The sequence below is a fragment of the Methanosphaera sp. ISO3-F5 genome, from assembly GCF_034480035.2.
Lineage (GTDB): Archaea > Methanobacteriota > Methanobacteria > Methanobacteriales > Methanobacteriaceae > Methanosphaera.
Genome location: NZ_CP118753.2, coordinates 346,029 through 390,000 on the forward strand (window position 1 = coordinate 346,029; position 43,972 = coordinate 390,000).

The following is a 43,972-nucleotide window of genomic DNA, read 5'->3' on the forward strand; positions in this document are numbered from 1 at the left end:
TAAAGTCTATCATTGTTACTACGAATGTTAAATCTAATCAAAGTTATCAAATTAATAAAGTCGTTAATTTAACTAGAAGTATAAGACCTCCATTGGATGATGAGGAAATTTTTGGTCATACTATTTGGGATAAACCTTTATCTAAGGAAGCTATTACTGAAGCAATAACTAAATGTATACTTGATTGTGTAAAACAAGTAAATCTCACGGTTAAAGATTTGGATTTTGTTGTAAGATCTACGGGTGTTGTTGCAATATCTAATCTTTCAGATGAGGTTGGTTTGATTATTAAAGCTTTGTCTGATGCTTGTTTAGATGCAGGTATTTTACCTTCTCAGATGACTGCACCTTTTTCTATAAATAATATTCCGGAGCATATTCGTAAATTTTCTTTTTTTAACACGGTTAAATTTGATGGGTCTGTAGTAAGTGTATCTCCGCCAAAAGTGACGGGTGTGCTTGCAAATGAGATGGAGGGGGATTTAGTTACTGCTGGTATAAAATTGGCTTCAAAATCTTCTTCAGTTGATTTTCGTAATCCTGTAATTTCTATTGATATGGGCACTACACTGGCTGGTCAGGTTATTGATGATTCAAAACCTTATGCTAATTTATTATGTAATTTTGTTGGTTTGGCTGGTGGGATTTCTGATGTTATTTTAAGGGGATGTGGTGTTATTGAACAAAAACATTCCACTATAGATCTAGATAATTATCAAAATAACATTCAATTAAATGATGAAGAATTACATAACAATACATTAAAATTACATGAACATGTTGATATTATGCAAGTTCCAACAAACATAAATGAATTCGGTTTAGTAAGTGTACATTCATCAAACAATAAGGACAACAATACCAAGATTATAGGAACAAAAATCAATAATCAGGACAAATTAATAGAAAAATTCAAACAATTAACTGATATTAATAACATAAATCAAGTAATGATACAAATAGACTACTTTTATGCATATTATATTAAAAGATTAATCGATGAAACAAAAAAATTAAACCTAGTAACAAAGAATATGACTATAGGTATAACCGGAAGAGCCGGAACCACAGGACAAAAACCAGAATTAATAAATAAATATTTAAAAAACGAATTTAATATAATCTTTGTTCAAGATGGATTAGCATTAGGTGCATTAATGATGGCAAGATGCATGAATTCACTGGGAACACCAGTAAATCCAATAGGTGGTTCCAAGAATGGATTCTGTATAATGCAACAAAGAAAACAAAAGAAATAAAAAAAATAGAAATAAAGAATTATTGTCTAGCTAATTCTTCTAATCTTCTAATTCTCTCACTAGTTTCAGGATGAGTTGAAAATAAATTTTTTAATTTAGTGGAAGCATTACCGAATGGATTAACAATAAACATGTGTGCATCAGTACTCTTAGCATTGTTCATTGGATGCTGGGTAGTTCCAAACTCTAATTTTCTCAAAGCACTGGCAAGAGCAAGAGGATTACCACAAATTTCAGCACCAGTTGCATCAGCTTTAAATTCTCTGGATCTGCTTATTGCTAACTGTATAATGGAAGCAGCTATTGGTCCAAGAATGGCTAATAAGATAGCACCGACAACATCACCAAGACCATTCTCATTATTTGAGAATAGGAATGCATACTGTGCCCAATTAGCAATTGCTACAATCATACCTGCAACGGTAGCAGCTACTGAACTAATAAGAATATCTTTATTTCTAATATGTCCCATTTCATGTGAAAGAACACCTCTTAATTCGTCTTCATCAAGTAACTGTAAAATTCCTGTAGTAACTGCAATTGCTGCATGGCTTTGATTACGTCCTGTTGCAAAAGCATTAGGATCTCTTGAGTCTATAACAGCAACTCGTGGCTTTTTAATACCTGCATTATTAGCTAACTCTCCAACAATTCTATGTAAATTTGGAGCTTCTTGTTCAGTTACTATCCTAGCATTATATGAATTTAGGGCAATTTTATCACTATAAAAATATGATGAAAAATTCATAATAATTGCAAAGACTAATCCTATTAGTATACCTAATCCTCTGAAATTAAACAGATGTCCTATAAATCCACATATTATTACTAAAATAGCGGACATAAAACCTAATAATATGACTGTCTTTAAATTTTCTAACATTTTTTTCTCCTGATTAAATTTTCTACTTATTCTATTAATTTCTTAATATATAAACTTTTATAAATTTAAATATAAACTAGATAATATACTAGAATATAGGATGTGAAGTTTATGACAACTGCATTAATTATGGCTGGCGGGAAAGGAACAAGGATGGATATAGATTGTGAAAAGCCATTAATTAAAGTAAATAATAAAACAATGATTAATCATGTTATTGATGCATTACAAAATTCTAATTATGTTGATAATATATTGGTTGCAGTAAGTCCTAACACGCCCCTAACTAGACAGTATCTTGAAGATTTTCCAGTTAACATAATTCAAACTTCTGGGATAGGATACATTGAGGATTTATCAGAAGTTTTATCTAATAGGGATTATGTGGAAGAAGATGAAGTGATTATGACAATTGTTGCTGATTTACCATTTGTTACAGGTGAACAATTGGATGATGTATTTGAACATTATTTTGAAAGAAAAAAACCGGCGATGTGTGTTTCAGTTCCGGAATTTTTATTTGAAAAACATGGTATAACGCCGACATTGGTATTTGATGGTTTAGTTCCAACAGGTGTGAATTTATTATTAGCAAATAATGATGAGCAAGATCAAACAATTTATGAATCAAAAAATGTGGAGTTAGCATTTAACATAAATACTATCCATGATCTTGATTTATCTGAAAAATATCTTCATTAATAAACTAAGTTATATATAGTTTAGATTACATAAATCATATCATAATTGTTATCAACATAGTAACTATAAAAACTTTAGGTGGACAATAATGACTAATGAAAGGGAATTAATTAAAGGAGAAGAAAAGTTATGGGCAGATATCAAAGGGTATCAAGTAGCTACTAGTAATGCTCGTATCTTAGGTGTTCTCGATGAATTAACTATAGATGAAAAAACTGGAAAAATCACTGACATCGTAATTAGAACGGAATCTGAAAGAAATGTTAAAGTAAAAGGTGCAAAACATAAGGGCGATTTACTTATTGTACCATTTGGTAAGGTTGAAAAAGTCGGTGAATTTATAATTATATCAGGATAATATCGGATATATTAATAAGATAATCTCTAGGATTATTTTATAAACAACTTTTTTTATTAAATTTTATTATTTATATTAGAAAATTAGTCTATTTTTTGGAGTTTATTTAAAAAATAAATTTGGAAAGAATTTACATTCCATCCATACTCATTTCCATGATGTTTTTAGTTTCTTTTGCTAATTCTTCAGGTAATCCTTTAATATCAATATCTAGGAAACCTCTTACAATCATTGATGCAGCTTCATCTTCAGTTAATCCACGTGCCATTAAATATTGTATTTCGTTTTCAGCTATTTTTCCTACTGCTGCTTCGTGAGATAATTCCATATCTGTACAGTCTCCTCTTAATTCAGGAATGGAGTATATTTTTGAATCATCAGATAATATTAATCCCATACATTCTAGGTGACCTTTTGCTTCATGAGCTTTTCCATGTAAGTCTCCTCGTGTAATAATTGTGGATTCATCTTCGGATATTGCTCTTGTAATCATTTCTGATTGTGAGTTGATTCCGTTTAGTTCTGTTCTTGAACCTTGATCTATTACGGAGTCTTCTTTTCCTGCTAGTATGGATTGGAAAAATACTTTTGTGTTTTCTCCATTTGCATATGCTGTAGGGTATGCTTGTAGGTTACGTACTGGATGTGCTAGTATATAATTGGAGATGTATGTACTGTTATCGTCCATGATTACACCGGTTCTTGGTCTTACATCCACTTCTTTTGCCCAGTTATGTACCATTGTAAATGTAATTTTTGAATCTTTTTTTAGGTAAAATTCGGATACACCTATATGTGCTGCATTGTCTACGTGTGCTGCTGTGGAACATCCTGTTATGATGTTTATTTCGGAACCTTCTTCTGCTATGATGATGTTGTGTGCTGTTTGTCTTACTGCATCATCACCAATGTACATACATGCTTGTATAGGTAATTCTAGTTTTGTTCCTGGTAGGCTTCTTATGAAGTATCCGCTTGTTGCTCCTAATTCTGTTGTTGCAGTATATTTATCTGCGTCTACTTGTACTGCATTCCACATGTAATCTGCTAACCAATCATATTTTTCCAGTGCTTGTGCGGTTCCCATTACTTCTACGCCGGGGAACATGTTGTTTACAAATACTTCTGATTGGTCCATTTGTAGAAATGATGCTGATCTATCTTCTTCATCGGTCATCATTCCTACACTTGTTAATGTTTCTTTGTCTGATTTTGCTAAGTCATCTAATGAATCTAGATGTTCGTGTGCTTCTACATCTGCAGCTTCATATTCGTTTAAATCTATGTCTGCTCCTATAGCTGCTTCTTTATTTATTGCTTTTTCTGCTTTATCTTTTATTGAAACCATATTACATATCTCCAAATCCTGATTTTCTTATATCAGTCATTATTTCTTCTGGATTGCCAGTTCTTGCTATTTTTCCATCTATTAGTACATGTGCGTGTGTAGCTTTTACAAACCTTAATATGTATCCTAAGTGTGTGATTAATAATCCGCCTTTTGTTGTGTTTTCATCATCTTGGCCTAGTAATGTGCTTATTTCTTTGGATATTAATTCCACATTTTCTATGTCTACTCCAGAATCTGGTTCATCAAACATTATGAAGTCTGGTTGTTGAGCTAGTAATTGTAGTAGTTCTGATCTTTTGACTTCTCCTCCGGAGAATCCTAAGTTTACATCTCTTTCTAGGAAGTCGTTATTTAATTTTAATCTTTCACCTAATTTTACTACTTCTTCGTCTAGTTCATCGTTTGTTTTGTATTCATGTTTGTCAACAATTTTCAGTAAGTCTTTTAGTTTTACTCCTCTTATTGCTGGTGGGTTTTGGAATGTTACTCCTAATCCTAAGGCTATTCTTTCATGTGTTTCTAGTTTTGTTATGTCTTTGCCTTTGTAGATTATTTTTCCTTTTGTTACTTCGTATTTTGGAAATCCGAGTATTGTCATGAATAATGTACTTTTTCCTGCACCGTTTGGTCCTAGTAGTACGTGTGTTTCTCCTTCGTTTATGTTGAGGTTTACTCCTTTTAGTATTTTTTTTCCTTCTACTTCTACTTCTAAGTCAGATATCTCAAGTAGCATTTCATCACCAAAATTAAAATTTAAAATAATTATTTTTTTTTATTAAAATATAAAAAAGCTTTATCTTTGTTGTTATTATTTTTAGTATTGATATCTTTTAAATGTTGTATTAACACTGTTATATAACATTGTTAATTATTTCTATATTTATACAGTATATTTTCATGTTAAATCATGATATTTTCTTTAGGTTAACCTAAAGTTTTCAACATTTTTCAACAAAAAAATAAAAAATCAAAAAAATAGGAAAAAGCTTCAATAGCCAAAATAAGCATTATCAAATTTTATTTAGATTAACATTAATCCCAATATTTTCACAAAAAAACAAAAAAATTACATTTATCATATTTAAACTTAACGGTTTTTTCTATAAAATAACCTTTATTATAATAATAAAGTTATATAATAACTGTACATTATTTTAGTTAATTGTACAATTGTACTCAAAGACGTTATGTTTAATAGTACAATAACACGTGTTTAAATTATTAAATTTAAATGTCAAATCATTTAGAATTTTAAATGGTTATTAAGTTAAATAATCATGTTTTTATAATAGGAGGAAAAATAATGGCTAACGACGATATTAAAATAATCGTTTTCAGTTGTAACTGGTGCTGTTACGGTGGAGCAGATACTGCAGGAACATCAAGAATGCAATACCCACCTAACATAAGAATGATCAGAGTAATGTGCTCTGGAAGAATTGAACCTCAATTCATACTCAAAGCTCTAAGAGAAGGAGCAGACGGAGTATTTATCGGTGGATGTCACATGGGAGACTGCCACTACGATGCAGGTAACTACAAATTCGATAGAAGAATGAGATTAATCTACAGATTATTAGATGAACTCGGAATCGAAAAACAAAGAGTACAACACGACTGGATTTCAGCTTCAGAAGGAGAAAAATTCGCAAGTACCATTAGAAGAGTAACTGCAGAAATTGAAGAATTAGGTCCTTCACCACTAAAAGCACAATTAGCAGAGGGGGAATAAGTACATGGCAGATAAAAAAAGAATAGGAACTATGTGGCTCGGTGGATGTTCTGGATGTCACATTGCATTTACAGATTTACACGAATTATTATTAGATGTATTAGAAGTTGCAGAATTCGAATTCAGTCCTGTACTTATGGATACAAAATACGATGAAATTCCAGAAATGGACATAGTATTAATCGAAGGTGGAATCCGTAACGACGAAAACAAAGAATTAGCTGAAGTATTAAGAGAAAAAGCTGACTTTGTAGTAGCATACGGATCATGTGCAGAATTCGGAGGAGTTCCAGGACTTGGAAACTTACACACCAACGACGAATTAACAACAGAAGCATACATAAACTCATGCTCAACAGTTAACCCAGATGGAATCATACCAAACGAATCAGTACCTCACTTAGAAAGCAGAGTAAGACCATTAAGTGATGTAATTAAAGTAGACGCAGCATTACCTGGATGTCCACCAAAATCCGACGTAATCGCACAAGTACTCATTGCATTAGTTAAAGGAGAAACTCCAGAAATCCCTGATAACAACTTATGTGACGTATGTGAAAGAGAAAAACCACCTACGGGAATGGCAATGGACACAATCAAAAGACCTTGGGAAGTTGGACCAACCGACAAAGACTTATGTTTAGTACCTCAAGGAATAATTTGTTTAGGTCCTGCAACAAGACCATTATGTGGAGCACAATGTCCATCAGTAGACACTCCATGTAGAGGATGTTATGGTCCTACCGACAAAGTATTAGATGCTGGAGCAAAAATGATAAGTGCTATAGGATCTGACTTCGGTGTAGAAAACGATAAAGAAATCGACCCTGAAGAAGTTGCTAACCAAGTAGAAGATATTGTAGGAACATTCTACACATACACATTACCAGCAGCTTTAATCCCATTAAAACTTAGAGATTAGATTGTAGGAGGCTAAAATAAATGGTAGAATTAACATTAGAACCTGTAACCAGGATTGAAGGTCACGCAAAAATTACAGTAGACCTCGATGAAGAAGGAAACGTAAAAGATACTAAATTACACGTAATGGAATTCAGAGGATTTGAAAAATTCTTACAAGGAAGACCAATCGAAGAAGTACCAAGAATCGTACCTAGAATCTGTGGTATCTGTGATGTACAACACCACTTAGCTGCAGCTAAAGCATGTGACCAAGTATTTGGTTACAACGATGATGAAATACTTCCAGCAGCATACAAAATGAGAGAAATCATGAACTGGGCATCAGTTATACACTCTCACACATTAAGTTTCTACTTCTTATCTGCACCTGATTTCATCGGTGGAAAAGACAGAAAAACTAGAAACGTATTCCAAATAATTAAAGACTATCCTGAATTAGCTAAAAAAGCATTAGCATTAAGAAGAAATGCACAAGATATTGTAACAGCTATCGGTGGAAGACCAATTCACCAAGTATCAAACACACCTGGTGGAATTACCACAGAATTAACCGATGAAGAACAAAAAGACAACTTAGCAAAAGCAAAAGAATGTCTCGAACTTTCATGGGATACCTGGAATGCAGCACAACCAATCTTTGAAGAAAACATGGACTTAATCAAAACATTAGGTTATGTTGAAACTTACCACACTGGTTTAGTAAGTAAAAAAGATGGTAGTTGGGACATGTACAACGGTAATGTAAGAATGGTTGACAAACAAGGAGCAGAATATGCTGAATTTGCACCACAAGATTACACAGACTACATAGCAGAAGGCGTAAAACCATACTCCTGGTTAAAATTCCCTTACATCAAAGATATAGGATACCCTGAAGGTGTATACAGAGTAGCTCCTTTATCCAGATTAAACGCATGTAAAAAAATGCCAGATGAAGCACCTGAAGCTCAAAAATTATTAGACGACTTCAGAGCAACATTCGGTCAATGTCCACAAGAAACATTATTATTCCACCCAGCAAGACTCATCGAATTAATCGCATCTGCAGAATTAGCAGTTGACGGTCTTGAAGGAGATTTAAGTGGAGAAAAACGTCCTGGAGCTATCGACAGAAGCCAAATCACCGGTGAAGGTGTAGGTATAGTTGAAGCATCAAGAGGAACATTAACTCACCACTACAAAACAGATGAAAACGGTTTAGTAACTGAAGCAAACATCGTAGTAGCTACAGTACAAAACAACCCAGCTATGGAAATGGGTATTCAACAAGTTGCAAACACTTACATAAAACCTGGTGTAGAAGTAGATGATAAAATATTCAACTTAATGGAAATGGTTATCCGTGCATACGACCCATGTTTATCATGTGCAACTCACCAATTAGATACTCAAATGAGATTATCCACTGTTGAAGTATATGATCATATGGGTAACTTAGTTAAAAAAATATAAATAAACTAAAATAAGTACAAATCTTCTATCGAAGATCAATGATGATTTGAAGTTCTTCTTCAATCATTCTTTTTTGATGATGTATTCATCTTTATGTTATTTTTTGACTAAAATAATACTTTAGGGACATAGTAGCATAGTATGAGTTTTATACTTGACTAATGTTTACTATGCTTTTTTTTTATTTTATAGATTCTATTTTTATTATGAAACATTTTTTTTCAGAGTTGTTTTTTGATTATCTTATTTTTATTAGGTTTTTAATAAGTATTAATGGATTTTGATTTTTTTTATACTTTAATTTTTGTTTTTAAAATTAGTATGGTTCAAAAAAAAAATAATTAAATAAGAATTATATAAAAATAATTCTTTCCTTTTTCATTACAAATAGTTGATTTTACTTGAACACTTTCTCTTTTAAAGAAATTTTTGACTTTGGATTATATTATTTAAGTCAATTTTTTTTTCTTCATTAAGGTTTATACAATTGTGTTTCCACATTTTTCTACATTTATGATTTTTTACTTTTCTTAATGTAGTAATGTATTTTTTGAGATTTTTTAAATTATTTATTTTTGGAGTTTTTCTAATAGGGGGAAATGAATTAATTTTTTAGTTTATACATTTTAAGATTAGATTGTAGAACATAATATCATACTTTTTTTAATTTTTTTATTACCTTCTACAATTATTATTATGTATGTGGTAGGATAAATACTTTTTTATTAAAAAGTATTACTTTTTTTCTAATTCCTGTATTTTATCAATATTTTCTAATTTTTTGCCCATATTCTTTGTATAAATTCCAGTAATCGTATTTATACCAAGTTTGATATAATCTTCTAAATAGTTGTTCTCATTTGTTGCATATTGTATTTTTAATTCAACATCTGGTAAATATAATCTCAATAAAATAATTATTTTTAATATAAATTCTTTTGAATACTGGGGGTTATATTCTTCAGGTGAATCAATAAATGGATCAAAACCTCTTATTTCTATATAATCAATATTTAATTTTCTTATTCTTTCAATTATGTTGAAGATATCATGATGACTCTCATTATATTTTAAAGTTAATACATATGTAACCTTAATACTCATATTTTCTTTAATGTATCTGATTACTTGTTCTTCATACTTGCTATTAAAATTATCATTATTATCATTATTATCTTTATATGAAAAATCGAGTGGATTGTAAATTATTGAATTCAACTCATATTTTTTCAAATATTTTAAATTATCATAATTTGATAAAGCAACATTAATATTTAAACTTAAATGTTCCAAATAATTTAAAATTATAAATAACTCCCTTAATCCAGTAATATCTTTATTATAACAATTAATTCCACTGAAATCATAATCAGATAACCCATTTAATTTATATTCAATATTTTTAACAATAAATTCTTCCGTATACTTCTGTCTTGAAATTGGTGTCCTATAACCACACGTTGGACAATTATCCTCAATCTTATAAATACTAGGATAATAAATATTGCATTCATATCTTATTCTGGAATCATTTAGATTTTCTTGTATGTGATTAATAATTAATTTCATATTATCTTCATTTTTTTCTTCTAATATGAATCTAATATCTTCAAGATTAGTTTTGTTATTATCAATATTTTTCAGAATATTTTTTATCATTTTTTTCTCCACAATTTTATTAATCTACTATTAATTCTTAATTATTTTTTTTCAAACTAAGAATACCATAATTTTTAGGATAAACTAAATATTTTTAATAATTATTATAAAATTTAATACTCTATTTTTTCTATAATTACTTTATTTTTTTTAATTAAAATTTGAAAACATTTATATGTTTATTTCATTATATATTTCAAATGTAAGAATATTTATTACAAATAGAAAACTAGTATACAAAATATTCAAAGTAATGTTTATATTTGTATTACTCTAATAAACGTACTATAAACGGTTAAATTACTCCTTTGGAGTGTTTTTTTGTATAAATATTTGAACACAATTATGGAAATGTATTTTTAGATAGTTGGAGGGACATATTTTTTCTTATTGAAGTTTATTACTAATCTTTTTCACTATGCGTATGCATAAAAAACACGTATTACTCAGTACTGGTTCATCAATATTTTTACCAACTAAATATTTGTTGAATAATTTACAATATTAAGTAATGTGAAAAGGAAAATAAGAAAAATTATAACCCGGAATGAATATGATAATTTCATTTCTTAATGAATATACTTTTTAAGAGGTGTACATATAAATGCCAACATATGAAGACAAAATAGATTTATATGGGGTAGATGGAAAACTTTTAGAAGAACAAGTACCTCTAGAAGCAATTAGTCCAGTAGTAAACCCTACAATTAAAAATATTATACAAGAAATTAAGCGTTCTGTTGCTGTAAACCTTGCAGGAATAGAAAAATCATTAGCAAACGGTGCTTACGGTGGAAAAGCAAACTTTATTCCTGGTAGGGAATTAGAATTAGATATCGTAGGAAATGCAGATGCAATTGCAGACAAAATGTCAAAAATGTTAAAAGTTGACGCTGATGATGACTTCAACCTTGAATTATTAAATGGTGGAAAACAAGTATTAGTACAAGTACCATCAGAAAGATTAGCTGTTTCTGGTGACTATTCAGTAGCACCATTAGCAACAGGTTCAGCTTTAATCCAAGCTATTCTCGATACATTTGATATTAACAAATATCAAGCATCAGAAATTAAAACAGCTGCTATGGGTGGATACCCACATAACGTAAAATTAGGCGGAGCAATCACAACACTTTTAGGTCAAACAACTCACCTTGAAGGTTTAGGATACAGCCTAAGAAACATTGGTGCTAACCACGTAGTAGCAATCACTAAGAAAAACACTCTTAACGCAGTAGCTTTATCATCCATCCTTGAACAAACCGCAACATTCGAAATGGGTGACGCAATAGGTGCATTCGAAAGAAGCCACTTATTAGGTTTAGCATTCCAAGGATTAAACGCAAACAACTTAGTTTACGATTTAGTTAAAGAAAATGGTAAAGGAACTCTTGGAGATGTAGTAGTAGCATTATTATCAAGAGCATTAGACGATGGAGTAATCAAAGTAAAAGAAACATTACCTTCCGGATACAAATTATATGAACCAGTTGACTGGGCATTATGGAACGCATATGCAGCAGCAGGTCTCGTAGCTTCCGTTATTGTAAACGTAGGTGCAGCAAGAGCAGCACAAGGTATCGCATCATCCATCCTATACTTCAACGATATTCTCGAATACGAAGCAGGTTTACCTGGTGTAGACTTTGGTAGAGTAATGGGTGTAGGTGTAGGTATGAGTTTCTTCTCACACGGTATATACGGTGGAGGAGGACCAGGTATCTTCAACGGTAACCACGTAGTAACAAGACACAGTAAAGGATACGCAATTCCATGTGATACAGCAGCAATGTCCTTAGATTCAGGTACACAAATGTTCTCTGTAGAAGCAACATCTGCTTTAGTTGGAGAAGTATATGGTAGTGTAGACAATTTAAGAGAACCAGTAAAATATGTTGCTGAAGGAGCAAGTCAAATAAAAGATAAAATCTAAGTAGGATGTTAAATAATGTCAGCAGAAGTAGAAGAACAAAATATCATTAAAGCAACTGATGTGAAAATTTTCCCATATAGGATATTAAAACCAACAACAACTGAAAAAATATTAAACCAAATATTACAGTTAGAAGGAGTTTTAAGAGTATTACTTAATGGTGAATCATTACCTACAATAGTTAACTTTGGCCCAGCAAAGGGATTGCCAGTTAACCATACAGATAGAAAAACTATCAACGTAAAAGGTAACGACGTTCCACTACGTGTTTCTGTTGGTGAAATAATTTTAACAGTCCAATTAGACAATCTTGAAGATTTTGTAGAAAAGGCTGATGAAATTTTGGATAATACTCTAAACTTTGGTTATGATATTAAAGTTGGAATATTTAATAAAACTCAAACTTCCGTTTCAGATTACATGAAATACGGTGAAGGATTTGAAGACAAAATAGATTCAAGACTAATAGGATTAGTAGATCCAAACGCAAAATCATCAGAAACTGTTAGATATATCAGGTGATTGTAAATGGCATATGACGTACAATTTTATCCTGGGGAAAGTAAAATTGCGGAAAACCGTAGAAAACACTTAAACCCAGATTATGAACTCGAAATACTAAGAAGTATTGCAGATGACGATATAGTAAAACTTTTAAGTCACAGAAACCCAGGGGAAGGTTACAAAACAGTACACCCACCTCTCGATGAAATGGACTTTGAAGCAGATGATATGAAAGACTTCGTAGAACCAATCGACGGAGCAAAAAAAGGAATTCGTATAAGATACGTACAATTCGCAGACTCAATGTATAACGCACCAGCTCAACCATACGACAGAGCAAGATCATACATGAGAAGATTCAGAGGAGTAGACACAGGTACACTCTCAGGAAGACAAGTAGTAGAAATGAGAGAATCCGACTTAGAAGAAACTTCCAAATTATTAATGGAATCCGAATTCTTCGACCCAGCAAAAACTGGATTAAGAGGAGCAACAGTACACGGTCACTCATTAAGACTCGATGAAAACGGTTTAATGTTCGACGCATTACAAAGATACGTATATGATGAAGATGAAGGAGTAGTTAAATACGTAAAAAACCAAGTAGGTGTAGAACTCGACGAACCTATATCAGTAGGAGAACCATTACCAGAAGACAAACTTAAAGAAATCACAACTATTTACAGATATGATAACGTAAGTTTAAGAGACGACCCAGAAGTTATTAAAGTAGTAGAAGAAGTACACTTTGCAAGAACTGCTGGTGGATATGGTTTAGAAGTATTCAACGACGATTTACAAAGTAAATTAGGTGGTAACTAATGGTAGATGAGAAAAAATTATTCTTAAAGGCTTTACAAGAAAAATTTGATGAAGACCCTGAAGAACAAAACACTAAATATTACTGCTATGGTGGATGGGAACAATCCGCAAGAAAAAGAGAATTTAATGAACAAGCAGAAAAAGCTATGGAAGCTCGTGGAGGATTACCATTCTACAACCCAGACATAGGTGTACCTCTCGGACAAAGAAAATTAATGGCATACCAAGTATCTGGAACAGACACATACGTAGAAGGGGACGACCTTCACTTCTGTAACAACTCAGCTATCCAACAATTAGTAGACGATATAAAAAGAACAATTATCGTAGGTATGGATACAGCTCACGGTGTACTTGAACAAAGGTTAGGTGTAGAAGTAACTCCTGAAACAATCAACGAGTACTTAGAAACAATCAACCACGCACTCCCTGGAGGAGCAGTAGTACAAGAACACATGGTAGAAGTAGACCCAGGATTAGTAGTAGATTCCTACGCAAAAGTATTCTCAGGTGACGACGAATTAGTAGATCAATTAGATTCAAGATTCGTAATCGACATCAACAAAGAATTCCCTGAAGAACAAGCAGAACAACTCAAAAAATACATAGGTAAAAAAACATACCAAGTATCAAGAGTACCTACATTAGTAGTACGTGCTTGTGACGGTGGTACCACCTCAAGATGGTCTGCTATGCAAATCGGTATGAGTTTCATCTCAGCATACAAATTATGTGCAGGAGAAGCAGCAATTGCAGATTTCTCATACGCAGCAAAACACGCAGACGTAATCTCTATGGCTAGTGCAATGCCAGCAAGAAGAGCAAGAGGTCCTAACGAACCTGGAGGAGTAACCTTCGGTGCAATCTCTGATATGGTACAAACCAGCAGAGTATCAGATGACCCTGCAAAAATATCATTAGAAGTAATCGGTGCAGCATCCCCATTATACGACCAAGTATGGTTAGGTTCATACATGTCTGGTGGTGTAGGATTCACACAATATGCTACAGCAGCATACACTGACGAAATCTTAGACGACTTCGTATACTACGGTAAAGACTATGTAGAGAAAAACTATGGTGGATTATGTCAAGCTGAAGCTTCAACAGAAGTAGTAAGAGACATTGCAAGTGAAGTAACCCTTTACGCATTAGAACAATACGAAACCCCAGCAGCACTCGAAGACCACTTCGGTGGATCACAAAGAGCATGTGTAGCTGCAGCAGGTGCAGGTTGTTCAGTAGCATTCGCAACTGCTAACTCCAACGCAGGTGTAAACGGATGGTACTTAAGTCAATTATTACACAAAGAAGGACACAGCAGATTAGGATTCTACGGTTACGACTTACAAGATCAATGTGGATCATCCAACTCCTTATCCATAAGAAGTGACGAAGGTCTCATCCACGAATTAAGAGGTCCTAACTACCCTAACTATGCAATGAACGTAGGTCACCAACCTGAATATGCAGGTATTGCTCAAGCACCTCACGCAGCAAGAGGAGACGCATTTGCACTTAACCCATTAATCAAAGTTGCATTTGCAGACAACAACTTAACATTCGATTGGGCTAACCCAAGAGCATGTATCGCAAAAGGTGCAATTAGAGAATTCATGCCTAGCGGAGAACGTGACTTAATTAACCCTGCATTATAAGCGGGTAATAATTTACGAATATAAAGGTATCATTTATATATAACAAGGAATATATATAATAGTGAAGTTTCCGAGTAAACTTTAAGTATTGAAATATATTCAATAATAGTTAGTATATTGGAATCGCAAGGTACGACCCGTATTACATTCGTAGACGAGGTACGGTCTGCATTTTCCGATAATTCAAACTATTATTATACTTTTACTGGGAATTAAGGGATTATAGTTCATACATCGGAAACTATTACCTTTATGTTATTCTCTTTAGAACAACTATTTTTTTTAACATCAATTATTTTAATTAAATTTCCACTAATTATAACTCTACAATATTGTGGAATAATTATTCTATAAAAATTAAATGTAACTTTTTAATTAATAAAAAAAGAGTGGAGTTTAGAAATTTTTAATACACATACTTATTTTCACATTTTATAACTTCATCATTTTCGCAAATAATATTTCCCCTATTTATAGTCATTATGTTCTTACCAGTATACTCTCTTTCTTCGAATGGTGTGTATTTACCTTTCGTATAAAATGTTTCAGTATCTATTTTTCCTTCAAGTTTCATATCTATTACTGTTATATCAGCGTCATATCCTACTTTTATCTCGCCTTTATTTGGGATTTTAAATATTTTTGCCGGATTAGTGCTCATTAATCGTACTACTTCCTGTAATGTAATATTGTTATTGTTTACTTCTGTTAATAATAATGGTAGTGTGTTTTCTAGTCCTGGTATTCCGGCTGCACTATTCCATGTGTTCTTCAGTTTTTCTTCTAGTGTGTGTGGTGCATGATCTGTTCCTATTGAATCAAATTCTTTCATGTGTTCTATGTTAATGTTATAATTTTCATCTCTTAGTGGCGGATTTGTTTTTGCTTTTATTCCATATGTTTCATATGTGCTGTTGTCTAGGAATATGTGGTGTGGTGTAGCTTCTATGCTTATATTTATTTTTGTTCTTGCTTCTCTTATCAGTTCTAGTGTTTGTCTAGTACTGATATGACATAAATGTAGTTGTAAGTTTAATTGTTTGGCATATTCTATTGCTCTGTTTACTGCTATTAGTTCTGCTAGTGCACTTCTTGCATAACTGTATGTTATGGTTTTTTTATCATTTTCTGGATTGCTGCTTAATGTTTTAATGTTGTAATCGACTAATGTTTTGTCTTCACAGTGTAAGCTTAAGGGTTTACCTGTTTTTGATACGTATTTGAACATTTCGAATAATTCATTGTTATTGTGTAGGTCCATGAATATTTTGTATGATGCGGGTTTTTCTTCTAGAATTTCATTAACATCTTTTTGTGTTTTTACTCCTGCATGTAATGCGTAGTCTACATATGATTTATTTTTGGCTATTTCTTTTTTTTCTTTAAAGTTTTTTAGTGTGTTGGTTAATGGACTGGTATTTGGCATGTCTATTATTGTTGTGTATCCTCCATGTGCTGCTGCTTGGCTTCCTGTTGTCCAGTTTTCTTTATGTGTTAGTCCTGGATCTCTTAGGTGTACGTGTGTGTCAATTAGTCCTGGGATGATGATGTTTTCTTTTATGTTTATTATTTTGTCTGTTGTTTTATCTGAGCTTAGTAGTTGTTTTGTTATTTTTTTTATTTTTCCATCTTCTATTATGAGGTTTATAATTTTGTTGTCTATTGTTTTACAGTTTTTTAATATTATATTTGACATTTTTATGTCCTCATTTATTTTTTTTGGGTTTCCTTATTTGTTCTTTACTTATTAATAATATATGTTACAAATTGTTATATATCTTTAAAATTTTTGTTAGGTTGATTTTTTATGCAAATGGAAAAATTTGTTGAGGATATTATTGTTAGAGATAAAAAACAATTTAGGGAGGATTGTCTTTCTCCTTCATTTAAGTTGGTTGGTACGGAGAATATAACTCCTGTTATTGCGGATTTTACTGAGTATTCTCCGTTACATAATGGTCATTTATTTTGTATGCGTGAGGCTAAAAGGTTACATCCTGATGCTTTGTTTGTTGCTGTTATTCCTGGCTTGTTTGAACGTAATGGTAGGGGTTTGCCTTATATTATGACTCGTCATAAGCGTGCTGAGTTGGCTATTAAGTTGGGGGCTGATATTGCGGTGGAGGGTCCTCCTATGGGTATTATGGGTTCTGGTCAATATTCTCTTTGTTTGTCTTTGATGTTTAAATATTTGAATGCAGATTATATTCCTAGGGGATATATTAGTCAAGATCCTGAATTTAAAATAATACTGGACTACATAAATAATGGTAAAGGTGTTGCACCAAAACCATACAAAATTGTTTCAATGGAAGATAAAAAGGTGCTTCTTGAAGGTAAATTAAGCAATGATGATTATGTTATTGTTTCTTTATCCAAATCTTTAACTAAGATAAACTTTAATTTTAAGAACAAATTTATTTTTGTACCAAGACTAGAAAATGTAAGCGGAACCAAAATTAGACAATTAGTATCAAACGGACAAGTCGACGAATTAGATGACATGTTACCTCAAGAAACAATAAACATGCTAAAAAAAGAAATCTCTGATGACCACGCACCATTACATGATACAAGAGCAACTAATCAATTACTAAATAACGTCAACAATTTCTCTGAAAAAGACTTAAATAACCTAAATCTAATAGATTCACAAACAGTGGACAATATACTCAAAAACAGGCCATTTAACACAATAAAAGAAGTAACACAAAACATCACACAAGGATTCAGTACACATAGAAAACAAAGAATATTAAGTGTATTAGAAGTAGGTATTTTTAAGGATGAAGTACATAAATATATAAATAGTTATCCACAAAAAATCAGAGTATTAGGATATAAAAATAAAGAAGTTCTAAAAAAATTTGAACAAAACTTAAAAAATAATTTACAAGGAGATAATGGAAAAATATGGCAATAAATGATAAAGCTTTCATAAGATTAAATTACACAGGTAAAGTAAAAGAAACTGGAGACGTATTCGACACAACATACCAAGAAGTTGCAGAAGAAGCAGGAATAGCAAATCCAGATAAAGATTACCATCCAATGGTTTTAGCTGTAGGATCAAGTCAACTCTTACCAAAATTACATGAAGAAATCCAAAAATTAGATGTAGGAGACAAACAAACAGTCGAAATTGCAGCAGAAGATGCATTCGGTAAAAGAGATCCAAGTAAAATACAACTAATACCAATGAAAGAATTCAAAAAACAAAACATCAAACCATTTGTAGGAATGCCTTTATCATTAGAAGGAAACCCTGGAATAGTAAGAACAGTAGATGGTGGAAGAGTAAGAGTAGACTTCAACCATGAACTAGCAGGAAAAGACATAGTATACGAATTAGAAATAGTTGAAGAAATCGAAGACAACGAAGAAAAAATTAAAGGATTAATAGAAGTATACTACGGAAACCCTAGCTTAAACTTAGATGAAGCAAAAATCGAATTTGAAGACGATATTGCAAAAATCAACTTAGGATTAATTGCAGGATTCGACCAAAGATCAGCACAAGAAGTAACACTCTCAAAATTCAGAGTAGCAAGAGAAATCTATGAAAACATTGAAGAAATAGAAAAAGTTCAATTCATAGACGAATTCGAAGATAACACTCCAGAAGAAACTGAAGAAGAAGAAATTCCTGAAGTTTTACCTGAAGATGAAGAATAAGATTTTTAGGTATTATCCCTAAAACTATCTTTTTTATATAATTTCTGAAGTCATTTCAATCATTTTTTCGCACTGAATTAAATCATCAACAGTATTTAAAACAGTGGAAATATTCTCATTCTCAATAATACAAACTAATTTTTTATCATCAACATATGATTCAACAAAACCTTCATTATCAGGATATAATGATTGATAAGCAATTTCTGCATATTTTCTGTTAATGTAATTAAAAGTTAATTTAGTTTTAATTTTCATAATTACAACTTTGTTTTTCAATACTAATAATTTCATACACCTTATTATGAATATTGTTCCTAAAAATTATTAACAGAATTTATATATAATATCTTTAACAAATCATAAACTAGTATATTCGATTAATATAAATAATCGATATTTTTAATAGAATACTATTTATTGTATTATTAAAAAAAATTTTCACATAAAATATGATGAAAAAAAGAATATATAAACGGAGGACAACAGAATGGTAAGACCATACACAAGAAAAGATTATATTAGAAAAATCCCAGCATCAAAAATTGTACAATATGATATGGGTAACTTATCAGAAGATTTCCCACTAGAAATCTCATTAGCAGTAAAAGATCACACTCATTTATCACACAACTCATTAGAAGCAGCAAGGGTTGCATCTAACAGATACTTACAAAGAACCACAGGTAAACTAGGATACAGATTAAAAATCAGAGTATACCCACACCACATAGTAAGAGAAAACCCAATGGCAACCGGAGCAGGTGCAGATAGGGTACAAAGTGGAATGAGAGGAGCATTCGGTAAAGCAGTAAGTTCAGAAGCATTAGTACGCAAAAACCAAAAAGTTATCACAGCATACGTAAATGTGAAAGACTTCGAAAGTGCAAAAACAGCACTTTACAGAGCTGCAATGAAATTACCAGTATCCTGTAAATTAGTAGTTGACAAAGGACATGACCTTGTTCAATTCTAAAAAAACCAAAAAATCACATAACTAGAATGAAAGGATTTAATAATAGAATAAATAGTCGAATTTATATAAACATCAATTATTTAACATAATTGATTAATAATCCTTTAAAATTGTTATATAAATCATTAATAATGGAATAAAATTATAAAGAAGAGTGTTACAAATGAACTATGTTGAGTTTTTTAAACAGCTTTCAAAGGATGATATTCCTGTAGCTGGAGGTAAAGGAGCTAACCTTGGAGAATTAACAAATGCAGGAATTCCAGTACCACCAGGTTTTGTTATCACAGCAGGAACATATCAAAAATTCATCACAGAAACTGGAATTGTAGACCAAATAAATGCAATGCTAGCAAGTCTAGATATCAATAACACAAGTGAATTACAAAAAGTAGCAGAAGACATAAAAGATCTAATAGTTACCACACCAATTCCTGATGATATCCAAAATGCTATCATAGAATCATATAACAAACTATGTTTAGATGTAGAAAAAGATGATGTAGTAGTAGCAATAAGATCATCTGCAACAGCAGAAGACCTACCTGACGCATCATTCGCAGGTCAACAAGACACTTACCTAAACATCAGCGGAATAGATGATGTATTAATAAATGTAAGAATGTGTTGGGCTTCATTATTCGAAGCTAGAGCAATATTCTACAGAGCTGAAAATGACTTTGATCATTCAAAAGTATTAATAGCAGTAGTAGTTCAACAAATGGTTAACTCTGAAAAAGCTGGAGTAATGTTCACAGTAGACCCATCAACCGGGGAAGAAGAAATGCTCATAGAAGGTGCATGGGGACTAGGAGAAGGTGTAGTATCCGGTACAGTAACACCTGATACATGCAGGTATGATAAAGCAAATGATGAAATCAAATCATACAGAATAAACACCAAAAAAACAATGTTTACCAAAGACCCAGAAACCGGTGCAACAGTACAAATAGAAGTTCCAGAAGACAAAAAAGATGAACGTGTACTAACTGATGGAGATTTAGAACAACTAACCCAACTTGGAAGAAGAATACAAAAACATTACGGTGCACCTATGGACACTGAATGGGGTATAGAAAACGATAAAGTATTCATGCTTCAAGCAAGACCAATCACAACTCTAGACAACATCGATGAAGACAAAAACAATGAATCATTAGATGATGAAGAAGAAAGAGTTATATTAACCAGAGGATTAGGAGCAAGTCCTGGATTAGTATCAGGTACAGTTAAAATCATCAAAAAACTAGATGAACTCGATAAAATCCTCGATGGAGACATTCTAGTCACTACTATGACAACTCCTGACATGGTTCCAGCAATGAAAAGAGCAAACGGTATAGTAACTGATGAAGGTGGAGTAACCTGTCACGCAGCAATCATTTCCAGAGAATTAGGAATACCATGTGTAGCAGGAACAGGTGAAGCAACAACAATCCTCGAAGAAAATACCCAAGTAACAATAGATGGTAAAAAAGGTATAGTATTCGAAGGAGCATTTGGAGGAAACAAAGACGATGCTTCAAATGAAGAATCACAAGCCACAACCTCTGCAGCACCATTAATAACTGTTACTGATGTTAAAGTAAATGTAAGTATGGCTGAAGCAGCACAAAAAGCTTACGCAACAGGAGCAGACGGTGTAGGATTACTCAGAACAGAGCATATGATGCTTGCAACAGGAATAGTACCATACAAATTTATTGATGAAGGCCGAGAAGATGAACTAGTACAAGTATTAGTTGATAACATACTCAAAGTAGTTGACGTATTCTATCCAAAAACAGTTTGGTACAGAACACTCGATGCACCTACCGATGAATTTAAAACTTTAGAAGGTGGAGAAAACGAACCTGACGAAGCAAACCCAATGCTAGGTTGGAGAGGAATAAAAAGAGAATTAGATCAACCAGACATTCTCAGAGCAGAATTCAAAGCTATTAAAAAACTACATGACCAAGGATACACAAATATTGGTGTAATGTTACCATTATTACATAAACCTTCCGAACTTCATGATGCTAAAGAAATAGCTAAATCAGTAGGTTTAATACCACATGTTGATGTAGACTTTGGTATGATGGTTGAAACTCCAGCATCAGCACTTATCATAGAAGATTTCATCGCAGAAGGCCTTGACTTTGTAAGTTTTGGAACAAATGATTTAACACAATATACTCTTGCATTAGACAGAAATAATGAGTTAGTTGCAAAACATTACACAGAAGCACATCCTGCTGTACTAAAATTAATCATGCATGTAATTGAAAAATGTAATGAAGCAGGAGTAACTACAAGTATCTGTGGACAAGCAGGTAGTAAACCAGAAATTGTTGAAAAATTGGTTGAAGCTGGAATAAGCAGTATTTCAGCAAATACTGATGCAGTTCCAACAATAAGAAAATTAGTTGCTAAAGTAGAAAAGAGAATTATGCTTGATGCAGCTAGAAAAGTTTTAAAAAATGAATAAATTTAACACTCTTCACCACCCTTTACCTTTAATGATTTTTTCTTAAGATATTTTAATTTTAAATAACAAATATTGTATTATAAAAATAATATTGTATTTACAGTATAGTTATTAGTTTTAAGAGATACTCCCTTTTTTTTAGTATCTTATGATTGTTGTATTATAATTCTATTAGGTTTAGTGATGTAATGTTAGAACATGGTTTAACAGAAGATGAAATTTTTAAAAAATTATCCGAATTTTATGATATGGATTTACATTATGAATCAGGTAGAATATTAGGTTCTATGTGTACTAAACCTGATCCTGTTGCTATGAAAGCTTATAAAATGTTTATCGAAACAAATCTTGGAGATCCTGGTTTATTTAAGGGAACAGCTATTATGGAACGGGAAGTTATTTCTATTCTTGGTGAATTATTGCATTTATCTAATCCTGCAGGGCATATAGTTACCGGTGGTACTGAGGCTAATATTATGGCTATGTGTGTAGCAAAGTATTTGTATGAATCACGCCGTGATGGTATTCCTGAGGTAATTTTGCCGAGAAGTGCTCATTTTTCTTTTAAGAAGATAGTTTCTATGTTGTCCTTGAAACCGGTTTATGTTCCCTTGGATGATAACTATAAGATGGATGTTTCAAAAATAGAGGATTTGATTACTGAGAATACTATGGCTATTGTTGCTATTGCAGGTACTACTGAATTGGGTATGGTTGATGATATAGAGGAAATCTCCAGAATAGCTTCTTCACATAATATTTATTTACATGTGGATGCTGCTCTTGGCGGCTTCATATTACCCTTTTTAGATAAGGAAAATAGTGTTCAATTAAATTTTGACTTTAAATGCCAGGGTGTATCTTCTATGACGATAGATCCTCATAAAATGGGACTTGCACCTGTACCTGCTGGTGGAATAATATTCAGGCATAAAGAACATTTGGATTTACTTTCAGTTAAAACACCATATCTTACTAAAGATAAACAGACAACAATAGTTGGCACCCGAACTGGTGCAGCTACAGCAGCCACTTGGACCTTACTTAACCATTATGGAAAAGAGGGTTATAAAAAAACAGTTAAAAACACAATTAATTTAACACAATACACCTATAAGAAATTACAATCAATGAAGAATATCAGTGTAATATGTAAACCCGAACTGAATTTAATATCATTCAAAACAGATTGTATGGATGTTGATTCATTAAAACAAGAATTACTTAAACTGGATTGGCATGTTTCAGTAGCAGAATATCCATATGCAATCCGGTTAGTGTTAATGCCACATGTAAAAAAGGAACACATTGATAAATTTTTAAAAGATTTGGATAAAATATTAAAAAGAAGATAAATGTAATATTATGTTTATCCACCATAAATTACTTTAATAATTTCTATTTCATCATTATCATTAACAATCTCATCTTCAGTTACAGTATCTCCATTTTGTTTGATAACTACAGTTTCAATAGGAATGTTCTCATTTTTAAGAATTGTTTCAATACTTGTATTTTCTGTAAATTCTATTTCTTTAACATCACTTTTATTTATTAATTTTATGCTCATATTATTATTCCTCTGTTTTTAGTTTTTCATGTATTTTTTCTAAAAATTTACAAGACTTACACACGTCCTGTGAAGATGGTTCTCCACAACGGGTACAAGTTTTATTTGGTTGTCCTTTATAATTATTCAAATAATCAGTTTTAATAGCAGGCTTAATTTTTTCAAAACCATTTAATGTAGAGTACATTATTGTCGGATGTTTAAGAGCAGCTTCTCTTAAAAAGTCCCCAATTTCCATACGGAATGATTCATGTGCATATGGACATCCATCAAAATGAACTTCATATCCACTTTCTAAAACGTACAGGCCAATCTCTTTTTCTGGAATCTCTCGTAATGGCTTAATCTTTTGAGTAAATCTTTCATCACGTGATTCTGTCTTATATCCTATACGAACCATATTGTTAACATTACCTTCAAGATAGTTCATCAGGATACTTTGTGTTTCATCATCAAGGTTATGTCCAGTTGCAAGTTTTGTTGCATTAACTTCTCGGGCAGTTTGATTAAATATTTGTCTACGGAACACTCCACAATATGTGCATGCATGCTGAGGATGTTCCTCTTTTGCTTCAACTTCCATAATCTTATCAATTGTAAACTTATATTTGTCCTTAAATGATATGATATGATGTTTAATATTTAATTTTTCTGCCACATCCTTTGCTATCCTCACACCTTCTTCACGATAACCGGATATGCCTTCATCTATTGTAACGGCTTCTAATTCTATGATATTCTTTTCTTTAAGAATGTTAAGAATCTTCAATAAAGCAACACTATCTTTACCACCGGATAAGCCAACCAGTACCTTATCACCTTTGGTGATTAATTTTTGTTTCTTTATAGTTTTTAAAACCTTTGTTTCTATTGATTTTCGGAAACATGAACTGCATAATCGTTGACCATTATATTTTCTATGGATAACTACATGTTCATATCCACATTGAGTACAAACATTTTGTGTCAAATTATTTTTCTCCTACCTATTAAAATTTCTTATATATTAGAATATTGGAAAATCTTGAATATATGTTTTATCTAATTTTAGTGCAATTTCTGCTTTTTCAAGCTCCATGCCCAGATATGCTGAATGTTCCATTCTACTAATCATATTTCTTCGTAATATTTCCTCATATATTGCTCTGGCAGTTGTCCCGGTTATAACGCAATGTTTAACATAATCTTTGTAATGTATGGCCTTTATTAATCCATCAGATACTATTATCTTGAAACTGCCCCTTGTGTCTGGTATAAATTTTCCATCAGCTACTGCTTTAATTTCTGGAATATCATTCGTATCTATATTAACATCGTCTTTAGCATACTGGTCCTTGTATTGTATTAGATGTATTCCCAAATTTTTGGGTATGTTGTTTTTAATTTTTGAAAGGAACATCATGTCTGATGCGGTTTTTAATTCTTTTATACTTCCCCTTGTTTTTGGACTGCTTTCTGGTGTGAATAATATGTTAATGTTTATTTCCATTGCTATACCAGTTAATACTGCATTAACTCCGTTACTGTCTGCATCTAATAGTTCGGATACATTTCCTATTCCTAGGAACATTGTTTTGTATGGGTTTTGTTCCCTGTATGTTTTATATGCTTGTATTGATTCGGTTAATGATGGACTGTTTATCGGGTCTAGTAATAGGTCTGCTATTGTGGTTATGTTGTGACATTTTTTGTCTAATGATTCTAGGGATTGAACCTTTTCTTCTGCGGTTTTTGGTATGTATCCTGTTTTATAGTTGGTTGGTATTATCACGGCTTTTGCATCGTAATCTTTGATGTCGTTGATTACTTTTTCATAGTTTCCATGATCTAGGCTAAGTACCATGTCAGCTCCTGCTTTCAGTCCTTCTTTTATTTCTTGTGTGTTCATTGTGTCTATGCTTACTGTTGTATCATAGTTGTCTTTTATTAGTTTTATCATGTGGTGTGCTTGTTGGGGATTGTTTTCTCCTGCGTGCATGCCTATGTCTATCATGTCTGCTCCGGAGTCCAGGTAGTATTGTACTTTGTTTAGTAGTTGTTTGTCTGTTAATTGTGGGGCATTGGCTATTTCTCCGAGTATTCTCATTGGAAAGTCAGGTCCTACTGGGCAGGTGTTTATTTGTATGTTTCCTTTTTTTTCCAGTAATTGTTTTATGTGTTCTGGGTTTTCATAGTTTTTTATGGTTTTTATTGCTTCCTGGTATTGTTGGTCTCGTATTAGTTTATCTGCGGGGGTGTTTGTTGAAAGTTCTATTTTGTCTATTATGTCTAATGTTAGTTTCAGGTCTGCGGCATTGCTTGGTCCTTTGTATGCTTTTATTTTCAGTTGTTTTTCTATTTCTGTTGTGTCTTGTCTTATTAGTCCGGGTGTTATTATCATGTCTATGTTGTCTATGGGTGTTGTGTTATTGTTGTTTAATGAGTTTAGTATGTTTTTTTGTTTAAGGTGATAAATTATTATTTTTGGTGTGATGAATGCTGCTATGGGCATTGGTATTACTTTTAGGTATATTTCGTGTTTTGTATAGTTTTTGAGGTTTTTTCTTATTAGTGTTTCTGCTTGTTGTCCTGTGATTATTAATACTTTAATTTTTATCACCTCTTTTTGTTTTATTGTTGTTATTTCTTGTTTTTTTTGTTTATCTTTTTTTTTATTTTCCTTAATTTGTAATGATTTATCATGTATGTTTATGTCCCTTTTCTATAAATTATTTATTTTTTCTTATCTATATTGTTATAGTTTTTATTTTTTTTTCATTTTTTTGTAAATTTTTTATCAATTTTTTATTTTACTCTCCTTAGATTTGATATTGATTATTAAATTTTCAAAAAATTAAACATATTTTAATACCAAACCACAATTTTAAATATAATAAAAAACATAACTATTTATCATGATTAATTATAGTGTGGATATTTGAAAAAACAACATAAAATATTAATCCACCATTATTATTCACGAAAAAAAAATAATTATGAGATGATTTGGAGGAATTTCTCAATGATTGAAATAAGATTTCACGGAAGGGGAGGTCAAGGAGCTGTAACAGCTGCAGAAATTTTAGCAAAAGCAGTATTTGAAGAAGACAAATACACCCAAGCTTTCCCATCTTTTGGTGTTGAAAGGAGAGGAGCACCAGTAACCGCATTCACAAGAATAAGTGAAGAACCAATCAGAAGAAGATATCAAATATACGAACCAAAATACGTAGTAGTACTAGATGAAACACTAGCAAACGTAGTAGACTTAACTTCTGGTTTACAAAAAGATGGAGCAATATTAGTAAACACAACAAGAGACGTAATACCATCACTCGAAGAACAAAATATTGAAACATACACCGTAGATGCAACACAAATAGCATTAGACAACATAGGAAGAAACATAGTAAACACTATAATGTTAGGATACTTATCAGCAAAAACACAAGTAGTATCTATTGATTCATTATTAACTACAATAAAATCAACATTCAAAGGCAAAGTAGCAGAAACAAACCTCAAAGCTACAGAATATATCTACGAACAAAATGTAGAATAAATAAGGAGAAAAATGGTGAAAAATATGAAATCAATAGGAGCCGCTGTAAGAGATCCTGGAAGCACCAGGAGAAACAAAACTGGAAGTTGGAGGACATTCAAACCAGTTGCAGATAAAGAAAAATGTATAGGATGCGGAATCTGTTATTTATACTGCCCAGACGGATGCATATCCCTAGAATATAATCCAGACTACGATTACTGTAAAGGATGCGGAATCTGTGCAGAAGAATGTCCAGTAAAAGCAATAACAATGGAGAGGGAATAATGGTAGTAAAAGTAATATCATCAGCAGAAGCAATATCTGAAGCAGTTAAACTTGCAAGACCTGCAGTAATACCAGTATATCCTATAACACCACAAACAAAAATATCCGAAAAACTAGCAGACTACGTTGCAGATGGAGAACTAGATTCACAATACATTAGAGTAGAATCAGAACACAGTGCAATGAGTGCAGCAATAGGAGCATCAGGTGCAGGGGTAAGAGTATTCACAGCAACATCAAGCCAAGGACTCGCATACATGCACGAACCAGTATTCGCAGCAGCAGGTATGAGATTACCAATAGTAATGGCAAACGCAAACCGTGCACTATCAGCACCAATCAACATATGGAACGACCAACAAGACTCAATCTCAGAAAGAGACTCAGGATGGATACAAATATTCTGTGAAACAGGACAAGAAGCATTCGACACAGTACTACAAGCATACAAAATAGCAGAAAACCCAGAAATATGCGTACCAGTAATGGTATGTGTAGACGGATTCATACTCACACACACAGTAGACCCAGTAGAACTAATCACACAAGAAGAAGCAAACGAATTCCTACCACCATTCGAAGCAGTAAACGCATACCTCAGAACAGAAGACCCAATGAGTCTAGGAACACTAGCAGACCCAGACCACTACCTAGAAATCCGATACGAACTAGAACAAGCAATCAACGACTCAAAAGCACTAATAGAAGAAGTAGGAAAAGAATACGGAGACAAATTCGGAAGATACTATGGACTAATAGAAGAATACAAATCCGAAGATGCAGACATAATACTAGTAGCAATGGGATCAATCTGCGGAACCATCAAAGACGTAATAGACGAACAAAGAGAAGCAGGTAAAAAAATAGGTCTAATAAGAGTAAGATCATACAGACCATTCCCAAAAGAAGCACTAAAAGAAGCAGTAAAAGATGCAAAACTAGCAGTACTAGACAAAGACATATCATTCTCAGTAGGAGGAGCATTATACACAGATGTAAAATCATCAGTAGATAATGAAACATACGGTTATGTACTTGGATTAGGTGGAAGAGACATCACACCAAAAGACATAGAAGAAATCATAACAAAAACAGAAAACCCTACAAAAGATGTAGAATGGATAGGATTAAGGGAGTAGATTAAAATGAAAGGAGTAGACGAAAAAGAATACCTAGCACCAGGACACCGTGCATGTGCAGGATGTGGAGCAACAATAGCAGCAAGACTAGCACTCAAAGCACTAGGTGAAAACACCATAGCAGTATCTGCAACAGGATGTCTAGAAGTAATCACAACACCTTATCCAGAAACTGCATGGGAAATACCATGGATCCACGTAGCATTCGAAAACGCATCAGCAGTAGCAAGCGGAGTAGAAGGAGCACTCAAAGCACAAGGAAAAGAAGACACCAACATAGTAGTATTCGGAGGAGATGGAGGAACAACAGACATAGGTATGCAATCATTATCAGGAGCAATGGAAAGAGGACAAAACATCATCTACATATGTTACGATAACGAAGCATACATGAACACAGGTATACAAAGAAGTAGTTCAACACCGTACGGAGCAAGCACAACAACATCCCCAGCAGGAAAAGAAAGCTTCGGTGAAGACAAATTCAAGAAAAACATGGCAGCAATCATGGTCGCACACGGAGTACCATACGTAGCAACAGCATGTATATCACACCCACAAGACCTAATGGCAAAAGTCAAAAAAGCAGCAGAAACACCAGGACCAGCATACATCCACGTACTACAACCATGTGCAACAGGATGGGGTTACTCACCAGACAAAACAGTAAAACTCGGAAAACTCGCAGTAGACACACACATGTGGCTACTATACGAAGCAGTAAACGGACAAATAGAAGTAACAGTAAAACCAAGCCAAAAACTACCAGTCGAAGAATACCTCAAAGCACAAAAAAGATTCAGACACTTAGATGAAGAACACATAGAAATAATCCAAAAATTTGTTGACGGACAAAGTAAACAATTCGGATTAACAGAATAATTATAATAACAATTATTCCTCTACTTCATCTTACCTTTTTTTAAAATAAAACTCTTTTTTAATATAATATTCACTTTTTTTTAGATATAATACTTTTATTTAAATAAATAAGATAAAAATTGCACATATAAATGTAAAACTATTTATTTAGACTTTTATTAATTAATTCAAATTTAATTAATATTTCTATACCTGAGTTTACATATAACCCTTATACTGCTGCAATGACATATCTTATAAAAATAGTATTTTCCACAACTAGGCATAAAGGAACTATGAATGAAAGTTTCAAGAAGTATGAGCAAACTAACAAACTAGAGTATAACATATATGCAATTTGGAGGGTACTCAATCTTTAAAAGAAACTTTTGATTACAATGCTATAATGTATATTCCATACTATAACAATATTTAAGAATCATTTCGATAACTTTTTTTTTATCTTTGAGTGTTGGTGGCATAAATTCGTTTTTGTAATACTTTTTATGTGGATGAAACTTTTTTTTGGTATGATTGTTACTTATGTATATATAATATTGTTAAATATTACTTACCAAGACCCCCTTGATTACTTACCAGCTGCTCTTGGATTAAACTTATATACATTTTATTTTATAATTTATATTATCGAAGTCATAGAATTGTTATTTATGAAATTCTTTTCTTGATTTTCGGTTTTAAAGTTAATGGAGTGAAATAAGCAGTATTAATTATTATGATAGATGAAAATTGTATATTTTTAACTCAAAGTACTCTTATTAGAGGTCTTTCTAAGAAACAATTCAATGTTTTAGTGGATATTTCATTGAAATTGAATAAATTAAGAAATTGTGCTATAAAAACTACTAAATTAGATAAATGTGCTGATGATAAACATTTTAAACAGTTGAATTTCAAATCAATAATCACTAAAGTTAGAACCGAATTCAGTAAAGATTATTCACTTATTCAAGCTCATATAGCAAATAATGTTATTAAAAAGCATGTTGAATCTTTTAATTCTTATGTTGCATTAACAAATAAAAGCATCGATAATGAATATAAACGACCATTAAATAAACCTAAAACCAGAGATAACCGTTTACATAATATCATAATACCACGGGAGGCAATAACTTCTTCCAAGAAAAAATTAGCCCAGGGTTACATTGAATTACCCTTAAGCAGAGAATATAAAAAACAATTAAAATCCAAAGATTGCAGACCACGTATTAGAATTCCGGAAAATATACGTGACAAAAAGATTATACAAGTAGAAATTATACCACTAAAGAATGGACAAACGTTTAAAGCCAATTTCACATATCAAATGGAAAAAGAGTCCCTAAATTTAGATGAAAGTAAAATGATGGGTATTGATTTGGGTGTTAATAATTATGGCAAGTATTGTTACAAGTGAAGGGACCCCATACATTGTGGGCGGGCGATTTTTAAAAAATCAATATAGCCTTCAAATGCAAAAAAACAGCACAATATCAATCAATACTAAACAAACAGGGACTAAAAACATCCAAACGAATACAAAAAATAAACACCAAATTTAAAGCAATACAAAACAACTTCCTAGATCACACCACCAAATTCATAATAGAATACATGCAAAAAACAAGACATAGGAACCATAATACTCGGATACAACAAAAACTTCCAATACGAAACAGATATGAGAAAAAAACAAAACYCTAATATTCACACAAATAGCTTTCAAAAAATTCATAAACAAACTAAAAACACAATGCCAAAAATACGACATCAAACTAATTATTACCGAAGAATCATACACAAGCAAAAGCAGTTTCCTAGACAACGACATACTACCAACCTACAAAACAAACAAAGAARAANNNGAKGAATATRAATTTAAAGGAAAACGAATAAAAAGAGGACTCTATAAAACAAGCAACGGAACATTAATAAATGCAGATATCAAYGCAGCATGTAACATCATACGTAAAAGTAAGCAGAACTTCCCCAAGGAACGACTGTATAAGTGGGCACGGACTGCCCCAGAGAAAATCAAAAAAATACAAGACTATTTTCAAAAATAAACAATAAAAGAAAAGGGTATTGTTACATTTGATTTGAACAAAGACATAATACTAGTTATCATTTTGAAAAAAAAGTTAATATTTTTTCGAGTATTACTTTTTTTCTCTTGAAACTAATTTATGCCAAGTCTCTCTTTCATATATGAGAACCTCCTCTTTTTTGATATTTTCAATAAATTCTTTGTTCGATCCACCATATGATATTAAATCAACATGACATTCGAATTCCTTTTCCAAAGCATTAACTAATGAAATATATTGTAAACCTTTTAATCTTCCCTTATCCATTATAAAATCTAAATCACTATCCTCAGTTGCTATACCTTTAGCATAAGAACCAAATAAACATAAACGTTTAATTCCAAAAGATTTTATGATTGGAATGGACTTATTTTTAATTTCTTCAAGAGTATATACCATTTTTATCACTTAATAATAATTATTACATGATATATATTTTTAAGTATATAATAACTTCAAATTTTGTTTAAGATACTTAGGACATTGTATGGAATGAAGAGGGATTAATAATAAATGATATAATGATAGTTGATGAACTCAGAAAAATAGTTATTAATATTCATTAAGATTTTTCATTCAAAAAAATATAAAATTAACATCATATCAACAGAGGATTTTCAGAGACACCCTGTTTATAACTATATTTAACACAGTGGCATCTACTAAAGAATTAAATGAAGACAATAAAGTTAAATATAAGAAAGTCTGGTTTTTGGATGAAAAAAGATAATGTTGAAACAATATATTTTTATTTGTATAATAAAATATATTTGAATATTAATAATTTTTGCTCATAACAAGTTTTTTACAGATCCTAAATTAAATATAAACCCGGTTTATATGACTTATATGATTAAAATTATCATCAAAAGAAACAATTGTGTTAAGATTATTATTATGCATAATCAATATTATCAAACAATCACTATAATTAATATCATATTTATATTGTTCCATCAATGCTATTGCTTTTTTATAATCTCCGTTTTCAACATAAAAAATTTCATCCATACTTAACAAAAAGTTGATAATATTGTTTCGCATTGATTATAATAACTTCTTTTTAATTTATTTAATACTTCAATTAATACTGTATTATTTATAGCCTTTTTTAGTTTAAAATAGAATGTTAATCATTTAATAACTTAGCATTTTTGTTCGTATCGTTTTATTAAAAAGTGCTAAAATGGAACTGCTATCATAAAGTAACATGATATCTCTTTAACTCTTATTATATGTTTCTTTTTTTAATTTAACACTATTTGTTCTTTCAGGACTTGAAACAATTCCTATAATGTCAGTAAATATGTTTGTACTACCTTCATCTTCAAATATGATTTTTTCTTTTGTTATAGGTTTATTTTCTTTTTTAGAATCATATTTTAACTCGTCTGGGATTTTAAAATCATTTTTAATTTTATTTAAATGGTTTTTTGTATCATGATTCAATAATTCTATGAGTTTATAATCACTTTCTGATAAATCGTATTTTAAACCATTTTTTAAATATTTTGTAACTAATTCACTTTGAGTTATTTCTTTTTCAGTAGCACGAATTTTAATTTGCTTTAATAATTCAGAATCTAATTTAAAACTTTTTGTTTTAGTAACCATTTTTATTAAACTCCTACTATAGGTACATGATTATATTATAATAATATTACATAATTTGTATTAAATATTATGTAGTTTATCCTAAATTTTCATTCGTTATAGTACACTATAACGAAGAAAAAAAAAACAAAATTCAAGAGATAACTTTCTAATTATTCCTTCCTTAGAATTATAATTATCCTCATTCTTTTATACTTAGGATGGATAGAATTTTAATGATGTTTCCTTATTTTATAGGATAATGTTTTAATTTAACAGTTTTCTTCTAAATACATATCTTTTTGACAGAGTATATTTGTTTTAAGGACTGTTATCTTAATAATACTTTTAGTATTTTATCCTGTGGTTATATTGAAACTTTTTTTGGTTAATTTTTTTCTCTCATTATTATTTCAAAAAACGATGCAACTGATTTTAGATATAATAAATATACTATATACTATTTTTTTAAAATTTCATGAAATAAAATATATCATAATTTTTAAAAAATTATAAAATTATAATAAATTCTTGATAAAAACTCTTATTTTTTTGAATAGTCAAACTTAACAAGTCAAAAAAATTATTCTAAGGATATCAGTTATTTTTAGCTAAAACTAAGAAAAATTAATCAATTTTTAAAAACAAGTAAATAGAAACCTTTATAGGGGGGGGGGNAACAAACTATGTATTAACTTAATAAATAAGAAGAAATCGTTACTATTAATTTTGGTAGTAACAGTATATAAAGCTTTTGAACACCTATTACTACCAATACTAATTAGAAAAATTTTTTATAACAAAAAAATCATTCTAACAATAATAACTTTTTCCTTCCTATTTTATTAAGTTATAGGATAACCCTAAGAAGATAAATCCAATAACTACAAAAAATAATTAACTAATAATTTAAAAAATACAAGAAAATTAAATTATTAGAAATACATTATTTTTTTCAAAACTACGATATAATCTTCAAAGGAATCCTATTAAAGAAGTTACTATTAGATAAAACAAATTATAATAACAACAATTTATTACAAACAATAATGGGAGGAAGTCATCTTGAATAGTAAGTTTTTCAAGACTATTCTACTAGGTATGCTACTAATACTATGTATGTCAGTAACAATGGCAACAGAAGTATCCGAAGATACAGTAAATGAAGTAGCAATACTAAGTGAAAATATTGATCAAAACACACTTAATAATGTAGACAGTGATACTTCAGATCAAATAACACATACTAAAAAATACACAACAAAAAGTACTAATACAGTTAATAGTACAGATAAATCTAAAAATGATAATGAAATAACAAGCAGTGTTAATGAAAAAAGCATTACAAAAAATAAGAAAAATAATATAAAAAAAGAAGCACAAACAATCACACTAAACTCAAACAACTTTGGTGAATATGTTACTGATGGTAAATTTAATGAAAATGTAACTGAAGGGGATACTATTGATATTCAAGGTAAATTGGATGATCCAAAATTTGCATTAAATATTAATAAACCATTAAATATTATTTCTTCTACGGGAGATGCTTATATTGATTTGAATACTCTTTCTGTGGGTACTTCTGGTGGTTATAAAAATGGTATGTTCCAAATTTCAGAAGGGAGTGCAGGTACAAACATTACAGGAATCACATTTCATAATACTCGAATATGGGTTGCTAATACTTATGATGTTAATATAAACAATATTTCCGTTATTTGTGAAACTAGCACAGGATTTGGAGTGGGATCATTTAGTATTAGGGAAAAGTCACATGATATTACAGTCACTAACAGTTATTTCAGTACAATCCATAATGGAGGACATAGCAATGTTGTAGTTGCTGGAGCATCCAATTGTCTATTTGAAAATAATACAGTTATTGCTAATGGATCTGAAGGTTGGGTTGGTAATGTTTTCTATTTGACTACATATCAAGGTGGGCCTAATAACAATATTACTATCAGAAATAATACTATTTGTTCATACAATACTGATTCCATGGCTACCTGCCTTGGGTTAGTATTAGAAGGATCAAATCATATTATTGAAAATAATTATATTGATGCAAATGCTGCAGTAAGGCCTCAATGGGCTGATGTTGACTATGGGGTTGTAACAAATATAAACAATATAACTTTCAGGAATAATTATGTCCGTGGTGGAGCTCAATTTGTTTTCACAGGTAATTTTTACAATAATACTATTGATTCAGCTAGATTCACAGATAATAAAGCTTATAACAATTCTATAATCAATGTTACAATAAATAATAATACAGTATTTGAGAACAACACAGCAAAAAAAGTCATTGTAAGTGGAGAAAACAATACATTAAATAATAATATAATTTCTTCTAATGAAGAGTATGCAGTAATAGTAAGTGGTAATAATAATACTTTATCTAATAATCAGTTAAATACTAATAATTCCATTGGTGATGATACCATACAAAACTCAACTGAAGTTACTTTAATAAATAACTATGGAAACCTTCCAAATAAAGTATATTATATTAATGAAAGTAATGCGGAAGATTTTTTTGACGTAAGAAATATGGGATATACTGTTTATACATTTAAATCTGGAGTATTTGAAAGTGGGGATAAATTAATACTTAATTTTACTTCCCAAGACATGCCTATAATGTTCATAGAAACGGGTAACATTGTTAATGGTATCATTTTAGAAACAAATAATCTAAATTTAATAATGCAATTGAGTAGTTCAATTACTGTAGAAAATTCCTATTTTAGTGGTTCAGCACAGGCTAGAGGGTGGACATTTATCAATTCAACTGTATTGAATGGTGGTAATAATCCTCAATTAGATGATGATTCTTATGTTTTATTGGAATATCCTAAAGACAATATTTATGTATTGACTACTTGGCGTCAAGGAGTATTTGATAAAGAGGGAAATATTTTAAATTCAGTTAATGATTCTGCAACAGTATTGTTTTATGAGTTTAATACTAATTATAGTGCTTTTTTCACTAGAATAAATAATGTGCTATATCTTAACAATCTTTATTTAAGTAAACCTTTGAATTTCGAGTCTATTCATCAAATATCTAATATAGAATCAAATATTTATTTCAATGAAGGATCTACAGGAACAAATTTCATTGGAGCTATATTTGATGGGGATTTAATATTTGATACTGGATATATTAATTTCTTTAATTGTACTTTCAATAAGGATTTAATAATAAATAATACTGGTATTCACTTTGATGGTTGTACTTTTAATGGTAAAATTACCCTAAATTCAAGTAATAATGTAGTATTCAATAATTGTTCATTCAATTCTACAGATGCAATTAATGTAGAAAATACTAGAAATCTTGTATTTGAAAACAATACAGTAACTACGTCTGCTGTTAATACTATTGTCTTTGATGATGAATCCAGTAATAATATAGTTCGTAACAATTATCTTGTTGCTGCTTCACTTGTTGGTGATGACAGCGTAAATGGTGGAGAAAATACTGTTGAGGATAACACTCCTAGTTATGATACTCAGATAGTCATAGATTGTGATAATCAGGCATATATTGATGATGATTTTAAAGTTACTATTACCGTTAATGATTTGAATAATAGTAAACCTGTCAGTAAAGGTTATGTTGAAGTTTATTATAGTGGATACTTAATTGACATTAAGGATTTAACTGATGGAACAACTTCAGTAACTATTCCAGTAGCAGAGTATATTGACGATTCTGATAGTTATACAATCAAAGTATGGTATTATGATGGAAAACGTTACAATAACAACGTGACCAAAAAATCAATCAGTGTAGTTAAATCCAATGTATCAATTGCTGTTGATGAATTCACTGCTAAATTGAATGATAAAGTTGAAGTAACAGCTACTTTCCTAAATGAAAGAGGTAATCCTGTACAGGATACTAATGTTACATTTACTGTTGGCCGTTCATCCTACACAGCACAAACTGAAAATGGTGTTGCTACAATTGAAGAACTTGTAACAAATGAATGGCTTGATGCAGGTAAAATCACAGTAACTTTCCCTGTTACTGATGCATATAACAGTAACTCTACAACTATAACTTTAAACACATCCAAGGCAGACATACATGTCACACCAAGTGTAACTGTTGAAGGTTCTACTGCTAATATTAACTTAGCTTTAACTGATGATCTTAACAGTAACGTAACTGATGGTAAAATAACAATCACTACACTTGATGGTACTCAGCTTGCAAGTGGTCGTGTGTCTAATGGTGTTTACACTGCAACAGTTACAATACCTGAGGATTATACTAGTGAGTATTTGGTAGCTAACTTTACGGGCAGTTATTATTATAATGATTTTGTGCGTAATGTGAAAATTACTCAGATGTTAAACAGTACTATCTCTTTGAATACTAATAGTCCGTTGTATGGTGAAGAGTTAGTTATCACAGGTAGACTCGTGGACAGTAAGAATACTCCTATTGGTGGTGCTAATCTTACATTAAACCTTAACGGTTCTAAAGTAATTGTAACTACTAATGATGATGGTGAATATAATTACACTTACACTCCAGGCCTTGGTGTAAACAGTCTCACCGTAACATTCGATGGTACGGTTGATATTTATGGAAGTAGTGCTAGTAAGGATGTTACTATCCGTGATACTGATCGTGAAATGAACGAAGTACTAAACAGGTTAGATGACTTACAGAAAGAAAACGAGAAACTACAAGAACAACTGGAACAATTACAAGAACAGAACAATAAAACAAATGAACAATTGGATAATATTACACAGGCTAATAATGAACTAAAAGAACAATTAGATAACTTAACAAAAGATAATAATGATTTATCTAAACAATTAAATGATGCTAAAAATAATTTAACACAACAAAACAATGACTTACAGGAACAAAACAAAGAGTTAAATGACAAATTAGATAATACTGCTAAGAATTTAACTGATGCTAATAAGGCATTACAGGAACAGAACAAGGATGCACAAAAACAGTTAGATAGTTTATCCAAAGCTAATGGTGAACTTAAAGAACAATTAACCAACACTACTAAGGATTTAATAGATTCAAATAATGATTTGAAAGATCAGAATAAAGCATTACAGGACCAGAATAAGCAGTTGAATGATAAGTTGGATGCTATTCTTAAACAGTTGGAGGATAGTGTGGCTAAGGATGCTGTTATAACAATAAATAATGTTCCTAGTGCTAGGTTTGGTCAGACTGTAACTATTTCTGGTAAGCTTAGTGATTGTGATGGTAATGTTATAGCTTCTAGTCCTGTTACTGTGAATGTTGGTGGTAGTGCTCAGAAAGTTACCACTGATAACAATGGAGTGTACACTTTAACAGTTAAGGCTTCTGTTGTTGGTGATAATAGTGTTGTTGTGTCTTTTGATGCTAATAATAAGTATAATTATGCTGAGAACACTACAACATTTAAGGTGACTCGTCAGAATCTCGTGCTTAAACTTGATAGTATTAAAGCTGTGTATTATGGTGATAAAGTACAAATTACTGGTGTTTTAAGTGATGCTAATGGTAAACTTATTGCTAATACTCTCTTGAACTTGGACATTAATGGTAAAACTGTTAAGGTTAAGACTGTTGCTGGTGGTAAATTCACTTACACTGTGGCTGCTAAGATTGTGGGCACTAATAATGTAACAGTATCTTATAATGGTAATAAGAATTATTACAGTGTTTCTGCTAAGAAAACTTTCAAAGTTTATAAGCAGGGACTTAAAATCACAGTAAACAAGATCAGTAGTACAAAGTACAAAAACACTGTCAAGGTTACTGGTAAGTTAACTGATGCTAATGGTAAAGTTATTATGAACACACTAGTAACTATTAACATTAACGGTAGAGCATACACTGCAAAAACAAACAGCAAAGGAGTATACACTTTAACGCTAAAAGCAACTACCCTCGGAGTTAACAATGTCACAGTATCCTATAAGGGTAATAAGAACTATAAAAAGGCAACTGCTAAAACAACATTCCGTGTAGCAAAACAAAATGTTAAAGTTACATTAACCGGTAGCAGTTACAGTAATGCAAAGGCTACTATAACAGGTAAACTCTTGGATGCTAACAATAAGGTATTGATGAACAGTAATGTAAAAATCACAATTAACAACAAAACATATATTGCAAAAACAAACACTGAAGGAATATACACACTAACAAAACCAGTCACATCAAAGAAAATAACACTAACGCTAGCATACAATGGTAACAAAAACTATAATGCATATAAGAAGACTAGTAATGTTACTTTAGCTTAAAAATATTTTATTATTTGTGGGATAAAAATATTGTAGATATGATTTTTTTTATCCTACATTGTTTTCTATTTTTTTGAAGATTATTTTTTCTGGGGGTATTATGCAATAAATTTAATACTTCTTTTTTACAAACTTATTATTTATATTATATTTTATTTGGGGTGTATTTTTTTATGATTACTCAGAAAGAAGTTAGTGATGCGGTTTGTAGTATTTATAAGCAGGCTGCTATTGTTTTACCGGATGATATTAAGAATGCTTTGAAGGAAGCTTATGATAAGGAAGATAGTGATATTGCTCGTTTGAATATTAAGTCTATATTAAGGAATCTTGAACTTGCTGAGGAGAATGAAATTCCTATGTGTCAGGATACTGGTTTGCCTATCGTTTTTGTCAGGTTGGGTAATGTTGAAGTTGAAAACTTGGAGCAGGGTATTGTTGATGGTGTTATGTTAGCTACTGAGAGTGTTCCTCTTAGGACTAATGTGGTTGATCCGTTAACTAGGATGAATACTGGTAATAATATTGGTAAGGGTATTCCTCAGATTAATGTTGAACTTACTGATGAGCCTGTCTTGGAGTTAACTGTTTTTCCTAAGGGTTTTGGTTCTGAGAATAATAATAAGTTGGCTATGTTGCTTCCTGGTGAGGGAGTGGATGGTATTAAGAAGTTTTTCGAGGAGTCTATTTTGTCTGCTGGTGGTAAGCCTTGTCCTCCTACTGTTATTGGTGTTGGTATTGGTGGTTCTTCTGATATGGTTATGAAGTTGGCTAAGAAGGCTCTTTTAAGGCCTGTTGATGAGCGTAATGGTGATGAGCGTTTGGCTGTTCTTGAGGATGAACTCTTGGGTATTGCTAATGATACTGGTATTGGTCCTATGGGGCTTGGTGGTAAAACTACTGTTTTGGGTGTTAATGTTGAGCTTGCTGATACTCATACGGCTGGGTTGCCTGTGGGTATTTGTGTTCAATGCTGGGCTGCAAGACATGCAACATGTACATTGAAAGATGAATAAACACATACTTTTCAACAACCTCTTTTTTTATATATTTTATCTTCAATAATAATCAACACTATTTCTATAACTATCAAAAATATTAGTTATACTTTTAATTATTTTACTACTTCTAACAAATATAAAAAAATACTTTGCAATGATTCTGGTACACAAAAATAAACCACGCATATAAAACACAAATCACACAAACCAAAACCAACAAAAACAAGGCCTATTCCCAAACAATAAAATAATTACTACTATATCATACACTAAAACAAAACAATAAGTATAAATAATCAATAAAACAATATAATTAATAAAAAACAAAGGAGATAAAGATAAATATGTCTGAATTACCAATAGCACCAATAAAAAGGTTATTAAAAAATGCTGGAGCATCAAGAATCAGTGATGAAGCAGCAGTAAAATTAGCAGAAGTATTAGAAGAAATTGGAGAAGATTTAGCAAGAGATGCAACAAAACTTGCAAAACATGCTGGTCGAAAAACTGTTAAAGCAGAAGATATTGAATTAGCAGCAATATAAACTCCCTTAAACTTCAATTTTTTTTTACAAAACACAAAAAAACACTACTTTTTATTCAAATACTTAAAATGATTACTATTCAAATTTGACTGATTCTCAATATAAAACTGAGTAGTAGCTTCAGTAATCTCAATACTAATATCACCAATACGCTCAAATGACTTAACCACCCTAAACAGGATAAGATAATATGTAGAATTCTTCTTATCAATATCATCCTTAGCCATCTGACTAGAAATCTTCTTTATAGCCAACTTCTGAAGATGAGTTAATTCATCCTCATAACGTTCCATCTTCTCCTTAATATTAGAATCACGTTTAAGCACACTTTTTACTGCCTTACGGAACATCGTATTACTAGTATCATACATCTCCTCCAAAACATCAATAACAGGCTCCTTAACCTCTTTGTTCTCTTCAATAACAAACTTAGGAATATGACATATATGATCACCAATACGCTCCATATCATAGGCAATCTCATTAAACATAATAGTATTATTAAACTCAAAATAAGGATCCAATGAAATCACAGTATCAGTAGAAGACTTAATCTTATTATACATATGATTAGTATTCAAATCCTCCTCCAATGCACGCTCAGCAAGATCAACATCATTATTCTTCAAAGCTTCAAATGACCATGCAAACTGTTTACTAATCTGTTCACCCATTTCCTTCAACATTTCCTTAATAAAATACTCACCTGAATACTCAGGTACAGAATTATCAGTTTCATACATTTCAGAAATTTCGTTAAACTTTTTCAAATCAACAACATAAGCCTTCTTAATAACATCTTCATCAATAAGAGGCTTCAAAAGCTTAGTAACATATCTACGACTAATGTTTAACTTTTCAGCAATTTCATCCTGAGTAGAAGGAGCTTCATATAAAATTATATCCAATATTTCTTTAAGTGTATTGTTTTTAATATTCTTCGGCATACTAATTCACATATAAAAAATTTTATACAAATAATTTATTCTTAATTAATACTATAGTTATTATTAGGATATAATCTTTTTAAAAAATAAAACTAGACAATAATTAATAAATAAATATTATTAAAACATAGGAATAGATAACATGTTCACAGAAAATTACGCCAAAGAAGAAATGCCAGTCCACTTATACAAGAAAATAATGATAGCAAGAAAAAAATTCAAAGATAAAGGAATAACAAAATCAGGATACAACAAATTTCAAAACTTCGCATACTACGAACTAAAAGACATAATACCCGAGGCAATAGAAATATGCCTGGAACTAGAACTGGCAACAAGATTCACATATGAAAACAATCACTACACACTAAAAGTATACGACCTGGAAAACAAAGAAGAAACAGAATTTTGCATGCCAGGAAAAAATCTGCCAAACGAAGGAAACATGAACAGTCAACTGCAAAATCTCGGAAAAATACAAACATACATAAGACGATATTTATACATGCAATTTTTAGACATAACTGAAAACGATGTAGTGGACGCAGAAACCAAACCCAAGAAAAATCTCAAATACCCTGTAAGATGAAGAGGTGAAGTAACATGACAGCAGAAGAAGTATTTGCAGGAAAACTAGTAGACAGAAAATCAAAATTTTTTGCACACCTATACACAATAGATAACCTAGAAGAAGACATAGAACAAATACAAAAAATACATAATAAAAAATACAAAAAAGCAGCACACCACTGCTATGCAGCATTAATAAATAATCAGGAAGACTCCCGTAATGATGGTGAAGTAGGATCCCCTGGAAGAGTACTGTTAGAATTACTTGAAGAATATAAACTTGACGGATATATGATAATGGTATCACGTATATTCGGTGGAATAAAATTAGGTCAGGGAGGAGTTGCAAGAGCATTTAGAAATACGGGAAGAGGAGTAATAGAAGCATACATGGAAAATCAAAAAAAGTAGACAGGTAAGAAGGTACATAACATTAAAAGTTATGTCTTCTATGTTCCTTCGGTTTTTCTTCACTAATAGTTAAGATGGTATAAAGAATTGAAAGAATAATACCAATATTAACTATTTCTCTAAGAGAACTAATTATTGAAACAATCAAACTAGCGCTCCTGCTAACATCAGCATATCCAAATAGTAATTCAATAATTCCTACAAGTATGAGAATAACCCCACTTGATGAACTGAACTTATTTGATAATATAGGATAAATACCCATAATTACAAGGGCATACCCAATAGTTCTGAACAATCTCCAATTAGTAATTGACTCTAATGAGAAAAAGATATCATACGGTATAATACCAATTGCGCCTAAGAAATGAATTAATTCAATAATTAGTATTATAACTAATGGAAATATGAATAATGTTTTAGCACTTAAAAATGATTCATCACTATTTTCTCTTTGCTTATAACTCTGGTTAGACTTAGGTCTTGGATAATAAGAACTCTTTATACTTCCCATATCCTCTTCAACATACTTAAATCCGCCTTGTTGTCTTGGAGTGTACTCTCGTTTTTCCATTTCATCAATCTTGTCTTTAATTGGATTTTTTAAATATGCTTTCAAGGATTCTGCAATAAGGGATGTGACAACAGCACCAATAATAGTACCACTGATTCCCATCACAGATGTTAATATTGCAACTACTCCTGATATAAATGCTAATAATAAAATATCAGTAACTTGTGCCTTAGACATTTTTAATATATCTCCTATTATACTTTGAATACTA

Annotated in this window: 40 protein-coding genes (1 of these 40 running past the window's edge); 26 read left to right on the plus strand and 14 right to left on the minus strand. The window is 31.2% G+C overall.

Features of this window, described 5'->3' with window-relative positions:
• Window positions 1-1,259, plus strand: the 3' portion of a protein-coding gene (locus PXD04_RS13365; RefSeq protein WP_323737360.1) for a methanogenesis marker 14 protein. It extends 94 nt beyond the left edge of the window; only the last 1,259 of its 1,353 coding nucleotides appear in the window; the start codon falls outside the window, past its left edge; the stop codon is at window positions 1,257-1,259.
• Between the two features lie 19 nt (window positions 1,260-1,278).
• Here the strand turns inward: PXD04_RS13365 and PXD04_RS13370 are convergent, their stop codons facing one another.
• Window positions 1,279-2,142 (minus strand): zinc metalloprotease HtpX, encoded by an 864-nt coding sequence (locus tag PXD04_RS13370; protein ID WP_323737361.1) that lies wholly within the window; start codon window positions 2,140-2,142, stop codon window positions 1,279-1,281.
• A gap of 111 nt (window positions 2,143-2,253) precedes the next feature.
• Between PXD04_RS13370 and PXD04_RS13375 the strand changes: the two genes are divergently transcribed.
• Window positions 2,254-2,844: a TIGR00454 family protein gene (locus PXD04_RS13375; RefSeq protein WP_323737362.1), complete on the plus strand. Its 591-nt coding sequence runs from the start codon at window positions 2,254-2,256 to the stop codon at window positions 2,842-2,844.
• Window positions 2,845-2,932: 88 nt separating this feature from the next.
• Window positions 2,933-3,202: a PRC-barrel domain-containing protein gene (locus PXD04_RS13380; protein WP_323737363.1), complete on the plus strand. Its 270-nt coding sequence runs from the start codon at window positions 2,933-2,935 to the stop codon at window positions 3,200-3,202.
• Window positions 3,203-3,332: 130 nt separating this feature from the next.
• Here the strand turns inward: PXD04_RS13380 and PXD04_RS13385 are convergent, their stop codons facing one another.
• Together PXD04_RS13385 and sufC are read right to left on the minus strand one after the other, a co-directional pair.
• Window positions 3,333-4,550, minus strand: coding sequence for a SufD family Fe-S cluster assembly protein (locus PXD04_RS13385; protein ID WP_323737364.1), 1,218 nt, complete (start codon window positions 4,548-4,550; stop codon window positions 3,333-3,335).
• A 1-nt stretch (window position 4,551) separates the two neighbouring features.
• Window positions 4,552-5,286, minus strand: coding sequence for a Fe-S cluster assembly ATPase SufC (gene sufC / locus PXD04_RS13390; RefSeq protein ID WP_323737365.1), 735 nt, complete (start codon window positions 5,284-5,286; stop codon window positions 4,552-4,554).
• A 570-nt stretch (window positions 5,287-5,856) separates the two neighbouring features.
• On the opposite strand from sufC, the gene PXD04_RS13395 reads away from it, so the two are divergent.
• From PXD04_RS13395 to PXD04_RS13405, 3 genes are read left to right on the plus strand one after another with little or no spacing between them, the layout of a single operon-like run.
• Window positions 5,857-6,285, plus strand: coding sequence for a hydrogenase iron-sulfur subunit (locus PXD04_RS13395; protein WP_323737366.1), 429 nt, complete (start codon window positions 5,857-5,859; stop codon window positions 6,283-6,285).
• Window positions 6,286-6,289: 4 nt separating this feature from the next.
• On the plus strand, window positions 6,290-7,207 hold the full coding sequence (locus PXD04_RS13400) for a F420-nonreducing hydrogenase (RefSeq protein ID WP_323737367.1): 918 nt from the start codon (window positions 6,290-6,292) through the stop codon (window positions 7,205-7,207).
• Window positions 7,208-7,227: 20 nt separating this feature from the next.
• On the plus strand, window positions 7,228-8,661 hold the full coding sequence (locus tag PXD04_RS13405; RefSeq protein WP_323737368.1) for a Ni/Fe hydrogenase subunit alpha: 1,434 nt from the start codon (window positions 7,228-7,230) through the stop codon (window positions 8,659-8,661).
• Window positions 8,662-9,396: 735 nt separating this feature from the next.
• Here the strand turns inward: PXD04_RS13405 and PXD04_RS13410 are convergent.
• Window positions 9,397-10,320, minus strand: coding sequence for a hypothetical protein (locus PXD04_RS13410; protein WP_323737369.1), 924 nt, complete (start codon window positions 10,318-10,320; stop codon window positions 9,397-9,399).
• A gap of 604 nt (window positions 10,321-10,924) precedes the next feature.
• On the opposite strand from PXD04_RS13410, the gene mcrB reads away from it, so the two are divergent.
• The 4 genes from mcrB to mcrA are packed head-to-tail and all read left to right on the plus strand — an operon-like array spanning window position 10,925 to window position 15,237.
• The gene (gene mcrB / locus PXD04_RS13415; protein ID WP_323737370.1) at window positions 10,925-12,253 is read left to right on the plus strand and encodes a coenzyme-B sulfoethylthiotransferase subunit beta; all 1,329 of its coding nucleotides are present in this window, start codon (window positions 10,925-10,927) and stop codon (window positions 12,251-12,253) included.
• 15 nt (window positions 12,254-12,268) lie between these two features.
• Window positions 12,269-12,775, plus strand: a complete 507-nt coding sequence (gene mcrD, locus PXD04_RS13420; RefSeq protein ID WP_323737371.1) for a methyl-coenzyme M reductase operon protein D — start codon at window positions 12,269-12,271, stop codon at window positions 12,773-12,775.
• Window positions 12,776-12,781: 6 nt separating this feature from the next.
• Window positions 12,782-13,579, plus strand: a complete 798-nt coding sequence (mcrG, locus tag PXD04_RS13425) for a coenzyme-B sulfoethylthiotransferase subunit gamma (protein ID WP_323737372.1) — start codon at window positions 12,782-12,784, stop codon at window positions 13,577-13,579.
• Complete coding sequence (gene mcrA / locus PXD04_RS13430; protein WP_323737373.1) at window positions 13,579-15,237, plus strand: coenzyme-B sulfoethylthiotransferase subunit alpha; 1,659 nt, start codon at window positions 13,579-13,581, stop codon at window positions 15,235-15,237. Before mcrG ends, mcrA begins: the two co-directional genes overlap by 1 nt.
• 406 nt (window positions 15,238-15,643) lie before the next feature.
• On the opposite strand, the gene PXD04_RS13435 is transcribed toward mcrA, so the two are convergent.
• The gene (locus tag PXD04_RS13435; protein ID WP_323737374.1) at window positions 15,644-16,933 is read right to left on the minus strand and encodes a dihydroorotase family protein; all 1,290 of its coding nucleotides are present in this window, start codon (window positions 16,931-16,933) and stop codon (window positions 15,644-15,646) included.
• A 111-nt stretch (window positions 16,934-17,044) separates the two neighbouring features.
• On the opposite strand from PXD04_RS13435, the gene PXD04_RS13440 reads away from it, so the two are divergent.
• Complete coding sequence (locus tag PXD04_RS13440) at window positions 17,045-18,160, plus strand: nucleotidyltransferase family protein (RefSeq protein WP_323737375.1); 1,116 nt, start codon at window positions 17,045-17,047, stop codon at window positions 18,158-18,160.
• Window positions 18,151-18,912 (plus strand): peptidylprolyl isomerase, encoded by a 762-nt coding sequence (locus tag PXD04_RS13445; protein ID WP_323737376.1) that lies wholly within the window; start codon window positions 18,151-18,153, stop codon window positions 18,910-18,912. Before PXD04_RS13440 ends, PXD04_RS13445 begins: the two co-directional genes overlap by 10 nt.
• Window positions 18,913-18,945: 33 nt before the next feature.
• Here PXD04_RS13445 and PXD04_RS13450 read toward each other — a convergent pair whose 3' ends face one another.
• Entirely contained in the window at window positions 18,946-19,170 is a 225-nt protein-coding gene (locus PXD04_RS13450; protein ID WP_323737377.1) for a KEOPS complex subunit Pcc1, read from the minus strand.
• A gap of 232 nt (window positions 19,171-19,402) precedes the next feature.
• Here PXD04_RS13450 and rplJ point away from each other — a divergent pair, with 232 nt between their 5' ends.
• The 3 genes from rplJ (at window position 19,403) to mfnA (ending at window position 23,713) form a co-directional block, all read left to right on the plus strand.
• The gene (gene rplJ, locus PXD04_RS13455) at window positions 19,403-19,888 is read left to right on the plus strand and encodes a 50S ribosomal protein L16 (RefSeq protein ID WP_323737378.1); all 486 of its coding nucleotides are present in this window, start codon (window positions 19,403-19,405) and stop codon (window positions 19,886-19,888) included.
• Between the two features lie 163 nt (window positions 19,889-20,051).
• The gene (gene ppsA, locus PXD04_RS13460) at window positions 20,052-22,358 is read left to right on the plus strand and encodes a phosphoenolpyruvate synthase (protein ID WP_323737379.1); all 2,307 of its coding nucleotides are present in this window, start codon (window positions 20,052-20,054) and stop codon (window positions 22,356-22,358) included.
• Window positions 22,359-22,546: 188 nt separating this feature from the next.
• Window positions 22,547-23,713 carry a tyrosine decarboxylase MfnA gene (gene mfnA, locus PXD04_RS13465; protein WP_323737380.1) on the plus strand — a complete coding sequence of 389 codons (1,167 nt, stop codon included), beginning with the start codon at window positions 22,547-22,549 and terminating at the stop codon, window positions 23,711-23,713.
• A 14-nt stretch (window positions 23,714-23,727) separates the two neighbouring features.
• Here mfnA and PXD04_RS13470 read toward each other — a convergent pair whose 3' ends face one another.
• The 3 genes from PXD04_RS13470 to PXD04_RS13480 are packed head-to-tail and all read right to left on the minus strand — an operon-like array spanning window position 23,728 to window position 26,527.
• Window positions 23,728-23,928 (minus strand): MoaD/ThiS family protein, encoded by a 201-nt coding sequence (locus PXD04_RS13470; RefSeq protein ID WP_323737381.1) that lies wholly within the window; start codon window positions 23,926-23,928, stop codon window positions 23,728-23,730.
• Window positions 23,929-23,932: 4 nt separating this feature from the next.
• The gene (locus PXD04_RS13475) at window positions 23,933-24,898 is read right to left on the minus strand and encodes a TIGR00269 family protein (RefSeq protein WP_323737382.1); all 966 of its coding nucleotides are present in this window, start codon (window positions 24,896-24,898) and stop codon (window positions 23,933-23,935) included.
• Between the two features lie 36 nt (window positions 24,899-24,934).
• Entirely contained in the window at window positions 24,935-26,527 is a 1,593-nt protein-coding gene (locus tag PXD04_RS13480; RefSeq protein WP_323737383.1) for a dihydropteroate synthase-like protein, read from the minus strand.
• 402 nt (window positions 26,528-26,929) lie between these two features.
• Between PXD04_RS13480 and PXD04_RS13485 the strand changes: the two genes are divergently transcribed.
• The 6 genes from PXD04_RS13485 (at window position 26,930) to PXD04_RS13510 (ending at window position 31,301) form a co-directional block, all read left to right on the plus strand.
• Window positions 26,930-27,469 carry a pyruvate ferredoxin oxidoreductase subunit gamma gene (locus tag PXD04_RS13485; protein ID WP_323737384.1) on the plus strand — a complete coding sequence of 180 codons (540 nt, stop codon included), beginning with the start codon at window positions 26,930-26,932 and terminating at the stop codon, window positions 27,467-27,469.
• A 24-nt stretch (window positions 27,470-27,493) separates the two neighbouring features.
• Window positions 27,494-27,736 (plus strand): pyruvate synthase subunit PorD, encoded by a 243-nt coding sequence (gene porD, locus PXD04_RS13490; protein WP_323737385.1) that lies wholly within the window; start codon window positions 27,494-27,496, stop codon window positions 27,734-27,736.
• Entirely contained in the window at window positions 27,736-28,875 is a 1,140-nt protein-coding gene (gene porA, locus PXD04_RS13495; RefSeq protein ID WP_323737386.1) for a pyruvate synthase subunit PorA, read from the plus strand. The genes porD and porA overlap by 1 nt, the downstream gene beginning before the upstream one ends.
• Before the next feature lie 6 nt (window positions 28,876-28,881).
• On the plus strand, window positions 28,882-29,757 hold the full coding sequence (gene porB / locus PXD04_RS13500) for a pyruvate synthase subunit PorB (RefSeq protein ID WP_323737387.1): 876 nt from the start codon (window positions 28,882-28,884) through the stop codon (window positions 29,755-29,757).
• A gap of 715 nt (window positions 29,758-30,472) precedes the next feature.
• Window positions 30,473-31,156, plus strand: coding sequence for a hypothetical protein (locus PXD04_RS13505; protein WP_323737388.1), 684 nt, complete (start codon window positions 30,473-30,475; stop codon window positions 31,154-31,156).
• Window positions 31,134-31,301 (plus strand): hypothetical protein, encoded by a 168-nt coding sequence (locus PXD04_RS13510; protein ID WP_323737389.1) that lies wholly within the window; start codon window positions 31,134-31,136, stop codon window positions 31,299-31,301. The genes PXD04_RS13505 and PXD04_RS13510 overlap by 23 nt, the downstream gene beginning before the upstream one ends.
• Before the next feature lie 597 nt (window positions 31,302-31,898).
• Here PXD04_RS13510 and PXD04_RS13515 read toward each other — a convergent pair.
• The 3 genes from PXD04_RS13515 to PXD04_RS13525 form a co-directional block, all read right to left on the minus strand.
• Window positions 31,899-32,225: a nucleotidyltransferase family protein gene (locus tag PXD04_RS13515; protein WP_323737390.1), complete on the minus strand. Its 327-nt coding sequence runs from the start codon at window positions 32,223-32,225 to the stop codon at window positions 31,899-31,901.
• A gap of 420 nt (window positions 32,226-32,645) precedes the next feature.
• Complete coding sequence (locus PXD04_RS13520) at window positions 32,646-32,870, minus strand: PIN domain-containing protein (protein ID WP_323737391.1); 225 nt, start codon at window positions 32,868-32,870, stop codon at window positions 32,646-32,648.
• Window positions 32,871-33,047: 177 nt separating this feature from the next.
• A complete protein-coding gene (locus PXD04_RS13525) occupies window positions 33,048-33,440 on the minus strand; it encodes a hypothetical protein (protein WP_323737392.1) in 393 nt (130 codons plus the stop codon).
• Window positions 33,441-34,484: 1,044 nt separating this feature from the next.
• Here PXD04_RS13525 and PXD04_RS13530 point away from each other — a divergent pair.
• The 3 genes from PXD04_RS13530 to PXD04_RS13540 all read left to right on the plus strand — a co-directional run bounded on the left by PXD04_RS13530 (window position 34,485) and on the right by PXD04_RS13540 (window position 41,259).
• Entirely contained in the window at window positions 34,485-39,713 is a 5,229-nt protein-coding gene (locus tag PXD04_RS13530) for an Ig-like domain repeat protein (protein ID WP_323737393.1), read from the plus strand.
• Between the two features lie 173 nt (window positions 39,714-39,886).
• On the plus strand, window positions 39,887-40,729 hold the full coding sequence (locus PXD04_RS13535; protein WP_323737394.1) for a fumarate hydratase: 843 nt from the start codon (window positions 39,887-39,889) through the stop codon (window positions 40,727-40,729).
• 329 nt (window positions 40,730-41,058) lie between these two features.
• Complete coding sequence (locus PXD04_RS13540) at window positions 41,059-41,259, plus strand: histone family protein (protein WP_323737395.1); 201 nt, start codon at window positions 41,059-41,061, stop codon at window positions 41,257-41,259.
• Between the two features lie 44 nt (window positions 41,260-41,303).
• Here the strand turns inward: PXD04_RS13540 and PXD04_RS13545 are convergent, their stop codons facing one another.
• The gene (locus tag PXD04_RS13545; RefSeq protein ID WP_323737396.1) at window positions 41,304-42,206 is read right to left on the minus strand and encodes a PhoU domain-containing protein; all 903 of its coding nucleotides are present in this window, start codon (window positions 42,204-42,206) and stop codon (window positions 41,304-41,306) included.
• 142 nt (window positions 42,207-42,348) lie between these two features.
• Here PXD04_RS13545 and PXD04_RS13550 point away from each other — a divergent pair, with 142 nt between their 5' ends.
• Together PXD04_RS13550 and PXD04_RS13555 are read left to right on the plus strand one after the other, a co-directional pair.
• Window positions 42,349-42,795 (plus strand): ERF family protein, encoded by a 447-nt coding sequence (locus tag PXD04_RS13550; protein ID WP_323737397.1) that lies wholly within the window; start codon window positions 42,349-42,351, stop codon window positions 42,793-42,795.
• Window positions 42,796-42,809: 14 nt separating this feature from the next.
• Window positions 42,810-43,187, plus strand: a complete 378-nt coding sequence (locus PXD04_RS13555; protein WP_323737398.1) for a YigZ family protein — start codon at window positions 42,810-42,812, stop codon at window positions 43,185-43,187.
• 22 nt (window positions 43,188-43,209) lie between these two features.
• On the opposite strand, the gene PXD04_RS13560 is transcribed toward PXD04_RS13555, so the two are convergent.
• The gene (locus PXD04_RS13560) at window positions 43,210-43,938 is read right to left on the minus strand and encodes a hypothetical protein (protein ID WP_323737399.1); all 729 of its coding nucleotides are present in this window, start codon (window positions 43,936-43,938) and stop codon (window positions 43,210-43,212) included.
• Window positions 43,939-43,972 lie beyond the last annotated feature (34 nt).

Excerpts from the sequence above, each read along its gene's own strand:
- PXD04_RS13370 (WP_323737361.1), bottom strand. The coding sequence starts at position 2,142 with ATGTTAGAAAATTTAAAGACAGTCATATTATTAGGTTTTATGTCCGCT.
- PXD04_RS13375 (WP_323737362.1), top strand. The coding sequence starts at position 2,254 with ATGACAACTGCATTAATTATGGCTGGCGGGAAAGGAACAAGGATGGAT.
- PXD04_RS13380 (WP_323737363.1), top strand. The coding sequence starts at position 2,933 with ATGACTAATGAAAGGGAATTAATTAAAGGAGAAGAAAAGTTATGGGCA.
- PXD04_RS13385 (WP_323737364.1), bottom strand. The coding sequence starts at position 4,550 with ATGGTTTCAATAAAAGATAAAGCAGAAAAAGCAATAAATAAAGAAGCA.
- sufC (WP_323737365.1), bottom strand. The coding sequence starts at position 5,286 with ATGCTACTTGAGATATCTGACTTAGAAGTAGAAGTAGAAGGAAAAAAA.
- PXD04_RS13395 (WP_323737366.1), top strand. The coding sequence starts at position 5,857 with ATGGCTAACGACGATATTAAAATAATCGTTTTCAGTTGTAACTGGTGC.
- PXD04_RS13400 (WP_323737367.1), top strand. The coding sequence starts at position 6,290 with ATGGCAGATAAAAAAAGAATAGGAACTATGTGGCTCGGTGGATGTTCT.
- PXD04_RS13405 (WP_323737368.1), top strand. The coding sequence starts at position 7,228 with ATGGTAGAATTAACATTAGAACCTGTAACCAGGATTGAAGGTCACGCA.
- PXD04_RS13410 (WP_323737369.1), bottom strand. The coding sequence starts at position 10,320 with ATGATAAAAAATATTCTGAAAAATATTGATAATAACAAAACTAATCTT.
- mcrB (WP_323737370.1), top strand. The coding sequence starts at position 10,925 with ATGCCAACATATGAAGACAAAATAGATTTATATGGGGTAGATGGAAAA.
- mcrD (WP_323737371.1), top strand. The coding sequence starts at position 12,269 with ATGTCAGCAGAAGTAGAAGAACAAAATATCATTAAAGCAACTGATGTG.
- mcrG (WP_323737372.1), top strand. The coding sequence starts at position 12,782 with ATGGCATATGACGTACAATTTTATCCTGGGGAAAGTAAAATTGCGGAA.
- mcrA (WP_323737373.1), top strand. The coding sequence starts at position 13,579 with ATGGTAGATGAGAAAAAATTATTCTTAAAGGCTTTACAAGAAAAATTT.
- PXD04_RS13435 (WP_323737374.1), bottom strand. The coding sequence starts at position 16,933 with ATGTCAAATATAATATTAAAAAACTGTAAAACAATAGACAACAAAATT.
- PXD04_RS13440 (WP_323737375.1), top strand. The coding sequence starts at position 17,045 with ATGCAAATGGAAAAATTTGTTGAGGATATTATTGTTAGAGATAAAAAA.
- PXD04_RS13445 (WP_323737376.1), top strand. The coding sequence starts at position 18,151 with ATGGCAATAAATGATAAAGCTTTCATAAGATTAAATTACACAGGTAAA.
- PXD04_RS13450 (WP_323737377.1), bottom strand. The coding sequence starts at position 19,170 with ATGAAAATTAAAACTAAATTAACTTTTAATTACATTAACAGAAAATAT.
- rplJ (WP_323737378.1), top strand. The coding sequence starts at position 19,403 with ATGGTAAGACCATACACAAGAAAAGATTATATTAGAAAAATCCCAGCA.
- ppsA (WP_323737379.1), top strand. The coding sequence starts at position 20,052 with ATGAACTATGTTGAGTTTTTTAAACAGCTTTCAAAGGATGATATTCCT.
- mfnA (WP_323737380.1), top strand. The coding sequence starts at position 22,547 with ATGTTAGAACATGGTTTAACAGAAGATGAAATTTTTAAAAAATTATCC.
- PXD04_RS13470 (WP_323737381.1), bottom strand. The coding sequence starts at position 23,928 with ATGAGCATAAAATTAATAAATAAAAGTGATGTTAAAGAAATAGAATTT.
- PXD04_RS13485 (WP_323737384.1), top strand. The coding sequence starts at position 26,930 with ATGATTGAAATAAGATTTCACGGAAGGGGAGGTCAAGGAGCTGTAACA.
- porD (WP_323737385.1), top strand. The coding sequence starts at position 27,494 with ATGAAATCAATAGGAGCCGCTGTAAGAGATCCTGGAAGCACCAGGAGA.
- porA (WP_323737386.1), top strand. The coding sequence starts at position 27,736 with ATGGTAGTAAAAGTAATATCATCAGCAGAAGCAATATCTGAAGCAGTT.
- porB (WP_323737387.1), top strand. The coding sequence starts at position 28,882 with ATGAAAGGAGTAGACGAAAAAGAATACCTAGCACCAGGACACCGTGCA.
- PXD04_RS13505 (WP_323737388.1), top strand. The coding sequence starts at position 30,473 with ATGATAGATGAAAATTGTATATTTTTAACTCAAAGTACTCTTATTAGA.
- PXD04_RS13510 (WP_323737389.1), top strand. The coding sequence starts at position 31,134 with ATGGCAAGTATTGTTACAAGTGAAGGGACCCCATACATTGTGGGCGGG.
- PXD04_RS13515 (WP_323737390.1), bottom strand. The coding sequence starts at position 32,225 with ATGGTATATACTCTTGAAGAAATTAAAAATAAGTCCATTCCAATCATA.
- PXD04_RS13520 (WP_323737391.1), bottom strand. The coding sequence starts at position 32,870 with ATGCGAAACAATATTATCAACTTTTTGTTAAGTATGGATGAAATTTTT.
- PXD04_RS13525 (WP_323737392.1), bottom strand. The coding sequence starts at position 33,440 with ATGGTTACTAAAACAAAAAGTTTTAAATTAGATTCTGAATTATTAAAG.
- PXD04_RS13535 (WP_323737394.1), top strand. The coding sequence starts at position 39,887 with ATGATTACTCAGAAAGAAGTTAGTGATGCGGTTTGTAGTATTTATAAG.
- PXD04_RS13540 (WP_323737395.1), top strand. The coding sequence starts at position 41,059 with ATGTCTGAATTACCAATAGCACCAATAAAAAGGTTATTAAAAAATGCT.
- PXD04_RS13545 (WP_323737396.1), bottom strand. The coding sequence starts at position 42,206 with ATGCCGAAGAATATTAAAAACAATACACTTAAAGAAATATTGGATATA.
- PXD04_RS13550 (WP_323737397.1), top strand. The coding sequence starts at position 42,349 with ATGTTCACAGAAAATTACGCCAAAGAAGAAATGCCAGTCCACTTATAC.
- PXD04_RS13555 (WP_323737398.1), top strand. The coding sequence starts at position 42,810 with ATGACAGCAGAAGAAGTATTTGCAGGAAAACTAGTAGACAGAAAATCA.
- PXD04_RS13560 (WP_323737399.1), bottom strand. The coding sequence starts at position 43,938 with ATGTCTAAGGCACAAGTTACTGATATTTTATTATTAGCATTTATATCA.